Genomic DNA, 43,233 nt, shown 5'->3' with positions numbered 1-43,233 from the left:
GCAGCGCAACTGACGGAGAGCAATATGGTCCAGTCGCTCCAACTTGGCACGTCCAGTCAGGCCGACGATCAAAATGGTATGCGCCGGCTCAACCGCCTGCCGATCATCATCGCCATCATCGTCGTCGCGCTCTTCGTTGGCGTCGTCGTGATCGGCCTGTCGCTGCGGGGGCTTTCCTTCCATCGCGGCGACATCGAGGGGGCTTCCAACACCCCTGCGACCAGCTTCGGCGACCAGCTCAAACGGGGTGTCACCGACGGCATCATCGGCGAGCCGGAGAAGCAGGAAGTGTTTCAACCGACCCCTGTCGTTGAGCAGAAGGTCGAGAAACAGGAAACCGTCGTTGAACGCCGGCCGAATGACCGACAGGAGCGACGCTCGACCCTCGAATCCGAGGCGGAGTGGAAGGCTCGCCTGAAGCGGGAGCAGGACGAGCAGTACATCCGGGAAGTGCAGCGCCAGCGGATGGCTCGCCTCCAGGCTCGCGCTACGGCGCTAGATTCGCCGCTAAAGGTTGACATCGGAGATGCCGAGAAGGCGACCTCCACCAATGACACCGGCCGCCGGCCGACGAATGCAGCCGTGAACAGTGCCTCAGACCTTTATGCCGCCGCCATGAAATCCGGCCTGATGGGCCAAAACGTCGATCAGAACGGACAAACGTCGAAGGAGGATTTCTTCAATCAGGACATCAAGGATCTCGGCTACCTGCCAAACCAGGTCGTGCCGCAGATATCACCGTATGAACTGAAGCGCGGGTCGGTGATCCCGGCGACATTGATCACCGGCCTCAATTCCGATTTGCCTGGGCGGATCACGGCCCAGGTCAGCCAGAACGTCTACGACAGCGCCACCGGCTATCGCCTTCTCATTCCGCAGGGCGCAAAGCTCTTCGGTCGCTACGATTCAAAGGTGTCATTCGGACAGGAACGTGTTCTCGTCGTCTGGACGGACCTTATTTTCCCGAATGGGTCAACCCTACAGATCGGCGGCATGGCAGGCACCGACGCCGAAGGATATGGGGGCTTCCAGGACAAGGTCGACCGCCATCTTTGGAGGACGTTCGGTTCCGCAGCACTGGTGGCAATCATCGGGACGGGGATCGACATGTCGATGCCGGAGAGTTCAACATTGGCCACCCAGGACACGGCATCGGATGCAGCACGGCGGAATTTTGCCGAAAGCTTCGGTCGCGTCGCGGAACAGACGATCTCGAAGAACCTCAACGTTCAGCCGACGATTCGCATCCGTCCCGGCTATAAGTTCAACGTTCTGGTCGACCAGGATATCATCTTTCCATCGGTATATAGCGGGCGCTAACCCATTTTGAACGCTGCTCCGCCCTCGTGTCGTCGGGTGGAGCAATCCATCCGCGCCCCGGAAATCAGCGTTCGCAAAAATCTGTTCCCAAATTGTCATATTTAGATAGCGAGGACTTGAATACTCGGTAGAGGTGAGTAGACCTATCAGTTGCAACGACCGTGGATATGCTTCGCATAGAAGGCAACTGCGTTTTCATCGGAAACGAATGGGGACAGAGAATTCGCAGCCATGGACCGATGCCCCGTATGGCTCCGGCTGGTCGCACGGGGGACCCATGTAACTGGCGGCGCGTGGAAGGCGCGACGGGCTGGGAGGCCGCAGCTGCGCAAGAGGAGAATAGCCAGTGGACGGTGACCTTCGTTCTCTAATCGACATGACCGAAGCTGCACACGATGAACGCATGATCAAGAGCGCTCTGAAAAGCTTCGCAAACTCCCATGGCTTCGAGCGTTTTGCGTATCTCCAGACCGAGGCCCTGGACATCCGCACATTCAACTCCTATCCGGAGGACTGGCAGGATATTTACCTCGGTAACCACTATTCGCGCATCGACCCCGTGATCACGGAAGCCAAACGTCGCATGGAGACGTTCTCCTGGACGGCCGATGATTGGCCGGCTCGTGGCTCCTCGGAGCTCAGACGCTTTCGCGACCAGGCAATCGAGCACGGCATTCGCAGCGGACTGACGATCCCTGTCGAAGGCAGTTTCGGATCGACGATGATGCTGACGTTTGCCTCATCGGAGAAGAAAGCCGAGAACGGCAAAGTGCTGGACGCCCAAAAAGCCACGCGGGTGGTCCTTGCGATCCATTACCGCCTTAAGATCATCGCAGCAACGACGATCGTCGCCCCGAAACGGCTGCTCTCGCCAAGGGAAGCGATGTGCCTCATGTGGGCGGCAAAGGGCAAAAGTGCCCCTGAAACCGCAATGTTGACGGGGATCAACGCGCGAACAGTGCAGCACTACCTCGATAAAGCGCGCGAAAAGCTCGACGCGGCGACCGTTCCACACCTCGTGGCGATCGCTAAAGATCACGGCTTGGTTTGAGCGTCACTCCTCGCCGTCGAGCGGAACCTCGGGGATGTAGCCGAGCGCATCGATGATCTGCGAAAGCTCTTCCTGCTGGGATTCGGATTTCTTTTGGCGTGCGGCGTATTCTTGCTGCAAGGTTTCCAGCACGGCGCTCGAAACTGATGGATCGGCAGAAGCGCGCGTCCATTCCTCGTAAACAGCTTCGTCGGCGACAATGAGCCGGCGGTGCTCTCGGATCCCGGATATCGCAAGGGCCTCCAGTTCCGACTTGTCCATCGAACGGAAGCAGGATCCCATCGGTTTTGCTTCGTCGTTCGTCTCGGACGAGTTCACGTCCTTCATCCGCTTCCCCTTAATTTCTTCATTTGCCGCTCGAAAGCAAAATCCTGTGAGCACTAGACCGCATAGGCCATAACTGCACGGCCTGTCTTTCAGAAGTTCATGAGCCCAATATCCCAAGCTAACTTGTGACGGCCTGGACGAGCAATATCATGCGCCGTGACGAATCGGAACTATAGTTCCTGGAACAATAATTCCGATTCAGGTTCCGCTCGCGTCATGGATCTCAAGGAGGTCATGGCGATCAATATGCGTCGAATCCGTCATGGCAAACAATTGACGCAGGAGGAAGTGGCCCATCGTACGGGCCTCAGCGTCCGCCATGTCGGAGCAATTGAGCGTGCCGAAATGTCCGCGACCGTCACCGTCCTTGGGCAAATCGCAGAAGCACTGGATGTCGAACCTGCCGAGCTCGTGACGAGATGAAATACCGCGAGCGTGGGCTCCCCTCTCCAGAGGCTATGGCTGGCCTTGAGGCTACTGGCAAGGAGCAGGCGGGTATGAGCCGAACGGGCCCTCTCTAGTTGCCTTTCCCCGCGACCCCAACTTCCGTGGATGGCGGTGGGGCCTTGACGAGCTCGGACACAAAGTTCGTGAGGGGTACGATGTTCTCGTGCTGGCTCGCCTGCTCGAGGGCGTTCATGTACTCGTCGCGGCGCGCGACAGGAATGACGGTCCACGGAGCTCCGCTCTCGGCAAGAAGCGCGTTCATAATAAAGCGCGCCGTGCGTCCGTTTCCGTCCGGGAATGGATGGATGTAGGTGAAGAGAAACGGCGCGAGGATTGCTTTCACGCGCGGATCGGATTCCTCGGAAATGCTCTCGAATAGCGCATCCATGGCGTCGGCGATTGCATGCGGCGGCAAGGGGACATGCGAAGATCCCCGCAGATAGACATTGTGCGACCGATAGCCAGCCAGTTGATGCGCCTTGATGATGCCCGCGGTCACCGAGGGGCTGAACATGGCACGAAACCAGTCCTGGTGCCGTGCCTCGAGCAGTTCGCCGGTAGGCGCTCCATCGAGGATCTTCCTGATATCGTCGCGAACTTCCTCGAAGGCCAGTCGGTACCCCTTGGCGGCGAGGGCATTCTTCGTTTCGTGATCCCGGGCGTCCGCGTCCGGCTCCCAATTGCCATCCTGCACCCGCTGAATCAGCTCTTCGGAAACTTCGTATCCCTCGATCGAAAGCGAATTCAGCGCGTCAGCCACATAACGCTCATCGATGTCGGCGATATATCCGGCGCGATCGTTGATCCGTACCCGCTCGAATCCGATGTGATCGAGGGCGTCTTTTCCCATTTTCGCCCAGAGGTTCTTGATCCGGGTGGCCGCCGGCGCCTGAACTCGTCGAGCATCCAGCGTGATCAGGTCAACCGTCGGATCGAACGGGTTGTCTTCGTGCGGGGTGTAGCCGGCCGACTCCAGGGTCTTCATGATCGTGTCTGCGTCGCGCGCTCTTCCCAGGTGGCGCAGGGCTCCCGCGATGCGACCGCCGACGTGGCTCCGGCCGCCGTCCAACAGGTATTGCAGCAACGTGTTTGTTCCACGGATCGAGCCGATGACGGCGATGACATCGGTCGCCGACGTTTTCCACGTCTCCGGCGAAAGGTTGCAGATTGCCTCCTCCATCGGCATCAATCTCAGTCGTTCTCTTGTCTCGGCCGGCTCGTTTTCCTTGGAGCGCAGCAGATAGAGCGACGTGTTGCACGGCAGCTTCACAAGCTGATTGTTGGCCTTCGGACTTCTGACGATAACCTGCGCAGGAATGGAATGGTTTTCGGACCACAAAGCCACGGATGCCTCCGCGGAGAGCCGCCATTCGTCGGCAAAGCGGTCATCCAGGTATCTGGCAACAAACTCCCAGTAGACCGTGCTCCAGGCGGCATCGATCCTGTTATTGGCGGACGGTCGCGAATTCACCGCCAGCCAGCCCCTCATGATTTCCTCAAGGAAGCCATTGTCCTGGAGCCGTTCCCGGTGGACACGGCTGAGTTCCTCGGATTTCACCACCGACCGGGTGCCGTTCTGCGTCACCCCCCTGAGCTCCGCCAGGGATGTCGCGAGCAGTTCGTGGGGCTTCGCCATGTTGGCCTCCGGCTTCCGTGTGGGCCACTACTTCCGTGCATTGTTGTCGCACTAATTTGGCGCCTTTGAAAGACACTAATTTCACGCGTTGGAACTACACTAGTTTCAAGCATTTTTCCAACACTAATTTCGCGCTCTTGAAATACACTAATTTGATGCGCTGCACTTTGGAAACCTCACCTCGCCGCCCGAACTCAACGCTACGGCTGACCTCCAATGCGGGACAGGTCGATCCGTATCCCCGCTCGCCCGACCTCCTGCACCGTCTCGGGCTCACCCTCTCCAAGTTTCGCCGCGTTCTCCTCCTCGGCGGGGGTCTCCTCCCTAGTTTGCTGCGGTACTTCAACCGGTGTTCCCGGATCCTCCGCCTCGAACACGCTCACGCCCTCAAATTCGCCGGTCCTCCAGGCGTAGACCGCATCCTCGAATATTTGCGGGAAGACGTCTTTGCTCGTCGGGTTCCCGTACCATTTCGCGACGATCCGGAGCACCTTGGCGAACATCGCCGTGCCTTTGCGGAGGTTCTGGCAGGCATCGACGAGGTCCGGTTTGAGATCACTCGCTTCCTTGATGCCAACGCCGGCGGGAAACTGGGTCAGCCCGACGCGGACCACCGCCTGACCAGCATATTGCCGCACGATCGCCATCGCCTCGTCAGCCGACGCAGCTTTTGGCACGAGGATCAAACGGCCACCGGAATTGACGGTGACGGCGAGGGGATCAGTCGACCCTGCTGATGCCACGAACTGCTCGACGATCGCGGGTTTTAGGGAAGGGTCGGCGCATTCTTTGATCAGGGCTGCGTCCAGCATAGTGTCTCCTTTCAGGTGTTGAAGGCAATGACGAGTGGCTTTGCGAAGAGTTTTGCCCAGGCGGTGGTGGCGGCGCGCTGTATGGCGACGATCGACGTGCCTTCGGTCCACCACCCGTTTCCGATGGCGAGGATGGCGTCCGGATCGTGCAGCATCGACTGCAGGACCGGCCAAACGATCAGTTGCTCGTAGCAGATCAGTGGTGCGGCCTGGCTGGCGCCGATGGAGGCAATCGGATTCGCGAAGAAGTCCGCCCGGGCGCCGCCGCTCTCCCCAAACCAGGATCGCCATGGCTGCCACATCGAGCCGGGAACCGGCATGCGTTCGCTGTAGAGGATGCGGCTGCCATTCCTGTCGATCGCAACGAGGACATTATCGTAGCCGTCGGCGTCGATTACGACGGCGCCGGCGATGACAGTGGCATCGCCATCGGCAAGTGCGCCCGTCCATAGACGCTCCACGGTCGGCGTCCAGAAGCCGAGCGCACTTTCCGGCAACACGACGAAGCGGGCGCCTTTGCCGGCTGCGCGGCGCACCGTTGCGATCATGTCACGCTGGCGTTGAAGACCGGTGTCGCGGCCAAGCGAAACGCCCAACTCCAGATCGACGCCGTGCCAGGCTTCCGGTAGCTTCGGGTCGGTCCAGATTGCGGCGGACCACAGCCAAAAGCCAGTCAAGGCGATGGCGACAGCTGGCCAAATGCGGGTTACGAGGCCCGCAAGGCCAACTGTCATAAGCCCCAGTCCCCACCATCCCCATCCCGGAAACAGTACCCCCGCGGCCGTGACGGGATGCGCCCATCCCGTGATGCCGAACGGCGGGATGGCCATGATGACGGCCGCAAGGAGATAGCGGAACGAACGAATGCCGGCGGTCCCGGTCCACAGGACCGTATGCACGGCGACAAAGCTCAGGGACGCACATAGCCAAAACAAAAAGCCCGGCCAGAAATCCGACGAATAGAAGGCAGCAACGCCCTGTGGCAGACCCCGCGACGCGGCCAGGAAGTATCCGGCCGACACGAGCGCCGCAATCATTCTCGTTCGCGCGATCGACCAAAGAACAGGAAACGCCAACGCGACGGGCAGTAGAGTCACGTATCCGCTCCACCCCACCACGCCGATCGCCATCGAACAGGATATCAGTAACGCCGATCGAATGTACTCACGGCGCATAGGTGAGGACCTCCTGCGCCAGACCGAGAACGCCCGACGCAGGCACCGGCCCGAAGTAGCGGGAGTCATAAGAACCGGGGAACGCTGAGTGCAGAAAGACATATCCTGGCGGCACGATTCCACTCGCAGACGGCGCCAACGGCCGATCGCTTCCGTCTCGTGATGCGAGACTGGAAGAGGAAACCACTCGCCCCTCCACGCTCACGCTAGCGCCGATTTCGACATGCTGTCCTGCGACTGCGATCACCGTCTTGATCAGCGGCGCGACGCCACCCGGGCAGGAACCGGAACGGAGATAGCCACGCGCTCGTGCCTCCCGCATTTCCACGGTTGCCGGTGGGCAAATGAACACCAGGTCATTGCCAGCAACAGGGCGACCGAGCGGAACGATACGCCACAGGCCGAGTGGCTCGCTCGGGGTCAGATTGATGCGATAACCGCCGGCGAGGGCCGTGCCGATCGCCAGTATGCCGACGGAAGCGGCCACCAAGATGATCCCTGCCGCCCGTCGTTGTTGTGCGGTCTTCGCCCGGCACGTTCCTGCTCCCGCCGTCATTTCAGCGAGAGCCCTTGGCTCTTCGTCTGGCGCAGTGTCTCAGCCTGCTTAAGCGCTTCAGTCGTTCGTTCATGAGCGGCGAGTTGCTGGATTGTCCGCATGGAATTCCACGCAGACTGGACCTCAGCCTTCTGGCCAGCCGTCATGCCCGCTGTGACGGTCTCGAAGGTCTTGCCATCAGTGTCTTTCGCAGCCAGTGGCAAGAAGGTTCGTTCGCCGAAGCGCTCGGACACGGCCTTGGCGAAACCTTCGAGTTCGGCCTTCACCATCTTGTCGGCCAGCGCATATTCGAGGCCGGCCGGGAGATCGTTGCGATCGATGGCATCGCGGACGCGTTCGAGCGTCTGCTTGGCCGCTGGAGAGAGCGCAGGGATGTCGACCGAAACCTTTAGCCGGACCGCGCGCTCCTCCATTTCATGTTTCAATTCGGCCCCGGCCCGCTCACGAAGATAGCGGTCAAGGTTCCGGGCGAGCGCCGGCACATTGGCGATGGCTTTTTCCCGGTCCTGCCTGTCGGCACGGCTGGCAAGAAGACTGGTCTTGCCCTTGAGCGCGCCGAAGCTTTCAGGCTCGCTGGCAATTCTCGCGAGAGTGGATTGCGCGATAGCCCCGTCCTTGAGCATGGCATCGACATTGACTGCCTTGAAGGCGGCTTCCGGCTGCGCGTAAACGAGATGGAAGCGGGTCGAGACGTCCTCCCATTGTTTCTTGAGTCCGGGGTCGGCGGCGAGCTTGTCCTCGACAGCCTGCTCGAACGATTTCGGGAAGGTGGTGATGCCTGATACCATGGGCTTGGCCTCCTTGATCGGATTCTGGGTTGGGGAGTTTTTGAAGCTGCCGACGAAGCCAAGTTGCGTAGCAATAGCGGCGAGACGGGCGCCGAGGTCGACCAGCTTCTGTTTCTGCCGGATGGTCCATTCGAGGTGATCGCGAGCGACCGTCCGGGCGACATTCATGAGGTGCAGACCGCGCGTCTCGGCGAAGCGCAACGCTTGGCCGTAGAACGACGCCTTCTCGTAATCGAGGGTCGTCTCCTTGGCGTTTCGGCGCGACAGGATCGGAATGAGGCCGCCGGATTTCGCGAAGGAGCGACTGCCGTAGTAGACGACGAGATCTTCACGATGGCGGGTCATCGCCACATAGGTCAGATGCCGGTCCAACGAGAGGGAAGCAAGCACCTTTACCCGGTCGACTGTCGCGCCCTGGCTCTTGTGGATCGTCGTCGCATAGCCGTGATCGAGATTGTTGTAGAAGCGCTGCTCGATCGTGACCTGGCGGCGGTGCTCGCCGTCACCCACCACGGCAACGATCCGCCCAGGTGTTGCCTCGATGACCTTGGCCAGCATGCCGTTCTTGACGCCAAGGCTACCCTCGTTCTTGAGGAACACGATCTGGTCGCCGTTCGCGAACATGCGTGTTCCGTCCTCTGTCTTGAACGCAAACCCGTCTGCGATGACGCCGCGTTCGACCAGCTTGGCACGCGCCATCTCGTTGAGCATTCGCACATCACGGCGGAGGTGTGCGAGGATCAGGCTACTCTTCGAAGGGTCGTAGTCGTGATCCCAAGCTGCGATAAGGTTTTCGACCGCCTCGTCCTTCAGTCTCAAACCAATCATTCGACCATGAGCGGTGTAGGCATCGACAGCCTTGCGAACATTGCCACGAGCCAGATCGAGCGAGGCATCGCGCATCCATTGCTGACGCTGGCGATAAATTGTCTCGAGTTCGGCATAGCCGATGCGATCGGCAATGGTTCGGAAGGCGGCGCCTGCTTCGATCGGTTGAAGCTGTTCCGGATCGCCGACAAGGACGAGCTTGGCGCCGGCCTTGGTCACGGCTTCGACCAACAGCGCCATCTGCCGTGACGACACCATGCCGGCTTCGTCCAGCACGAAGACAGTCTTGTCATCGAGCTGATTGCGGCCCTGGTTCCAGCGTAGCTCCCACGACGACAGCGTCCGCGATTGGATGCCCGCTTCCTTCTCCAATCCCTCGGCCGCTTTGCCCGCCAATGCGCCGCCGACCACACGATAGCCTGCCGCTTCCCATGCTTCGCGCGCAGCCTTCATCATCGTCGTCTTGCCGGCGCCGGCGCGGCCGACGACAGCGGTAATCCGCTCACGGCCGGCGACATGCTCGATGGCCACCTGCTGTTCATCCGACAGACGGGCATGGCGCGCAAAGGTCGCCTCCAGCACCGCCGGTCGGACGCCATGGGAGCCACGAGCGGAAAGCCACATCGCGCGGTTGGCCATCTCGGCTTCCAGGCGGATCATCTCCCGGGTCGTGTACTTCGCGGGTGTCCGAATACCTGTCGCAAAGTTGATCCGCTCGCGCTCCAGGCGCAGCGCTTCCGGGCTCTGCAGGATCCTCACCATCAGACTTTGGAAGAGACCGGCATCGTCGATGTAGCGGTACAGGACCTTCGCTACATCGCGCTCGTCGAAGACGCTCTTCTCCCGGGTGATCAGCTCAAGTACGATCTCGGGACGGCGCTGGATGCGCCGCGCATTCTCACTGCGGCGGGCCTCCTGAAGTTCGATGCGTTCAAGTTTGGGAGCCGAGGTCTCCTGCCTCTGATCGGTCTGCTCGGCCTTGCGCTCGATGGCTTTGGTGCCGACGCCAAGGTGAATGGTTGGCTCGAGGTCGATGCCCTGCTTTTCGAAGGAGCGGCCATCAATGCGGATATCAAGGCCGGCAAGCGCCAGATGTCTGTTCTGGCAGGCAAACCACCCATCGCGAAACGCGTTGAAATCCTCAGTGCTGCCGGCCCATAGATCATAGACGATCTTGCCGGCATCATTGCGCATCGGCTTGCCGTCCGGGCCTGTTACTGCGACCTTCTTCGAACCGAACCCATCTTCGGTGAGTGGCCGCAATGTGGTCATAAGATGGACATGCGGGTTGCCTGGCGCATCGTGATAGACCCAGTCGGCGACCATGCCCTTCGCCGTGATATGCCCCTCCACAAAGTCGCGCATGAGCGCGATATTCTGCTCCGCCGTCAACTCGAGCGGCAGGGCAATGGTGACATCCTTTGCGAGTTGGGCATCGGATCGCTTCTCGAATGCCTCGACCTTGTTCCAGAAGGCTTCGGATGCTCCCGCGACCGAGCGATCGGCAATCATCCCGCGCAGCCATTCGGGAGAGTCTACCGGAACCACGAACTCTTCGTGCAGCAGCCCCTGCTTGCGGGTGTAGTCGATCGTCCGGGCTTCCCGCTCGAACTCCATCTTGGCGCAGTGCCGGTAGGCCGCCGACAGCACGGCGCTGCGGCCGGAGCCGCGGGCGACGACGCTGACGGAGAAATGGGGGACGGCCACGGCGGAATTCTTTCCCGGTTGCGAACGAAATCAATGGGTCCGTCGGGAGCGGGAGGCCTGACCAGGTCTCAGCAAGGGCGTCGCGTCAGCGACGTATAATTGCGCCCTTGGAAGCCGCTCCTTCGGAACGGCCGGGATCATCCACCAAAGCATCGCCGCTGGCGATTGTAGGATTCACAGTAGTGCGTTCCGCACTCGGGTCTGAAAATCTTGGTCGAGACCCAAGCTTTCCAGACAACGGAGACAACCGGAATGAAGAAGCCATCCTCGAAAATCCGTGACGAAATCGCCAAGCTGCAGGAACAGCTCAAGATAGCCGAGACCAAAGAAGCCGAGCGGATCGGCAGGGTCGCGCTCAAGGCAGGGCTCGGCGACATCGAGGTCGACGAGGCGGAGCTTCAGGCAGCGTTTGAGGAACTGGCCAAGCGGTTTCGCGGAGGCAAGGCTGCTTCGAACGGAAAGGAAAGGGGAGGGCCAGCCGTCACGCAGCAAACCGCGCCGATCTCATCTGGCGCGGGCACGGGCAGCGCTGGCGAGGCTTGAGCGCATGGCGAGGACGATGACATCCGATGCCCGCAAGAAGGATACGCGGGAGAAGATCGAACTGGGCGGCCTGATCGTGAAAGCCGGGCTGCGCTACGAGAAGCGCGCGCTATTGCTGGGCGCGCTGATCGATGTCGCCCGTCGGATCAAAGGCGAAGAAGGCGAGCGGTCCAGGCTGACGGAAATCGGCGCGGAGGCCTTTGGCAATGACGATCAATAGGATTGCGCTCGTCGTCGGCCCAGCGGCGTTGATGATCCTGGTCGTCATCGGAATGACGGGGATCGAGCAATGGCTTTCCGGTTTCGGTAAGACCGAGGCCGCACGGCTGGCATGGGGGCGGGCGGGAATCGCCCTGCCCTATGTCGCGAGTGCGGCGATCGGCATCTTGTTCCTGTTCGCGAGTGCCGGCGCGACCAGCATCAAGCAGGCAGGCTGGGGCGTCATCGTCGGCTGCGGCGGGACGATCCTGATCGCGGCTACCCGCGAAACCTTGCGACTTGCCGCTTTCACGAAAGCGCTACCTGCCGACAAGACGATCTTGACCTATCTCGATCCGGCAACGTCGATCGGAGCGGGTGCTTCGTTCATGGGTGCCTGCTTCGCACTTCGTGTTGTGCTCATCGGCAATGCGGCGTTCGCAAGGGCCGAGCCGAAACGCATTCAGGGCAAGCGGGCGCTCCATGGCGAAGCTGACTGGATGAAGCTGATGGAAGCGGCGAAGCTGTTTTCCGATACTGGTGGTATCGTCATCGGCGAGCGTTATCGGGTCGACAAAGACAGTGTCGGGAGCCAAGCGTTTCGAGCCGATAGCGCTGAGACGTGGGGCGCCGGCGGCAAGTCGCCGTTGCTGTGCTTTGATGGCTCCTTCGGCTCGTCGCACGGGATCGTCTTTGCCGGTTCCGGCGGCTTCAAGACGACGTCGTTGACGATCCCGACGGCGCTCAAATGGGGTGGCACGCTCATCGTGCTCGATCCATCGAACGAGGTCGCACCGATGGTCTCCGCGCATCGCGGCGGGGCGGGGAGGGACGTGTTCGTCCTCGATCCGAGGAAGCCTGATGTCGGCTTCAACGTGCTGGACTGGGTCGGGCGTTTCGGTGGAACCAAGGAAGAGGATATCGCGTCGGTCGCATCGTGGATCATGAGCGACAGCGGCGGCGCGCGCGGTGTCCGTGACGACTTCTTTCGCGCATCGGCGCTGCAGCTTTTGACGGCGCTGATCGCCGACGTCTGCCTGTCCGGTCACACGGATGAGCAGGACCAAACGCTTCGGCAGGTCCGCATGAATCTCTCGGAGCCGGAGCCGACATTGCGCAAGCGCCTGCAGGATATCTACGACAATTCGGGCTCGGATTTCGTCAAGGAGAACGTCGCAGCCTTCGTCAACATGACGCCGGAAACCTTCTCCGGTGTCTACGCCAATGCGGTCAAGGAAACGCATTGGCTTTCCTATCCGAACTATGCCGCGCTCGTGTCCGGAAAGAAATTCTCGACCAGCGACATCGCGGCCGGAAACACCGACGTCTTCATCAACATCGACCTAAAGACGTTGGAGACCCATTCCGGTCTTGCGCGCGTCGTCATCGGGTCGCTTCTCAACGCAATCTACAATCGCGACGGAAAGCTTGAAGGGCGCGCGCTGTTTCTTCTCGATGAGGTCGCCCGCCTCGGCTACATGCGGATCCTCGAGACCGCGCGCGACGCCGGGCGCAAGTATGGCATCACGCTGACGATGATCTATCAGTCGATCGGCCAGATGCGCGAAACCTATGGCGGCCGCGACGCGGCGAGCAAGTGGTTCGAGAGTGCCAGCTGGATTTCGTTTGCCGCGATCAACGATCCCGAGACCGCCGATTACATATCGAAACGCTGCGGCATGACCACGGTCGAGATCGACCAGGTCAGCCGTAGTTCCCAGGCAAGGGGATCGTCGCGAACACGCTCGAAGCAACTCGCGGCTCGACCACTCATACAGCCTCATGAAGTTCTGCGGATGCGCGCCGACGAACAGATCGTCTTCACCGCAGGCAACGCGCCGCTCCGATGCGGCCGCGCGATCTGGTTCCGACGCGCTGATATGAAAGCCAGCGTCGGCGAGAACCGGTTTCATTCGACGGGCGGACAGGAAAAGAAAGCTTCGAATTCTAAGCCTGCAGTAAACGCCGATGAAACCACACCGACTGTAATGTCTGCGGGCGAAGAGGGATAAAGCTTGGCGCAAAAGAACGTCATACCGTTCACGAAAAATCGGAAGGTCGCGAGCGGTCGTCCCGGCTTCAAGCCCTTGCGATCGGCGTCACGGCGTCACCGTCCCGGCCGCGGCAGAAGCTTTCCGACCGCGATTGTCTGGGCCGTGGTGATCGCCGCCGCCGGCTGGATGTATCTTGATCGCAGTGGTCATCTCTACAGCGCCGCTGCTTTTGTCAAAAGGCCTGCGAAAGATGCGCTATCGGCATCGTTCGTGCTCTGCGGCGACAGCCATCGGACGAACTGCGTCGTCGATGGCGACACCTTCTGGTTCGAGGGCCAGAAAATCCGCATCGGCGACATCGATACGCCTGAACTCAGCCCGCCCCGCTGCGAGGCTGAACGGGTCAAAGGTGAAGCGGCGAAGTCCCGTCTGCTGGCGCTGCTGAATGCCGGAAAGTTTTCGCTATCAGCGGGGTTCCGTGACGAGGACAAGTATGGGCGGAAGCTTCGCACCGTATCTCGTGCGGGCAATTCGCTGGGCGATGTTCTGATCAAGGAAGGCCTTGCACGGCCATGGGATGGCGCCCGCCATGGATGGTGCGAGGGGCACTGACAGCCATCATTGTTTTTCCTGCACGGGAGAGAAATAGGGGTTTGGGGAAAGGGAGGATGGAACCGTCCTCTTTCCCCATGGGAGGAAGTTTGAAGGAGGGGCTCGCCCTTCCTGTGAGGTTGAGAGTTGCGGCAGAGCCCTTCTCTCATAGCCGGTCCGGCCGGTCGATTCGGCAGGAACGGCTCACACGAGAGGCAAAGACCAGAGGCGGTAAGCCGCCTCTGGTCTGGAGCTCAATCCTCGCCCGGGTCGAAAGGCTCTTTGTCCTCAAGGCCGATATGCCACCGCTTGTCGGACCACCGGGAGGGGAGGTAGATTTCGTCACCACCGAAGTGCGCGATGATGATCTTGCCTGCCTCGTGGAACAAACCGAAATCGACCTTGTTGTCGATCGCCCAAAGCAGCGCCGCAGACAGAAACTCGCGCGAGATTTCCTTGGGGAGATGAACTTCAGCGTCGAAACTGCTGCGCAAATGTTCAAGCCCGGTCAGCTGCTGATCCGACAGTTTCCGGTCTTCGCCAACCGGCTGTGGGATTTGATGCTTTGTCATCAGGGTCTCCTTTTCGTTTCTGACGAAAAGTGTCCGCACCGTAGCCCGTGAGGGGTCAGGGACCGCGGAACGCGGCCGCCCTGCGGCGAGCGGAGGAACCGATTTTCTTTGTGCCGCTTGCGGTGCGGGGAAAATTGGAGGGGCCGCGATGTCCTTGACGCCGGAACGGCGGGTGCACAATGGAACGTCAGAGAGAGATAGAACCGCGTCCGGAAGGGACGCGACCGCTTGCCATCTCCGATGGCCGCGAGTCCCAGCCGTCTCCCGACAACAATTTTTGACAGTGGCATTGCTTCCTGCTGCGAGAGGATCGTGACCCGGCTGGGCGGAGACCGCATGCGGGCTCCGGTCGCAGCGCGACTAGAGCCGTGCGCCGTCGGCGCCTCGCCCGAACCCCACTCTTCACGGAAATGAATCGGTCGCAATTGTTCGATTCACATATGTCGTTGGACGCTCTGGCGGCGATCGGCGACTCTATGAATATGGCCACGCAACCCTACCAGCTCTACATCGAGCGAACTGATGCCGAAAAGAACATGGCCCGCTTCTACGCCATGCAGATTTCCATGTCGCTGTTCGGCGAAACCTGCCTGACGCGACGCTGGGGGAGGATCGGGACCTCTGGGCAAATGATGGTGCATCATTTCGGACGGGAGGAAGAGGCCGTCAGACTGTTTCTCGACCTGACACGGCAGAAAAAGGCGCGTGGCTATCGACCGAGAACTATTGCCCAGCGGCCATCCAGCTGACCAACGATCCACGCCCAGCCGGAACGAAGGAAAAGGCGCGAGGACGCCCACGGCGCGTCATTCGCGCCGATTCCAATCTGTCTCGAAGTTGAGCTCAATCTCGACAAAGAACGGGATCTTGATCGCGAGCTTCAGCCCGAGCTTTCCCTTGCGGAAGAAATGACAGATCACCTTGACGAGATTGCCGAGCCGGCGCCCCGTGGCTGCGAGGAACTTTGCGAGTTGTTGCATGGTAGGTTCTCCTTTCGAATTGCTGGTATCGCGGGGATCGAAAGCAGACCTCGAAGGAGGGCCGCACCGGAACGGTCGAAGCGCGAGCGGAGAACCTGGAGCCGCCTGAATTTTGGTTGGGCGAGGAGCCGCATGCGGCGGGGAAAATTCTGGCGGCGCAAGGTTGCGGCGTGACGCGAGGACTGCAACATCCCCTGACGTAGATGACAGCTGTGTCGAAAGGAGAGATGCGATGGCGCGGTTGTTCCTCGGGCGGAAAGCGCTGGAATCGAAGACGGTGATTGCCGACGAAGCTCGGCTCTGAAATGAGAAGAGAAGTCGCCTCAGAAGGGCGGCTCGGTCTTGATGGTGCCGACCTGCTCGGCCAGTTGCACGGCGAGCTCGGCCCGTGCAAGTTCAAGCTCGCCCTCGATCTGGCGGCGCTCGGCCGCGTCGCATGCGTTGTTCAGCTCGGCGCGCAGCTCTTCGATGTGCTGTTCGATCGTCATGGTCTCATCTCCTTGAGTTCGTGAAAGACGAGCTCGCAGGGCGGGACGGGATGGCGGGGTCAGGGATCGCGAATGCGACCGCCGGAGGCGGCGAGTGGGGGAGCCGATTTTATCGGAGCGCAGGGAACCGGAACGGAGATAAAATTGGGGGCTAACCGCTCGTCCTTGATGCCGCCGGCCCGGCCCGGCACCATCGGGCAATCTGAGTGGCTATCCCCGTTTCCGTATGGCACCGAAAAAGCCGGAACCTGGCTCGATGCCTGGTTCCGGCTTTTCACTTTGGCAGGAGAGGCCCCGCCTTGCGGCGGAGCCTCGAGAACCTCAGTCGCGGTTGGGGCGTGACCAGATCAGCTGCAGGCCATCTTCGCCTTCGACTTCGGCCAGCGTTGCGTAGATCGGGGCTGGGAAGCTCGGGTCGTCGAGCTTGACCGAGAGGTAGTCGCGGCCCTGCTCGGAGGTCTTCTGCCAGGCGGCGCCGAGCTCGACGTTGCCGGCGTAGATGCGGAAGTGCGGCCCCTTGTCGGAGGGGTTTTCGACGCGGGCGATGCGGGCCTTGACGTTGAGGGCGAGGGTGCGGATCGAGCCGGAGAAGCCGTTTTCGGTGGAGGTGAAGGTGCCGATGGTAGCCATTGTCCAAGTTCCTTTTGCTGTTTCGGGCCGCTCCATTGCGGCCTCGATGGCTGTCGCAAAGACCGGGGACGATCGGACCGCACCCACAGGGCCGAAATGAAATGGAGGGCGGTCGGGAGGAACTTTGTTGCCGCGCGAGGAATGGCGGCGCAGCCGCCAGGGGAAGAAAGTTTCGGATGGCCGTTGCGGGAGGACGATCGAGGCGAAGCCGCTCTCCGGTCAGACATGCCTCATCGAGCCCGCAAATGGAGCGCCGCTGACGTCAGGCAAAGGGACGTGGCAATGGCTCCCCTCGAAGGGCAACGGCAATGGTCGAAAGCGGTGCGGCGGCAATCCACATCGGCAAACGTCCAGGGACGCCGTCCGACTGCATCAGTGCTATCCGGAAATGGAGGCGGGAAATCCGTAGCTGTTGTCGGAAAGCTCGGAGCTCACGGCCATGTCGAGAGAATTGTCTGCGCGGCGAAAGACCTCGTAGGTGATCCTGTCGACGATTTCGTTGTTTTCTCCGAAGACCAGCACGCGTGGCTTGAGCTCGATGATGTCATCGATTTCGCAAAAGACGCTGGACGCGATGATAATCTCATCGCCTTGCTGGCACGTGCGGGCGGCCGCACCGTTGAGAATGCAGCACCTGGAGCCAGGATCACCGTAGAGCACATAAGTGCTGATCCGCGCTCCAGACATCTTGTTCCAGATTTCCACGTATTCCAGCGGTTTCAGGCCGACCTCCCGGCAGAAGTCCGCATCGATCGTGATCGAGCCGTGGTAGTTCAGTTTTGCGTCGGTCACTCGAATGCCATGCAGCTTCGCGCCCACGTATTTTTCCACGGCCTGCCCCTCTCCAGTCGGTATATTCGCAATCCCACCTATATTTGTGCAATGCAGCATTCCGCAACAACCTATGTGGCGAACTGTGCTCATTACAAACAACCTGAACAGGCAAGGAGGGTGGAAATTCCCTTTGTCGCCAATGGCCTTGGACGTCATGCCCTCGAAACCGTCGGTATGAAACTTGGAATGACAGCCCGTTGTATTCGGTGGCGCGCGAGATATCGTTCAGGCGCGATTCGTCGCCCAGGAGGATTTATGCGTCAGCAGACAAAACCGTTCATCGTCGAGAGGAAACCGTCTCGCAAACCCAAGTCCGATGCAAAAAAGGCATCGATCTGGGGCAAGCTGGACCTCACCCTGAACCAGCATCCGCAAATCGAACGAGAGCCAATCAACGAGACGGCAGTCGGCATTGACCACCATCCCTGGTTCAAGGCTGCCCTATGCCGCCCCCTTGCTGCTACTCTCCTCGAACCCCTGCAGACCGTGAAGATAGCTGACTGCGCGCTGGGCATGCGCCGCAGCCTGGAAGATCGCACGCTTGTCATTCGAAAGGACGGTGAGCCAGGACTGAAGGTACGAGGCGTGATTCGGTCTTGGCTCCAGCTCTGGAGCGATCCCGAGGTCAGCGCACAGGAAGCAACTGCCGAGTTCGGCGATCAGTTCCTCGCGAGCGCGCTCGCTCCTATCTTTCGAATATCGGCTGAGATCGCGGCCGATTCGTCGCGGATTTGCCGTCCAGTGCGTCACCTCGTGACTCTTCGTCGCCACGTACGAAGCCGCGTCGCGAAAGGTCTCGAACGGAGGCATCTGGATGTGGTCGGTCACCGGGGAGTAATATGCCTGCGATCCGCCATGTCGGATGACCGCGCCGGTGTTGCGGAAGAAGCGATCGGCAATCTCGATCCGCTCAATCGGATCGAGGACCGTTACCGGGCGATGGTAATAATGGTCCGGCAGACCGTCGATCTGGTCACCGTTGAAGACGGAATATGCCTTCAAGAAGGGAATTTCCCGGTCGACATCGTTGCCGTTGCGGACGGTCTCGGACTTGGTGAAGCGGCTGGCGAACACGACGGTCGAGCCGGTTTCGCCCTTGCGAACCGCAGCGCCAAGTGCCAGCGACTGCTTGAACGTCATCCACATTGGTGAGGTAAAACCTCTCGCCGTCCCCTCGGACCACAGGAGGAGTACGTTCATGCCCGAATAGGGCTGGCCGTTGTGGCGCAGCGGCCGCGTTATCCGACCCTTAGTGTTTGCCGAGTTCCACGGCTGCATCCATGGGCGAACCCCTTTCTCCAGATCCTCGACGATTTTGTCAGTGATCCGTGTGTAGATGTCGGCGCGTTGGCCTTCGTCCTTCCTGCTCATTTCAAACCTCTAATTCAAGGAGGTCGCGCCGATCGCGACCCCGTCACGGCGGTCCAAAGGGCGGAGCGGAAAGGTGTGAAGGCACCGGCAGGCCGGAACGGACGTGGAGGACGGCGAAGCCGTTGCCCGAACGCCTCGTTCCGCCAGGACCAAAAGCCGGACGGGGCGCGACAGGCCGATCTCGGCGTCACCGCCTCGGCATGCGTGCCCCTCGCCGTGGAAAAGGCGGAGCCCAAGCCCCGCCGGAGAAGCACTTAGTCGAAGGCCGAGATCTGTGCTTCGGCCGCCTTGCGATCGAGAGAGTGACCTGGGTTTTCGACGGGCCGATCGAAGGGCTTCCAGGTCTCACCGACGATTTGCTTGTAGGCTGCAACGGCGCCCTCCGCCGCCATCCGAAGCGCATGAGCCTGCACGCCCATGTCGGCGGCAAACTCTCGCCTGCGCTGCGCAGCACTGTCGTAGCCGACAGGGCCGTCGAGGTCCTCGTCGCGGGCGTCGTTGGCAGCCTTGGCCGTGGCATCGCGCGCCTCGGTGACGGCGCGGCTGTAGAACTGGCCCGCGCCGTGCGCGGAACCGACGAAGGCGCCGACGATCCGCTGCAGATGGATCTGCATGGCCTTTTCGCCGAGGCCATCGCTCAGAGCATCGGCCGTCTCGGAGATGAGACGCTCATGGAGATCGCGGATTCCGTCGCTGTCGACGATCGTGGTTCCGAAGCTCTCGGCGATTTTCAGTGCCTGGGCGCTGTCGGGGCATGTGAGCCGGACCATCTCGACGGTGGCACCTTTGCGCAGGGCCACGACGCGGGCGGATTGACGAGAGGGAGTAGCGGGCTTTGCCATGATGTCTTCCTTTCAACCTCGAAGCGGCTCCGGCCCCGTGCCGGTTTGCCCTTCGGTGCGGTCGCCCCGAACCGGCGGAAGACGGACGTTTCAAGGTCCGGAGACGACAGGCAGAGCGGAGCCGGGTTGCTGGCTAGCGGGGCATCCTGCCCTGCGACGCCCGCGAGCCTGCTCCGTGAAGGACGGCGGTTTCCGGCCGCCCCGCGGCGCGGAACGCGGCCTTGAAACGACCGGCCGCTGGTTCAGACCGCAGCAGAACCGAAGGGCAAACCGGCACGGGTCCGGTCCACCAAGGTGTTGAAAGGAAGATGGCTGCCGGGGACGTTACACATCGTCACTTCCCCAACCGGCCTCACGCTCAACCGGCGCGATGGGGGTCTCGGCCGAAGGTTTCGACTTGGGAAGCCGATAAGATTGCAGCCAGCTCGGACCGTGCGTGTTTCGAAGACCGCGGAGTGTCCCGCCATCGTCATAGGGCGCGCCACCCATCCAGACGTTGTTCAGGATGCTTTTCCAGCGACGCCCGTGTCTCGCGGCATAGGCCTGGAGCGCTGCATGTTGTTCGTCGGTCAAGGGAGGAAGCCGTTCGCGCTTCGGAACACCGCCGCACCTACTCGGAGTGACTTCAGCCAGACCTTCCTTCGCGGCGATCATTCGCCTGAGCTCCGACACACCCGCATCGAGGCACGCCTGTCCGTCGAGGTGGTGGAACTGCTGCCAGAACGCGGTGCGCTCCGCGGACGATGGCCCAATGCCGGCTCTCAGTTCGAGGTCTCCGATCGTTCCCATGGCGCTAGACCTCCTCTCGTAGCTGAGCCGCGTCGCCAATTGGCCCGAACCGTTTTCGAAAGGCAGCTATCGCAGCATCCTGCCGGGTCAGCTTTCGTGTCAGCGCATCGACTTCCGGCTGCCGCTCCGCCGTTAGGGCGGCGAGATTGTTGCGATAGCGTTCGAGGAAAGAACCGGTATCCGGCGCCTTCCCGCGCCGATATCCGGTTTGCCGGCGCGCGAGCTGCGGCAGGATCGATGTTATCCGGCGCATGACCTGGCGATCAATCAGTTCCAATTGGCGCTGCGTCTGCCGCCGCGCGTCTTCCATACGCGACAGTTGCGCATGTTGGATTGGCGTCGCAGTCATCACGCAACCCTCCCTCGCCAACCCACAAAACTGGAAGGGCCGTCATAAGGATCGTGACGGTCGGGATCGATGACGAAACCGAAGCGGTCACGCGCAGCGTATTCGGCGCGGGGCACGAGAAAGCGCATCTCCTCCGCCCGCCCATCGCGCCCGCCGCCACGTGTGGCAATCACCTCCGTCATGTCGGCATGGTGGCTGGAAAAGATCGCGGAGATGACGATCCAGTCGCCGGCATGCTTGCGCTCGAAGGCTTCCCGGTCCTTTGTCCAGGATTGGCCGGGCGCCAGTTCGCGGCCGTGGATCTCCTCCCAGGCGGACGGCCAGCTGTTGCGGATCGTCTCGTCCGCACATTTGCGCTCGTAGGACGTGAACAGGTCCGGAAAGGTGAGGGCGACGATCGCCCATTCCGAGTCTTCCTCGTACCAGGGCGAGGATTTTCGCAGCATCGGCAGGATGCGGGCATTCCGCTCGGCCGACAGATGAAACCCGCCATGACCGGCTGTCATATGAGAGACGATCCCTTCGGCATAGGTGGTGGCGAGCTGTGACGGACCCCATGGCGTACTCGCTGCCATGCGGGTCTGGATCCGCCCGAGCGCGGATAGTTCACCCTTATGCTGTACGGTCTCGAACACACACGCGCGGAACGTTGTCTCATCTTCGAGGCGCCCTTCGTGACCGTGGAAATCATCCCGCGTCAGCTCTGACAGCTGGCGAGTGAGGCGCCAGGCGCTCGCGAGGACGCTGGCGCCATCGCGTGCCGGCACCATTGCCCTGAAGGTATCGGCGATCCGGGCGACCGGGAACCCGTCGGCGCTGACGCCGAATTCCACGCCCAGATCCTCTGAGGTCGAGGCCAGTTCGTGCTGAAGATTAGAGGTCCTCATGCGGCAACCCTCCCTTCAACGTGAACGGCCGCGACCTCGTCGGCGGTCACCTCTTCGAGCACGGCGTTCGGGTATCCATGCTCTTTCAGCCAGGCCGCTGCCGCCTCGCGGTTGTCGGCTAGATGGACGAGTTCCGCGTTCGCACCGGCGCGATCGAAGACGCGGACCGAGCCGAATGCGGGGCGTTGGAGAACCTTGAAGGTGAGCTGAGAATCAAGACCGAAGGTTCGGTGAATGCGCATGACGACGGTATCCTTGCCGCCGAAATCCGCCTCATGCAGCGTGAAATATCCCGGCGAGGCGTAGTTTCCGGATTGGCGCGGACCTTCCTTGCGGATCAGGCGTCCGCTGCTGTTGCGGGTCTGCCAGGCCGCCAGCTTCTTCTTGAAACGCTCGGGCGGGCGCGGTGTGCCGTCGGACCAGGCGACGATGGAGCCGATCGGGGCGAGGTCATAGATCAGGGAAGCAGACATCAGATATCTCCTTGAAGTCCTGCTGTTGATGGAAACAAAACCGCCGCCGGATGGCCGGCGGCGGTCGTCGATCGGATAAGACGGGATGGCGGCCTATTCGGCCGCGATGCCGTAGGCGGTTTCGTCCTCGTCAGGAGCGCCGTCACCGGCCTCCAGATCGGGGGCCTCCAGATCGGGGGCGTCGAGATCGGCGGCCTCGCCGGCGGCGCCGCCGCCCGCGAGCTCGTCTTCAAGACCATCCGTCGCTTCTTCAGTGGTGACGGTGTCCTCCTCTTCGACGATCTCGCCTTTCTTGATCAGGTCGGCAAGTTCCCTTGGATCGGGCGCGAACAGGGCTGCCGGGTGGACGAAGTGCCCTTCCTTGAAGTGCTCGACGAGTGCTGCGCGGGTCTCGCGGACCTTTTGGCGCGGCAGAACCGAGGCGTCCTTGCACGAAGCCTCGAGCGCCTGCCGCGACAGGCAAAGCAGGAAGTCCTCCGTGCCCATGTTCGGGAGATAGCCATCCGCGCCGACGGCCTCGCCCGCGATGCGCGAGACGATACCGCTGTTCGACATACCGCGGCGGCACGAAAGCACATCGACCAGCATCGAACGTGCGGCAACCCGCAGCGTGTCGATGTCGAAGGAGAGCCTGCCGTCGGTGTCGAGCAGCCGAACCGCATGGCGAGCGAACCGCTTCGTGCCGAAGACGGTGTCGTTTGCCCCGGAGTCGACCCGGACATTCAGACCGGCGAAGGCGAGCACGAGGAGCGCCGTCAATGTGTCGTCCTCGATCGGCGCGCGGGCGAGCGCCTCGTGCAGCGCGTCTGTCCTGAGATCACCGATCATGTCGTGACCCTTCTGCGTCACATCGGAACGCGGCTTCGGCGCGTCGATCCCATCGTCGCCGGCGCTGGCGCCGCTTCCAGCGACGGCTCCCTTGCCTGCGGTCTTTTTCTCCTCCGGCATCCGGTAATGGACGGTCTGAACCCTGCCGTTCCGATCCAGATACATGGCGGTGTGGTCGCCTTTGCCTGGCTTGCCGTAGACGCGGCTTGCCTTCTGCGGCAGCTTCGCCTCGCCCCATTGCGTAACCTCGGCGATTACGCCCTTCTTGGGCAGATTGTTCGTCATCCACTCCTGCTGGGCGCCGAGATAGGCTTCGACGTTGGTGGTATAGCGGCTGTCCTCATCGGCAGGGGCAAACAGATCCTCGATCCATTCAATGCCGTAGGCCTCCCTGAGATCGTCGCCGAAGCTCGCATCCTTTGCATACATGCGGGTCTTGCTCAGCGCGTTGGCGATCTGGAACCACGTGGCAGGCTGGCCCTTCTTCGGCTTCTGCGCTTTCCAGACTTCCTTCTGCTCATCTAGGTGTGCTGCCGCGATCGTCCGAAGCTGCTGCTCGTTCGGCATGTCGCCGAGAGCCATCTGATCGAGCATTGCGGGCAAGACGTTGGCGAGCAGCCGCAACTTGCGAATCTGCCGGACGGGCAGGGCAAGTGCCACTGCAATTGCTTCCTCGGTCCAATCGAGTGCGATCAGGCGTTCGATCCCACGCCACTGGTCGACGGGGTTGAGCGGCTCCCTGGCGATGTTTTCGACCATCGACCGCATGGCGCCATTGTCGTTGGCGGCTTCGACTACGAGGACCTCGATTTCTTCGAGGCCTGCGGCAATCGCCATGCGGGTGCGCCGATGACCGGCTTCGATGACGTAGCCGTTCCCGCCACCGACCTCGGCAAAGATGACGGGCGGCTGGATGATGCCGACGGCCTTGATGGTGGCGAGCAGCAGGGCGTCGGCCTGCGGCGTGGATTTGGACTGGCGGGTGTTGTCCGGGTTGTCCTTCAACGAGCGCGGATCGACCTTCATGATCTGCATGGGATTTTCCTCTTCCGGGATGCGGGACGCGGCCCTGTTGCCGGCCCTTCCTGTCTTCATTTCTTTCGAAGACACCTCCCGGACCGCAGTGCGGGCGGACCGGCGCAACTGCGGCCGAGCGTCCCTGCCGCGAAGGACAAGCGGGGCTTAAAGCCCTGCGCGGAACGAGTGGCCGGGATGCGGAGGCGGCGATTGAGCGCAAGCGGCGACGGGAGGACCGATCTGCGACCGGTTTCCTGTCCTTCCTTCTTCTCACCCTCCTACTCGCACTTTTGAGAGTTCACGGCGGTCAGGAAGGCGCCGTAGGCTGGTGTGCAACTCAAGGAGGTTCCAATGCACGATGCAAATGAGATATTTGCCTTTCAGATCGTTCCGGGAAAAGACGAGATCCTGGTGTTCACCGAGACCTTGGGAATCGCCCGGCAAGAGGCGTCCGAGCCTTTCCGACTTCGTGACGGTCCTGAACGACCCGGAGGATATGAGCGAGCGGCTGATCGAAACGATCGAGCGTGTCGAGCTGATTTCCTGAGCGCGGTGAAGCCGCCGGCGACCCGATCGTCAGGGTCGGTGCATCGACAAACGGAAATCAGGACAAAAAAAGAGGGCCACGAGAAAACTCGGGCCCTATAGGTATGAAGGTAATTTAAACCTCCAGAGGGGAACAGCTGCTGCGGCGGCACTGGGAGGAAAACCGCCATGTGCATCAGCTGTGAGCACTATGCTCAAATTTCGATCGGAAAGAAAGCAAATATTGTGCAATGCAGCTATGCAAATGCTGCGCTGCATCAAAATCACTGCCCCAGATCAAGCAGCGACCGCCGGGGCGTCGTCGTTCCAAACTGACGCGGCTGCAAGAGCATCGTCGACGTCACGAAGCTGTCGGCGCTTTTCGGCAAGTTCGTCGGCGAAGGCGAAAGTGCCCCCATCGCGCGAGCGATAGGAGACGAGCCGCCGATGCGCCTCCTCCAGGCGATGGCGATTGCGCTCGCGTTCCTCCTCGAACCCGTCGAGCGCATGCTCGAGGCGGGAGATGGCGCCGAGCGGCGTCACGGTGACAGCAAGGTCGACTTCGTAGTCGGCGCCGGTGCGCTGGAGCGTGGTGGCGTAGCGATACCCATCGCCCTGTCCGAAGCGCTCGCCCTCGTAGACCAGATCGAAGCCGCCGATGGATGCGAGGTGAACCTCGCCCTCTTGCTGAAGCTGGAGGAGCGTGAGAATTTCCTTCATCAGCGCGCGACCAGCCTCCTTACGCTCATCGTATTCCTTACCAAGGACCTTTATCGCAAACGCGTCGCCCGCTGTAGGCACAAGCCGCCCGATATCCTGGCCGATCTCACCGATGCGGCGGGTCGAAACCTCGATGTCACGTTCCGCATCGCGCATCTGCCGGCGCACCGCATACTGGTCATCGTCATGGGCGGCGCGCAGTCTTTCCAGCCGCGCGATATCGGCTTCGAGACCCGCCTTCTGCATCAGCCGCTCATCGCCGGAGGCGATTGCCTTGGCCATGGCAAACTGGTTGGCCTGTCCTTCACCGAGGTCTTCGAGCCGGCGGATCGATGTATCTCCGCTCAGCGCAGCCGCGATGAAACGGGCCTTGCGCTCGTTGTTTTGCCACATGGAGGCGTCGAGGCTACCTTCGGTGGCATAGGCGAAGATGTCGACGACATCATGCTGATTGCCCTGCCGGACGATGCGACCTTCGCGCTGCTCGATGTGAGACGGCAGCCAGGGTACGTCGAGATGATGCAGCGCCTTGAGCCGGAGCTGGGCGTTGACGCCCGTTCCCATCGTCTCCGACGACCCGATCAGGAACCGAACCCGGCCGGCGCGCACGTCGGCGAACAGCCGCTGCTTGGCCTCGGTCCTCTTGTGGTCCTGCATGAAGGCGATTTCCGACGGGGGAACACCAAGCCGCACGAGCTCATCGCGAATCCAGCGGTAAGCCGAAAAGCCGCGGGTTTTCTCGACGTTGATCGTGCCGAGATCGGAAAAGATCATCTGCGCGGCGCCGGGCAGCTCGAAGGGCTTGCCGTCCGGCCGGAGATAGGTGCTGAAGGCACTCTCCTGCCAGATGCGGAAGGCATTGCGGATGAGGAGGTTGAGCTTGTTGTCCTCCTCATTGTCGTTCGCCGGCATGACGAGACGAAGATCAATCGCCGCATGGCGGCCGTCGGTGATGACCGAGAGCAGGATATCGTCGCCGGGCTCAGCCGGTCCCTCGCGCATCTCGATCGCCTTGATGCGGGCGTCGAGGATCTGCTGATAGGATTTGAAGGCAGGCGTCGGCTTGGCGGTCAGGATCTGCCGCCGGCCGGTGGAGATGTCAGGCACCTTGACGTATTCGCGGAGATCCGCCGGCGTGACGACGTCGGCGAAAGCGCGGAACATGGCGATCAGTTCCGGGACATTGACGAAGCTCGCGAACCGGCTGACCGGCTTGTATTTGCCGGACGGCTGGATCTCCAGCTCGGTGGTCGTATCGCCGAAGCAGGACGCCCAGGCATCGAACTCGTGCAGGCCGCGTTCGGCGAGAGCCTCGTGGCCGAGCAGGCGCTGGATCGAGAACATCTCGCCGAGAGTGTTGGTGATCGGCGTGCCGGAGGCAAGCACAAGGGCGCGGCCCGGGTTCTTCGTTTCGAGGAACCGGGACTTCACATAGAGGTCCCAGGCGCGCTGCGAGCCATTCGGATCGATGCCCTTCAGCGTCGACATGTTGGTCGCGAAGGAAAGCTTGCGGAACTCCTGGGCTTCATCGACGATGATCTGGTCGACACCGATCTCGGCGATGGTGAGCAGATCGTCCTTTCTGGTCGCAAGCCCTTCCAGACGCTCCTGCAGACCTTCCTTCAGCCGCTCGAGGCGCTTGCGCGAGACGCGGTCCTCGCTGTCGACCTTGGTCAGCAGCTCCTCGTAAAGTTCCAGCTCATCGTGGATCATCTGTTGTTCGAAGGCGGACGGCACGGCGATGAACCTGAAGGCCGAGTGCGTGATGATGATCGCATCCCACGTCGCCGTCGCTGCGCGCGACAGGAAGCGGGCGCGCTTGTCCTTGGTAAAGTTCGTCTCGTCGGCGACGAGGATGCGGGCATTCGGGTAGAGCGCCAGGAACTCGCGCGCCGCCTGTGCCAGGCAATGGCCGGGGACGACGAGCATGGCCTTGGCGATCAGCCCCAGGCGGCGCTGCTCCTCGATGGCAGCTGCCATCGTCATCGTCTTGCCGGCGCCGACGGCATGCGCAAGATAGGTCGATCCGGAGGAGATGATCCGCCAGATACCGCGTTTCTGGTGCCCATAAAGAACAAAGGCGCCCGAGGCGCCCGGAAGTTTGAGATGCGAGCCGTCGAAACGTCTTGGCGCGAGATTGTTGAACCGGTCGTTATAGACCCGCGCCAGGCGGTCGGTGCGATCGGGATCGGTCCAGACCCAGTTCTGGAAGGCTTCCTTGATTTTCTGCAACTTGTCGCGCGCCGCCTCGGTGTCGACAACGTTCAGGACCCGGCGCTCGCCGCCGGCATCCTTGTAGACGTCGAAGATCTGCGGCACGCGGCTGTTCAGCGCATCGGCGAGCAGTTCACCGGCATCGCGGCGGCTTGTGCCCCATTCGGATGTGCCGGCGGCACTGTAGCCAAGCTGCCGTGCCTCGACGGTCCAGCTCCCAAGCTCCGGCATGTGGTAGATCCGGATCTCGGCACCCATCATCTCCTTTACAAAAGCCACGACATCGCTGGCAGGAATCCACGGCGCACCGAGGCGCGCGGTGATATCGGAGGGACGAAGGTCGGCGGGTTGGACTGCCTGAAGCGCGCGGACGTTGCGCTCGTAGGCTGGATCCAGCGCCGCGGCAGCTTCAGCGACGGCAAACTTGGTGCGGACCGGACCGGCGAGATAGGCGTCCGCCGTCTGCCACGAACCGTCGGCCGGATCCCGGAAAATTGCGTCACCGAGTTCGTCGACGACCGCATCGGCGGGCCTGTGCAACAGCTCAGCGATATGCTCGACGTCCACGCGACCGCGTTCGTTGAGCACGACGGCCAGCGCGTCCGCGGCACTGGTGATTTCGGGCGGGGCAGGCGGCGAAATCACACGCTCCGAAAAGATCGGGCCTGGTTTTGCCGTATCGGTGTCGAGGTCGTAATTCTCGATCGAAGCGACCAGCCAGCAATCGGGATCGTCGAGGAAGGGCTGCAGGTTCGGGCGGCGGTGGGTTTCGCGCACCTCGCCGGATTCTTCATCCTCGCTGATCGAGACCGCGGTGTGGTTGATCGGTCCGAAGTCGCGCACGAAGCTCGACCAAGCGATGCGCAGGCGAACCTGCAGATCGCGCCACGGCCGATCCTGCTCCTGGGCCTTCAGCACCTCGCGCACGGCGTCGCGGATCGGAATCAGCTTCTTGATGATGCCGACGTGCTTTTCGGACAGGCCTTCGCCTGATCGCCCTTTTCGCAAGATCACGGCTGTCGGAGATCCGTCGACCATCTGCATCAGACCGTGCCTGTTGTCGATGAAGAAGCTACCCTCACGGACCTTGGCGTCGCCTGGGCGAAGGTCGACGATCTCGCCAAGCTCATCCTCGAGGTCGATGTCGATTGCGGTCGGCTCGCCGTCATAGCGGCCTTCGGGAAGGCGCCGGATGGCATCCTCGAGAGCCAGCTGCAGATCCTCCTCAGCGCGCGGCCGGCAGGTGTAGGTTTCGCCAAAGGGTCCGGAGGTGAGGGCGTGATTGCCGAGCACGAATTCGGGATGCCGCGCGAACCAGCGGTTCACGCGAATTGCACCTTCGTCTCGGCTTTCGGGCCGCAGTTCCTCAAGATCGAGCCACGACAAGTCGCCCTCGGCATCCGCGACTTTGCGCTTGCGGAAGAAGAGAAGATCGACCACGACATCCGTGCCGGCGTCGCGGCGGAAGCTGCCCTCCGGTAGTCGGATCGCGGCGATCAGGTCGGCGGTTTTGGCGATGTGCTCTCGCGCTGTCGCGTCCGCCTTGTCCATCGTGCCGGAACTGGTGACGAAAGCGGCGAGTGCGCTGGGTTTCAGCAGGTCGATCGACCGGGCGATAAAGTAGTCGTGCAGCCGGAGGCCGAGCGAGCGATAGGCCCGGTCTGACCGGACGGCCCGATCGGAGAAGGGTGGATTGCCGATCGCGAGATCATAGATCGGCGCCAGATCGGTGCGCGCAAAGTCGCCGGTGATGATGCGGGCCTTCGGCTGCAGCAGCCGGACGATTCTGGAAGTGACCGGGTCAAGCTCGACGCCGGTGACGAAGGTTTTGTCCCGGAACACGGCCGGCATGAGAGCTGGAAACAGGCCCGTGCCGATACCGGGCTCGAGCGCGCGGCCGCCACGCCAGCCGAGCCGCTGCAAGCCCGACCAGATTGCCCGGATGATGAACTCCGGTGTGAAATGGGCATATTGTGTGCAACGAGCGAGCGACGTGTAGTCGGCATCCGAAACAGCGCTTTCGAGCGAGCCACCGAGTTCGCTCCAGCCGGCGCGAAAGTCGATCTCGCCAGGGCGGCGGAACATCGTGTTCGCCAGCTCCGAGGCGCCGAAGCCGGTGAAGCGGACGAGTTGCGCCTGCTCTTTCGGAGTGGCTGGTCGATCCTGCTTTTCGATGCTATTCGCGATCAGGATCGCAGCAACATTGGCGCGGGCGCGATCCTTCCAGGATACGGCCAAGCCTCGATCCGCATCGTCGAGGTAGAAGTTGCACCGGTTGCCCTGCCGCCGGGGCGCCGGAGGTTCAATCGCCGCGACCGGCAAAGCCGGGGCAGGAGAGGGCGGCGTCGGTTCGGGGTCGTCGTCACTGGCTGCGACCGGCTCGAAGCCGCCGAATGCTGTGACGCCCAGGCCGAGGCCGGACGACAGCGCGCTGCTGCCGAACATGTCGAGAGTGAAGGGATCGTTGCTCATGAAATTTTCCTCGGGAAATGGGCGAGCGTCATCACCCCGCGGGAAGGACCGGCGGGACTGAAGGACACTCAGGGGTTTTGGGATTGGTGGCCAAACGGGCCGGGCCGGTCGCGAGAGCCTTAAGGCTTCGCGACCAGGACGAACTGCATCGAGTCTTGAAGGAACGCGATACGCAGGTGCGTCGCCTCCGGGGCCGCCGCCATCATCGCTTCGAGCTGTTCCGCATCGATGAAATCGACCCCGTCGTCGCCGCCGAAGGTCCGGCGTTTGACAGCGAACCAGTCGTCATTGGTGCGAGGATCGCATTCCGCGGCATAGACCACCAAAGGCTTGGCACCCTCGGGCAGTTTGCCATTGGACATCAGATAGACCCCCTGGTCGCCGACGAGCCAGAGACCCGGCTGTTCGTCCTTGCCAGGGCGCAGGCCGTAGTAGGGGTTGCGAAAGCCGCCATGGGCTTCCGCATCGGCGCGGCCGCGCGCGATGACGTCGCGGACCGATGTGAGCGGGAAGGAAAGCATAACGGACCTCCTTCATGCAGCGATCGGCGAGGGGAGCTGGCGCAATTGCACCGGCAGCTTGGCCGCGATCTCGTCGTCCGTCAGATCGTTTAGTAGTTTCAGAGTGCTGCCCGCTGCGCCGCCGTAGAGCATGATCGTGCGCTTGCCGCGCGCGGCTTCGTCCCAGCGATCGCCGGCATAGCCACGATAGTCGTCCGCCGTGATGCTCCAGATATGCTCCAGGCGTTCCTCACGCGTCATAGGCCGCACCGGCCGGCTTTCGCGCTCGATGATCGCCACGCGCATACGCTCGACGGTCTCCCTGTCGGAAAGATCGCAATAGCCATGGAAATGGCGGATGACGCCGTCGAACCGCAAGGCGAAGAACACCGATGTCACCGAACCCGTCAGAAACTCGCGCATGGCGAACATCGAGCCGCGGATCCAAAGCGGTGGCAGGATCTCGAACATATAGTCGTGCTCGGCCTCGCCCATCTCGAACCATTCGCCCGCATAGAGAGGCGAGGCGTCGCCTTCCCAACGGTTCGGACGCTGGGCGTGCCGGTCGAACATGCGGAACATTTGCTGGCGTGACGCGACGCCCTGGAAGATTTTGCGGATTGCGGGAGAGGGATTCATCTGCGGTTCCTTCGAGATGGTTCCGGACCGAAGCGCAGCACTGTCCTATCGACCTTGCCATCCTCTTCAGTCCTTCATGACACCTCCCGGGTCGCCGGCATCGCGGCCGGCCGGGTCAAGGGCCGGCTCGCCCGGGCGAAGCTTCCCTTGACGCGGGCGGCGCGAATGCGGCACGCCGCCTTCCTTTCTTTCCCTCTTTTCTTTCTCCCTGATTTTCAGGGCCTCGTTCCAGTCCTCCGCGGGCGGGCGGAGCCGCGACCAGTCGCAGCCGACCTCGTCAGCGAGCGCCCGCAACCGCTCGGCAAATGTCTCTCCCTGCGGATTGGCATCTGTCGCGGCGACGAGGAGAGCATCGGGTCGCGACGCCATCTGCCGCAGCGCCGCGTCCGTCGATGGCGACCATCCGCCACCGGTGCTGAGATAGACTGTTCCATCGCGCAGCCCTTCGATGGCGGCGAGGCTCATGGCGTCGATCGCAGCTTCGGTGACAGCCAGGCGCAACGCTGTGTCCGGCCCCAGACGGAAGAGAACCTTCGTTCCTCCGGAGGCAAAGCCCCGATATTCCGGCCCTCGCGCCTCCCAGCCGGTGACAATCCCGGCTTTGTCCGTATGCGCCGCCCACACGCTGCCATATGGACCTTCTCGCAGGCGGTCCTGGCGAATTGTGGCGCGGAGCAAAGTGGCTGGCAGAAAGCGCTCATCCTTGAGATAGACCCAGGTCGATGAGCTGGGCCAGGGACGGCGGCGAGCCTGCCAACGCTCGAGCAGAGAAAGGTCGTAGTCTTGATCAGGCCGCGGCGTCTGCCATTGCGGCTCCGTGACTGCGAAACCGACGAGATCGGCGACCCTTCCGGCGCCTTCCAAAAACCCGACATGATCGAGATGTTCGACAAGTCCGAACACATCGCCTTTCGCATCGCTGAGGGGGTCGAACCATCCGCGCCCCTCATGGGTGACGATGATGATCTCGCTTGCTCGGCGAAACTTCAGCGCCCGCCGCGTACTTTCCTTAAGATCGATGGCGAAGCCCGCCTGCTCAAGAACAGCCGCACAGCTCACCCGCTCGCGTAACGCCTCAATTTCTTCTCTGTTCATGCCTCTTCCTCTCTGCCTTCCTTGCACGTCGTTTCACGGCGCACTTCCACCAGCCGCGAAGAGCAAAGGCCGCAAGGGCGCGGCTGACAATTGTCGGATCATGCAATGCCCGGCCGCGGCGCAGCCTCCCTTGCGGCCTGCCGCTCGCAAGCGGCACGCCGAAGGCACAACGCCGGCTCAATGAGCCTGCCAAGGGTGGAATTCGTGAATGATCGCGAGGTCATCGTCGGCGTCGATCTCGTCAGAGGGAAGAACGCCGTATTCGCCGTCGACTTCGAAGACGGTGACCGGGACCATGAGGTCGCGGGAGAGCTGGAAGGCGTGGGACTGGGCGAGAGAGAGGTCGTGCGACATATGAGAGGCTCCTTCGGGAGCGGGCCAATCCCGCTCGATGGCTCCTCAAAAGGCCCGACGACGGGCGCGATCACCGCGAGGCAAAGCCGAAGCGGCCGCAGCTCGCTAGCGGACCCTTTACGGGTTGATCGTGGAAGATCCGGCGCCGGGCCAGGACGCCATCACAAAGAGCGGGATTGGGCTGCTTCCGCAGGAGATGAAGTTCCACGCACGCCTATCGAACTTGTGGCAGTTCCTCGCCGCCTCAGCAGCAACGATCGTTCCGCCTTCCCCTACCCGTCGACCGGAAACTCAGCGCATCCGGACCGTTTCCGAAGGCGCTTCGCCGAAAGCTTGATAATAGGCGGCGGCGAACCGCCCCATATGGGTGAACCCTGCATTGCGCGCCACATCGGCGATCGATCGTGCGCCGCCATCGTCCGTGAGCGCTCGTCGCGCAGCTTCGAGGCGGATCATTCTGAGAAAGCCCAAAGGCGTCGTGCCCTTGAACCGCTGGAAAGCCGTCTGCAATGCCCTGACGCTTGTACCCGTCTCGGCCGCGATCCGGGCGACCGTAATGGGTTGCGAGAGGTTGGCATGCATGTAATCGATCGCGCGTTTCACATGCCAGGAGACAGCCGGTGAGACGGGCCGCTCCAGTTGCGGCATGTAGCTATTAGGAGCAACCTCCAGAAGGGCGATCATCGTCGCCTGAAACAGGCGCTCGAGGGCGGCCGGCGCCAATCGATCCGCGTCGGATAGATTGACGCAACTCCAGACGAGATGGCCGAGCGCCGCTAAGCGCAAACCCTTTTCGGTGGCCAGATCGACGACGCGGTCGAATTGAAGGTCTGCCATCACAGGACCATTAAGCAGTTCGCTCACCTGCTGAACCATCGCGGCCTTTTCGAAGGACAGGGCGATATAGCTCGGATGTTCATCAGCGGTCAGTTGATCGAACTGCGAAAGATCTTCCAGAAAACCGAATTTTCGCGTGGTGAAGCGTTGCGCACCGGCACAGCTTTCGGGCAATGCATTGGGGAACGGCAGGTAAAGAACATAGGCGTCGGGAGCGCCGTCGAACGCCTGTTTCAGGGCCGAACGACACCTTACCTTCGATGCGCTGAAACGGCCGACGATGTAGTGGCCGTCCTCGACGGCCTTCCAATGGCTAAGCGGTTCAAATCTTGTCGAAATCAACGCGCTCGCGTCGTGCGCCAGCATCCGACCGCCATCAGCCTGATCAATTGCAAATTTCGAGTGCGCACGATACGGCAACGAACCCTCCAAGAGTTGCCAAACCCAGCGGAGCGAGCGCGCGGCGATTCTTCGTTCTCAATCCCTTCAGCGGAGTCATTCACTCTGGCTCCAAGAGATTGGCCTTATCGAGAGCTTCTTCCGTTGATCCTGCCTCCAGCGTGGCAAGCGCGCGCTGGAGGTAACCTTCGATCTCGGTGACGCTTTTGCCCTCAAGCAACGCGATCTCGGCAATTGTCCTGCCTTGAGAAATCCATCGAAGGCAGGTCTTTTCAAGCGGCGAAAGTATCCATTCCTTCATGACAAAAATCGCGGTTGGTTGCGCCGTAGTCGGTGGGGGGCGTGGTGCCGAATGCCCCTATTGAAACATCCGTGGAAGGGAAGGTGGCGATGCGCCAAGAAAAAAGGGCTGCCGCCGGGACCTGGTCGACGGCAGCCAGTTGCCTCGGGAGGAGGCTGGGGAGTTGAAGTCTCTTCCTCGGTCCAATTCATGTTATGTTATAACAGATCGCATAAGCATATTTATGGAACTTTTGCCCTGACTTGTCGAAATTTCTTTCGAGCAAGCCGAATTCTTTTCCTCCGAAGCAAACGGTGCGGCAGCGCAGCCGTAAAACATTACCATTCATTCGCTACAGGCCGCGTCTACGACGTATCCACACAGGCCATGACAAACTGTGGCAGACCCGTGGTTCGGAGTGGTCTCTACCCCAGCAGTCCCGAGAAAACCTGCGCATTCAACACCGAAACGACGTTGTCACCACCGACGCGTTCAATTGATGCGTCTTGGTCTAAAAGGTGGCCAAATCGATCTCGCTTTGTCTGAAGATAGGTGATGTTCGACGCGCTTGACGCGGCGATCAGACTCTGGCGGGACGACACGATTACGCCTGAAGTTTGGAGCGCCTCGATTTTTGTGGGACTATTGGTAAGTAGGCGGATCGTCCTGATACCGAGGTCGCGGATGATTTCCGCAGCGGCGTCGTAGTTACGGGAATCGGATGCAAAGCCGAGCGCCCGATTGGCTTCGAGAGTGTCAAAACCATGATCCTGCAAACTGTAGGCGGCGATCTTATTTCCCAAGCCGATGCCACGTCCCTCTTGGCCGCGCATATAAATCACGCAACCCGCACCGGCTAGCTGGACCGCCCGAAGAGCCATTTCGAGTTGTTGGCCACAGTCGCAGCGCAGGGAGCGGAAGGCCTCCCCTGTCAGACATTCAGAGTGCACGCGCACCAAAACGTCGTCTTGTTCGCGTAGCTCACCAAGTGTCAATGCTACGTGTTCCGTTCCAGTCAATGCGTCGCGGTAGGCGATCGCATTGAATTCACCAAATCGCGTTGGCATACGAGATTGCGCGTAACGCTTGACCTTAGGATCGTGGCTCCTGCAGTACTCAATCAAAGCGTCGATCGCTATTATGTGTAGGCCGTGGGTGTTCGCGAACTTCTCGAGATCTGGCAGTCGCGACATGGACCCATCATCATTGGCGATCTCGCAGATGACACCAGCCGGCACCAGGCCCGCCAAGCGCGCAAGATCCACGGCGGCTTCAGTGTGGCCAGGACGACCTAAGACGCCGAGACGATTTGCGCGCAATGGGAAGACGTGACCTGGCCGCGAAAGGTCTTCCGGCCGGGTCTCCGGATCAATGAGCGACCTAACGGTTGCTGCTCGATCTTCTGCTGAAATCCCTGTTGTCGTACCGCGGTTGTAATCGACGGAGACGGTAAATGCCGTCTGCAGCGAGTCCGAATTACGTGTCACCATTAGGGGGATTTCAAGATCGTCGAGACGCTCAGCCGGGAGCGGAACGCAGATCAAGCCTCTCGCAAACCTCATCATGAAAGCGATATGCTCAGCTGTTGTTTTTTCAGCAGCAACAACAATGTCGCCCTCATTTTCGCGGTTCTCGTCATCGACCACGATAACCATTTTGCCTGCCGCGATCGCCTGGATCGCCTCGTCTATGCTCGAAAAAGCCATGGCATCCTCCTGCACATTATGGGCTGACGGCGCGGCGCGCGGTATCGAGTTCTTTGTCCACGAGGGCGCGCAGGTTTGCGGATAGACCCGCTTCGTCGAAGTCTTCGTCGAGAGCGAAAATGAAATTGTCCGAAACCTGTGCATCGAAAAAGTCAAATAAGGCTCGCATCGAGGCTTCCACGAGCGGCCCGTGAGGCGGTGATTTTCCGGTTGCAAAGGGGATGACGTAGCGCCCCTTAAGCGCCCTCATGTCGAGGAGGTCGAACAAGTGCTTCAGCAATCCGGTGTAAGACGCCTTATAGACTGGGCTTCCAACGATCAAAACGTCGCAGGTCGCGACATCGTCAAGCGCAGCTTTAACAATCTCCGCAGCGTTGGCAGGCCAAATTGCCGCCCCAAGGTGTGGGTGAAGCTGGACAAGATCCCAGCTGATTGCCTCGTCGCCAGAAGCTCGAGCTCGGTCAACCACGTAGTCAGCGACGGCCCGGGTTTTCGATGGGCGATTCAAATTCCCCGTTATTACAACAACTTTCATGCCGCGGCCACTCCATACACTCTTACTATCAGACAATCCTACAATTAACAAGTCGATCAAAGAAACCCGCTCGTGTACACGGAAGATCAGACACGTACCTCGCTTGTGAGGTTCGCCCCAGTTAAGAGCAGGTCGAAGCAACCTCTCGCCTACGGGAACTCGGGTGAGCTTGGTTTGGACGAGTCATGGGCCAGCCAGGATTTCGCATGGGACACCCACACATTTGACATCGGCACGCTGCCAGGGTCAGTGTCAAAGGTGCCAGCTCTAAGCACCTTAAGTTCTGGACTTGCGGGCCGCTCCGCATACACATGTGAACCGCACGTCGAACAAAACCACCGCAGCTTTCCAGGCGTCGATTCGAAACTCTTGAGCACATCTTGACCTGATAGGATCTTGAAGTGCTCGCTTCTCACCTTAGCGGCCGTATTGTGGTCAGCGGCGTGTGACTTCCGGCATGTTTGACAGAAGCAATTCCACATCGGTCCGTCAATTTCCTGAACCTCATACGTAACGGCCTTGCATTGACATGATCCCAAGATTGCCATCGGGTATCCTTTCACTGGTTTATTGCTTTGAGATCGTATTTTCCAAGGTCGCCAAGCCAGCGTTTGATGTTGCGCGCCGCCTGACGAATGCGATGCTCGTTCTCAACCAGGGCGAGACGAATATATTCGTCACCCATTTCCCCAAATCCGATACCCGGCGCCACGGCCACGTCGGCCTTCTCGACCAGCAGCTTGGAGAACTCAAGCGAACCGAGATGACGGAACTTTTCCGGGATCTTCGCCCAGGCAAACATAGTCGCGGCGGGCGGCGGCACTTCGAAGCCGGCCTTGCCGAACGAATCGACCATCACGTCGCGGCGGCGCTTGTAGACGTTGCGGACTTCGGCGATGTCGGAACCGTCGCCGTTCAGCGCATGGGTCGCGGCTACCTGGATCGGCGTGAAGGCACCGTAGTCGAGATAGGACTTCACGCGGGTCAGCGCCGAGATCAGCCGCTCGTTGCCGACGGCAAAGCCCATGCGCCAGCCGGGCATGGAGAAGGTCTTCGACATCGAGGTGAACTCGACCGCGATATCCATCGCGCCCGGAACCTGCAGGACGGACGGTGGCGGCTCGCCTTCGAAATAGATTTCCGAATAGGCCAGGTCCGACAGCACGATGATGTCGTGCTTCCGGGCAAAGCTCACCACCTCTTTATAGAAGTCCAGCGAAGCGACGTGCGCGGTGGGGTTGGACGGGTAGTTGATGATCAGCGCCAGGGGCTTCGGAATCGAATGCTTCACGGCCCGCTCGAGCGGCGGAAAGAAGCTGTCGTCCGGCTCGACGTTCATCGAGCGGATCACCCCGCCTGCCATCAGAAAGCCGAAGGCATGGATCGGATAGGTCGGGTTCGGGCACAGGATGACGTCGCCGGGCGCGGTGATCGCCTGCGCCATGTTGGCGAAGCCTTCCTTGGAACCGAGCGTCGCAACGACCTGGGTGTCCGGGTTCAGCTTGACGCCGAAACGGCGGGCATAATAGGCGGCCTGGGCACGGCGCAGGCCGGGAATGCCCTTGGAGGACGAATAACGGTGGGTGCGCGGGTCCTGGACCACTTCGCACAGCTTGTCGACGATGGCCTTCGGCGTCGGAAGGTCGGGATTGCCCATGCCGAGATCGATAATGTCCGCGCCACCCGCTCGCGCGCTGGCCTTCAAACGGTTGACCTGTTCGAAGACGTAGGGTGGTAGACGTTGAATTTTGTGAAAGTCCGGCACACTCTTTCCAATCACGTAGAGCTTCCCCCCGCGCCGGTAACGAGACCGACGCGGGAGGCTGGGAGGTCTCCTGGCGGAGAAACGGCATTATTTCTTTGGGCGCCAAGCCAGCGGATCGACGGGGCGTTCAAAGTACGTGTTAGCGACATCTGCAGGCCACCAACTATTGTTTTCCGGCTCGATCCAATCCGTGGAATTCGGATCGCAGTCTTCCTTCAACACCTTCTTCACATCATCGATGGTGTAAGGAAGAGCAGGACGTAGGATTGATTGGATCTTTGGTCCCTGGCCTTGGAGCGTTCGCATCATCACGTCCCATACGAGGCGGGCATCTGAGCGGGGCGGCCAGAAATGGAAGCTCTTGCTTATAAAGTCAGGGTTCTGACGCCAGTAACACGCGGCGGAAGCTTCACCGCCGAGCACAATAGGCATCATATCGCGACCGGATTGCTGGACCGCGTTCACGACACCGTTTTCAGACGCCGATTGAACGAGGATTCCGTTGATCTCGGCCGGATTGGTGGCAAGAAATTTCTGAACTTCGACTTGAGCGACTTGGTCAGTCCACTTCCCTGCTACATTTCCTACGACGTTGATATTGGGGAACTTCTCAAACGCCTTTTTCGCGCCATTGTCGAAACTATCCGATGACGCGAAACCGGGTATACCGGACACCGTTAGAACGTTGCCCTTCTCGCCAATTTCCTTTGCGAGCCACTCCGCAGCCTTGTAGCCGCCGTCCGTGTTGTTCTCTGTAGCGTTGATCGCGTATGGGGATGTGACATAGCCCGATACCGAAAAGACAGGCACGCCGTGGGAATGAGCGTACTCAATAGTTTGATTGAGGGCGGTGATGTTCGAGCAGCAGATGATGATCGCATCCACTCCGTCATCCACCATCTGCCGCATCTGCTGGATCTGGACTGAGTCCTTGAGGTCTGACTGGGTGACGACAAGCTCGGAAACGAGCCCCGCTTCCTTGTATTTTGGCACCAGCACATTCGAGAATTCGTCCAGCATGTTCGCGCGCCAAGTATTACCGGCGTATGTGGACGCATACCCGATCTTCCACGGCGGCGGTCGCTTCGCAACGAAATCCTTATACACCGTTCCGCCGAGCGGAATTGCAGGATCGATATTCTCGTAGAGAGCCTTCTGGTCAGGCGGCAGCGAGTCAAGGCCATCAGCCATCGCCACCCCGTTCATTTGATAAAGACTGGATAGTGCGAAAAGCGCTGCAACGACTTTCTTTAGCATTAAAGGGCCTCCTCTCCCTTGTGGTTCCGCTCAGACTGCCGACCCCTCTGGTCGCCAGCCGCGGAAATCTTGCCGGGACCCCGGCAGAGTTCGTGGCGGGACGGCGATCGCCGTCCCGCGGAGATGTTCACTTGCGCAGGCCTGCCTGCTTGAGCAGCGGCATCACACGCTCATTGAAGAAGGGAAGCTCCTCGTTGTAGTCGACCATCGTCAGCAAGGCGCCATTGACACCTGTATTGCTCAGTGCGACGAGTTTGTCGGCCACTTGTTCTGGATTGCCGATGATCGGGTATCCACCCCAACCCGCAATGAAGCGTTCCTTGAATTTCTGGTACATCTCGGCGGAATGGTTTTGGGATTGCACCTGGAGGACTTCGCAGATGTTCTCGCAGGCCTCCCAGTCACCCTTCTGCTTGACGTAGTAGTCGTAATATTCCTGTGCTTCCTTCTCCGTTTCGCGAACGATGACGGGGCAGGCTGTGAATGTGCCGAGATCACGGTTGTATTCAGTGCGCGCCAGGTCCTTCACCTTCTTGACCCAGGCAGCGCCAGATTCCATGTCTTGCATGAAGCCGAAGTTGAAATCGCAGAACTTGGCGGTGAAGTGCATTCCTTTGCCCGAGGCGCCGGCGCAGATCAGAAGCGGGCGACCCGCCTTGTTATAAGGTTTGGGCTCACTGAAGGCGTCCTTCACTTTCAGGAACTCACCTTCAAACGTGACGCCATTCCGTTTCCAGAGACTCTCGACGATCTCCATCCACTCGGTGGCGTATTCATAGCGGGTGTCGTGCTCCATCATCGGAACCCCGAACATTTCCATTTCGGGGGTGAACCAGCCGGTAACGAGGTTGAGGCCGTAACGTCCCTTCGAGATGTGGTCGATTGTTGTCGCCATCTTGGTTGCGACAATCGGGTTCAAGGTCGGAATGTGTGTCGTAGAGAAGAACTGGAGCTTTGTGGTGACCGCTGCGAGAGCGGCTGCCCAGGTGAACGTATCCATGTTCACGCCGTTGAAGTTAGAAGGACCGCCAAAACCCCGCCAGCGCGCAATCGGCACCATGCATTCCCAACCGGCAGCCTCGAGCTTCTTTGCGATTTCGACGTTGTGGTCGAAGGTGGGCTCGAAAGTCGTTTCAGCAAGCGTGATCGCACACGCATTCGAGCAGTTGGTGCCGAACACGCCGAGCTTGAGCTTGTTTTCATTGAACATTGGGTTTCCCGCTTCGCGGAAGTCGTCTTGTGCAGTCACTGTAGGTCCTCCTCCGGCTGTCACCGCATGGTGCTCAGCCGCGTCTAAATGCCTCGAATAATTAGATGCCCATCTCTTCAAAGACTTCCGCAGCTACGCGGAAGCTATCGATTGCCGCCGGCACACCGCAGTAGATCGAAACCTGCAGAAAAACCTCTCTGATTTCTTCTTTGGTAAGACCGTTGTTGACGGCTCCGCGAACGTGCAGTTTCAGTTCATGCGGGCGATTAAGAGCCGAAATCATTCCCAGATTGAGAATGCTGCGTTGCTTGCGTGCCAGGCCAGGCCGGTTCCAGATTTCATCCCAGCAGTATTCTGTGACGAGTGCCTGCATCGGCCAATTGAAGTCGGTCGCCTTGCTGACCGAAGCATCGACATACGCGCCTCCCAGAACCTCTCGTCTGGTCTTTAGCCCGCGCTCAAACCGTTCGCTGACTTCACGTCCATTCACTCTTGCGATTGCTGTGTTGCTCACCCTTTGTCTCCTTGTTGCCCCATGGGCTTTCGATGAGTGGATTAATTGGTCGTCAAGCGACCTGTTATGCGGCCGATCCACTGATGGACGACGACCTGACGAGTTGACCGTTCTCGTAGAGAAGTGGTGCAATCGACTCTATGAACCGGGCTTCGAGCACTTCTCCGAGCACAACATCATGCGTTCCAACATGAACGACATCTTTCAGCTGACAGACAAAAGCTGCCTGGGCATCCGACAGGACCGGCATGCCGTCGAGAGACAGCCAATTGCCGTGATCGAACCGCTCTTCGCCCTTCAGTTTTCCACTGAACAGCGGCACGAGCCCCGCATGTGAAAGATGCAGCATATTCACGGCGAACTTTCCGGAAGTCTTCAAGGGCTGACTGATCGAGGCTGACTGATTAATGCAGACGAGGACTGTCGGCGGGTCAGCCGTAACCGACTGAACAGCGGTCGCGGCCATGCCGTGACGAGCGCCATCGAGTTCGGTCGTGATCAAGCAAATGGTTGATGTGAAACGGCGCATAGCCGCCTTGAAATCCGACTGCGCGTCGGTGCTGGTATCGGCCATCTAATCCTCCCGCGGCCAAGATCGTTAGAAGCAGATAAGCAGATTTGCAGACAATCTGTCAACGGGGTTTATCGTTATTGACAGATTGTCTGCTAAAATGTTTTCTCACAGGCATCGAAATGAGAGGAGACGCTCGATGGATCTGGATCAAAAGGTTTGCATTGTTACAGGGGGTGGTAGCGGCATAGGCCGAGCAACGGCGCTACTCTTCGCCAAGAACGGCGCCTATGTCGTCGTTGCTGACGTCAACGAGGACGCAGCGCATCGAGTAGCGGGCGAGATCGGCTCGACGGCTCTGGGGGCTCGTGTCGACGTCTCTTCGGCCAAGGACGTGGAAAGCATGGTTGAGAAGGCGGTGTCAAAGTGGGGTCGGATCGACGTCCTCGTCAACAACGCGGGCTTTGGAACGACCGGGAATGTCGTGACAATTGCAGAGGAAACCTGGGATCGGATTATGTCGGTTAACGTCAAAGGTATCTTCCTTTGCTCGAAGTATGTCATTCCTGTCATGCGTCGAAGTGGCGGCGGTTCGATCGTTAACACGACGTCATACACGGCAACCTCAGCGATAGCGGACAGAACGGCCTACGTTGCATCGAAAGGTGCCATATCCTCGCTGACACGCGCTATGGCGATGGATCACGCGAAGGAAGGAATTCGCGTCAACGCCGTCGCCCCTGGCACGATTGACTCTCCATATTTTGCAAAGATCTTTGCTGAGGCGCAGGACCCGAACAAACTTCGTAGCGAGTTCAACGCCCGCGCCGCCATGGATCGAATGGGGACGCCAGAAGAAATCGCGGAAGCCATGCTCTTTCTCGCCTCCGACCGTTCGAGATTCGCGACTGGTAGCGTTTTAACCGTAGATGGTGGTTCTTCGATTGGAAACCATCTGGTCAAGTAGACCTACGGGCGGCATTTTCACGCCGCCCACAGGCCGCTGACAAAACCCGTCGGTTATTTTCGGCGGGCTTTTATTTTTGCGACACGGCATTTTTTGCGCTGGGCGTCGATCGCGGACAAAGAGGAGACCTTTGGCCTAAGCCATGCTGCCTTTTTGGGCTTTGCTCAGGGCCATGGCGACCTTCTTGCCGCGCGGATCTGAATTTGGAAGCGGGCGTAATGAGGTCCGTGCGGTTACTTGCCGTCGGCAAAGAAGCGTTCGACTGCCTTCCTTGTGGCGGTTGGAAATCGCCTTGCCACAGGACGTCAGGTGCTGGGCATCGGGTGCGCTCGCGCGTCGATCTTGACGTGGCGGGTGCTGGTGCAGCTCGATAGTGGCGATACCCGTTGACGCCGAGGTGACCTCGTTACTCCCGCCTATGGCCAACGCTGGATGTTGCATAGCCGGCTTCCATTTTGCCGCCTTGACGTCGAAGGAGACCGTGCCGCTGGCGGTCGAGCCGATCGAGATAGACGGTGCTGCATGCCAATTGGCGGGCGTGACATGGGTGTCGATGATGATCGCGTGCCGGCCGTCCACCGGCAACACGATTGCGGATGAAAGAAACACGATCACCACATGTATGTAAGCGACAAGCCGTGGCCGTTCAGGCGGCGTAGTTCCATGGCATGAGCGCGTCGATTTCACTGCTGGGCCATCC

Annotated in this window: 43 protein-coding genes; 9 read left to right on the top strand and 34 right to left on the bottom strand. The window is 60.7% G+C overall.

Translation table 11 applies throughout. From position 1 onward, the window contains the following. Positions 1-24 precede the first annotated feature (24 nt). Positions 25-1,320 (top strand): IncP-type conjugal transfer protein TrbI, encoded by a 1,296-nt coding sequence (trbI, locus tag CO666_RS30645; RefSeq protein ID WP_097615724.1) that lies wholly within the window; start codon positions 25-27, stop codon positions 1,318-1,320. A gap of 346 nt (positions 1,321-1,666) precedes the next feature. Further along, entirely contained in the window at positions 1,667-2,371 is a 705-nt protein-coding gene (locus CO666_RS30640; protein WP_097615723.1) for an autoinducer binding domain-containing protein, read from the top strand. Positions 2,372-2,374: 3 nt separating this feature from the next. Here CO666_RS30640 and CO666_RS30635 read toward each other — a convergent pair whose 3' ends face one another. After that, positions 2,375-2,698 (bottom strand): transcriptional repressor TraM, encoded by a 324-nt coding sequence (locus CO666_RS30635; RefSeq protein ID WP_097615722.1) that lies wholly within the window; start codon positions 2,696-2,698, stop codon positions 2,375-2,377. 216 nt (positions 2,699-2,914) lie between these two features. Between CO666_RS30635 and CO666_RS30630 the strand changes: the two genes are divergently transcribed. After that, positions 2,915-3,121, top strand: a complete 207-nt coding sequence (locus CO666_RS30630) for a helix-turn-helix domain-containing protein (protein WP_097615721.1) — start codon at positions 2,915-2,917, stop codon at positions 3,119-3,121. Positions 3,122-3,215: 94 nt separating this feature from the next. Here the strand turns inward: CO666_RS30630 and CO666_RS30625 are convergent, their stop codons facing one another. The 5 genes from CO666_RS30625 to traA all read right to left on the bottom strand — a co-directional run bounded on the left by CO666_RS30625 (position 3,216) and on the right by traA (position 10,647). Then, positions 3,216-4,781, bottom strand: coding sequence for a Fic family protein (locus tag CO666_RS30625; RefSeq protein WP_097615720.1), 1,566 nt, complete (start codon positions 4,779-4,781; stop codon positions 3,216-3,218). Positions 4,782-4,981: 200 nt separating this feature from the next. Next, a complete protein-coding gene (locus CO666_RS30620) occupies positions 4,982-5,593 on the bottom strand; it encodes a TraH family protein (protein WP_097615719.1) in 612 nt (203 codons plus the stop codon). An 11-nt stretch (positions 5,594-5,604) separates the two neighbouring features. Then, positions 5,605-6,768, bottom strand: coding sequence for a conjugal transfer protein TraB (locus CO666_RS30615; RefSeq protein WP_097615718.1), 1,164 nt, complete (start codon positions 6,766-6,768; stop codon positions 5,605-5,607). Then, positions 6,758-7,255, bottom strand: coding sequence for a conjugative transfer signal peptidase TraF (traF, locus tag CO666_RS30610; RefSeq protein ID WP_245436899.1), 498 nt, complete (start codon positions 7,253-7,255; stop codon positions 6,758-6,760). The genes CO666_RS30615 and traF overlap by 11 nt, the downstream gene beginning before the upstream one ends. A 65-nt stretch (positions 7,256-7,320) precedes the next feature. Next, entirely contained in the window at positions 7,321-10,647 is a 3,327-nt protein-coding gene (gene traA / locus CO666_RS30605) for a Ti-type conjugative transfer relaxase TraA (protein ID WP_097615716.1), read from the bottom strand. Positions 10,648-10,899: 252 nt separating this feature from the next. Between traA and traC the strand changes: the two genes are divergently transcribed. From traC to CO666_RS30585, 4 genes are all read left to right on the top strand, one after another. Then, entirely contained in the window at positions 10,900-11,190 is a 291-nt protein-coding gene (gene traC, locus CO666_RS30600; RefSeq protein WP_097615715.1) for a conjugal transfer protein TraC, read from the top strand. A gap of 4 nt (positions 11,191-11,194) precedes the next feature. Further along, the gene (traD, locus tag CO666_RS30595; protein ID WP_097615714.1) at positions 11,195-11,410 is read left to right on the top strand and encodes a type IV conjugative transfer system coupling protein TraD; all 216 of its coding nucleotides are present in this window, start codon (positions 11,195-11,197) and stop codon (positions 11,408-11,410) included. Then, positions 11,397-13,400 carry a Ti-type conjugative transfer system protein TraG gene (gene traG, locus CO666_RS30590; protein WP_245436898.1) on the top strand — a complete coding sequence of 668 codons (2,004 nt, stop codon included), beginning with the start codon at positions 11,397-11,399 and terminating at the stop codon, positions 13,398-13,400. The genes traD and traG overlap by 14 nt, the downstream gene beginning before the upstream one ends. A gap of 144 nt (positions 13,401-13,544) precedes the next feature. Further along, positions 13,545-13,994 carry a thermonuclease family protein gene (locus CO666_RS30585; RefSeq protein ID WP_425352443.1) on the top strand — a complete coding sequence of 150 codons (450 nt, stop codon included), beginning with the start codon at positions 13,545-13,547 and terminating at the stop codon, positions 13,992-13,994. Positions 13,995-14,227: 233 nt separating this feature from the next. Here CO666_RS30585 and CO666_RS30580 read toward each other — a convergent pair whose 3' ends face one another. Next, positions 14,228-14,545, bottom strand: coding sequence for a hypothetical protein (locus tag CO666_RS30580; protein ID WP_097615713.1), 318 nt, complete (start codon positions 14,543-14,545; stop codon positions 14,228-14,230). 446 nt (positions 14,546-14,991) lie between these two features. Between CO666_RS30580 and CO666_RS30575 the strand changes: the two genes are divergently transcribed. Continuing rightward, on the top strand, positions 14,992-15,294 hold the full coding sequence (locus CO666_RS30575) for a WGR domain-containing protein (protein WP_097615726.1): 303 nt from the start codon (positions 14,992-14,994) through the stop codon (positions 15,292-15,294). Positions 15,295-15,351: 57 nt separating this feature from the next. Here CO666_RS30575 and CO666_RS34345 read toward each other — a convergent pair whose 3' ends face one another. From CO666_RS34345 to CO666_RS30455, 26 genes are all read right to left on the bottom strand, one after another. Next, a complete protein-coding gene (locus tag CO666_RS34345; RefSeq protein WP_174054281.1) occupies positions 15,352-15,525 on the bottom strand; it encodes a hypothetical protein in 174 nt (57 codons plus the stop codon). A gap of 323 nt (positions 15,526-15,848) precedes the next feature. Beyond that, positions 15,849-16,013, bottom strand: a complete 165-nt coding sequence (locus CO666_RS34340) for a hypothetical protein (protein ID WP_179869788.1) — start codon at positions 16,011-16,013, stop codon at positions 15,849-15,851. Between the two features lie 321 nt (positions 16,014-16,334). Beyond that, positions 16,335-16,643 (bottom strand): DUF736 domain-containing protein, encoded by a 309-nt coding sequence (locus CO666_RS30570; protein WP_015084482.1) that lies wholly within the window; start codon positions 16,641-16,643, stop codon positions 16,335-16,337. 378 nt (positions 16,644-17,021) lie between these two features. Beyond that, a complete protein-coding gene (gene panD, locus CO666_RS30565) occupies positions 17,022-17,474 on the bottom strand; it encodes an aspartate 1-decarboxylase (RefSeq protein ID WP_245436901.1) in 453 nt (150 codons plus the stop codon). 444 nt (positions 17,475-17,918) lie between these two features. Beyond that, the gene (locus CO666_RS30560) at positions 17,919-18,848 is read right to left on the bottom strand and encodes an ArdC family protein (protein ID WP_097615711.1); all 930 of its coding nucleotides are present in this window, start codon (positions 18,846-18,848) and stop codon (positions 17,919-17,921) included. Between the two features lie 254 nt (positions 18,849-19,102). Next, positions 19,103-19,690, bottom strand: coding sequence for a hypothetical protein (locus tag CO666_RS30555; RefSeq protein ID WP_097615710.1), 588 nt, complete (start codon positions 19,688-19,690; stop codon positions 19,103-19,105). Between the two features lie 324 nt (positions 19,691-20,014). Beyond that, complete coding sequence (locus CO666_RS30550; protein ID WP_097615709.1) at positions 20,015-20,479, bottom strand: hypothetical protein; 465 nt, start codon at positions 20,477-20,479, stop codon at positions 20,015-20,017. Between the two features lie 4 nt (positions 20,480-20,483). Next, positions 20,484-20,828, bottom strand: coding sequence for a hypothetical protein (locus tag CO666_RS30545; RefSeq protein ID WP_097615708.1), 345 nt, complete (start codon positions 20,826-20,828; stop codon positions 20,484-20,486). Then, complete coding sequence (locus tag CO666_RS30540) at positions 20,828-21,715, bottom strand: DUF7007 domain-containing protein (protein WP_097615707.1); 888 nt, start codon at positions 21,713-21,715, stop codon at positions 20,828-20,830. The genes CO666_RS30545 and CO666_RS30540 overlap by 1 nt, the downstream gene beginning before the upstream one ends. After that, a complete protein-coding gene (locus CO666_RS30535; protein WP_097615706.1) occupies positions 21,712-22,188 on the bottom strand; it encodes a hypothetical protein in 477 nt (158 codons plus the stop codon). Before CO666_RS30535 ends, CO666_RS30540 begins: the two co-directional genes overlap by 4 nt. A gap of 93 nt (positions 22,189-22,281) precedes the next feature. Next, positions 22,282-24,051 (bottom strand): ParB N-terminal domain-containing protein, encoded by a 1,770-nt coding sequence (locus CO666_RS30530; RefSeq protein WP_097615705.1) that lies wholly within the window; start codon positions 24,049-24,051, stop codon positions 22,282-22,284. An 804-nt stretch (positions 24,052-24,855) separates the two neighbouring features. Next, complete coding sequence (locus CO666_RS30520; RefSeq protein ID WP_097615704.1) at positions 24,856-29,964, bottom strand: DEAD/DEAH box helicase family protein; 5,109 nt, start codon at positions 29,962-29,964, stop codon at positions 24,856-24,858. A 119-nt stretch (positions 29,965-30,083) separates the two neighbouring features. Further along, positions 30,084-30,485 carry a DUF3085 domain-containing protein gene (locus CO666_RS30515; RefSeq protein ID WP_097615703.1) on the bottom strand — a complete coding sequence of 134 codons (402 nt, stop codon included), beginning with the start codon at positions 30,483-30,485 and terminating at the stop codon, positions 30,084-30,086. Positions 30,486-30,497: 12 nt separating this feature from the next. Beyond that, positions 30,498-31,103: a DUF1419 domain-containing protein gene (locus tag CO666_RS30510; RefSeq protein ID WP_097615702.1), complete on the bottom strand. Its 606-nt coding sequence runs from the start codon at positions 31,101-31,103 to the stop codon at positions 30,498-30,500. Between the two features lie 66 nt (positions 31,104-31,169). Next, the gene (locus tag CO666_RS30505) at positions 31,170-32,198 is read right to left on the bottom strand and encodes a DUF3991 and toprim domain-containing protein (RefSeq protein ID WP_097615701.1); all 1,029 of its coding nucleotides are present in this window, start codon (positions 32,196-32,198) and stop codon (positions 31,170-31,172) included. 177 nt (positions 32,199-32,375) lie between these two features. After that, entirely contained in the window at positions 32,376-32,552 is a 177-nt protein-coding gene (locus CO666_RS34335) for a hypothetical protein (RefSeq protein WP_179869787.1), read from the bottom strand. Positions 32,553-32,843: 291 nt separating this feature from the next. Next, the gene (locus CO666_RS30500) at positions 32,844-33,821 is read right to left on the bottom strand and encodes an AraC family transcriptional regulator (RefSeq protein ID WP_097615700.1); all 978 of its coding nucleotides are present in this window, start codon (positions 33,819-33,821) and stop codon (positions 32,844-32,846) included. Between the two features lie 67 nt (positions 33,822-33,888). Then, complete coding sequence (locus CO666_RS30495) at positions 33,889-34,089, bottom strand: helix-turn-helix domain-containing protein (RefSeq protein WP_097615699.1); 201 nt, start codon at positions 34,087-34,089, stop codon at positions 33,889-33,891. Between the two features lie 404 nt (positions 34,090-34,493). After that, complete coding sequence (locus CO666_RS30490) at positions 34,494-35,774, bottom strand: bifunctional 3,4-dihydroxy-2-butanone-4-phosphate synthase/GTP cyclohydrolase II (protein ID WP_097615698.1); 1,281 nt, start codon at positions 35,772-35,774, stop codon at positions 34,494-34,496. 16 nt (positions 35,775-35,790) lie between these two features. Beyond that, positions 35,791-36,309: an NAD(P)H-dependent oxidoreductase gene (locus tag CO666_RS30485; protein WP_097615697.1), complete on the bottom strand. Its 519-nt coding sequence runs from the start codon at positions 36,307-36,309 to the stop codon at positions 35,791-35,793. A gap of 149 nt (positions 36,310-36,458) precedes the next feature. Further along, positions 36,459-36,857 carry a GFA family protein gene (locus tag CO666_RS30480; RefSeq protein WP_097615696.1) on the bottom strand — a complete coding sequence of 133 codons (399 nt, stop codon included), beginning with the start codon at positions 36,855-36,857 and terminating at the stop codon, positions 36,459-36,461. A gap of 11 nt (positions 36,858-36,868) precedes the next feature. Continuing rightward, positions 36,869-38,074, bottom strand: a complete 1,206-nt coding sequence (locus CO666_RS30475; protein ID WP_097615695.1) for an LL-diaminopimelate aminotransferase — start codon at positions 38,072-38,074, stop codon at positions 36,869-36,871. An 87-nt stretch (positions 38,075-38,161) separates the two neighbouring features. Further along, the gene (locus CO666_RS30470) at positions 38,162-39,331 is read right to left on the bottom strand and encodes an ABC transporter substrate-binding protein (RefSeq protein ID WP_097615694.1); all 1,170 of its coding nucleotides are present in this window, start codon (positions 39,329-39,331) and stop codon (positions 38,162-38,164) included. A gap of 127 nt (positions 39,332-39,458) precedes the next feature. Further along, the gene (locus CO666_RS30465; protein WP_097615693.1) at positions 39,459-40,580 is read right to left on the bottom strand and encodes an LLM class flavin-dependent oxidoreductase; all 1,122 of its coding nucleotides are present in this window, start codon (positions 40,578-40,580) and stop codon (positions 39,459-39,461) included. A gap of 61 nt (positions 40,581-40,641) precedes the next feature. Next, positions 40,642-41,055, bottom strand: a complete 414-nt coding sequence (locus tag CO666_RS30460; protein ID WP_245436897.1) for a carboxymuconolactone decarboxylase family protein — start codon at positions 41,053-41,055, stop codon at positions 40,642-40,644. 64 nt (positions 41,056-41,119) lie between these two features. After that, the gene (locus CO666_RS30455) at positions 41,120-41,629 is read right to left on the bottom strand and encodes a flavin reductase family protein (RefSeq protein ID WP_097615692.1); all 510 of its coding nucleotides are present in this window, start codon (positions 41,627-41,629) and stop codon (positions 41,120-41,122) included. 136 nt (positions 41,630-41,765) lie between these two features. Here CO666_RS30455 and CO666_RS30450 point away from each other — a divergent pair, with 136 nt between their 5' ends. Next, the gene (locus CO666_RS30450; protein ID WP_097615691.1) at positions 41,766-42,533 is read left to right on the top strand and encodes an SDR family oxidoreductase; all 768 of its coding nucleotides are present in this window, start codon (positions 41,766-41,768) and stop codon (positions 42,531-42,533) included. A gap of 135 nt (positions 42,534-42,668) precedes the next feature. Here CO666_RS30450 and CO666_RS33870 read toward each other — a convergent pair. Further along, positions 42,669-43,233, bottom strand: a 565-nt coding sequence (locus tag CO666_RS33870; RefSeq protein ID WP_210202069.1) for a hypothetical protein, incomplete at its 5' end; no start/stop codon positions are given.

The organism is Rhizobium chutanense, assembly GCF_002531935.1.
In the GTDB taxonomy this organism is placed as follows: Bacteria; Pseudomonadota; Alphaproteobacteria; order Rhizobiales; family Rhizobiaceae; genus Rhizobium; species Rhizobium chutanense.
The sequence above is the reverse complement of the archived record's forward strand: the minus strand, read 5'-3'. Positions and strand labels throughout refer to the sequence as shown.

Excerpts from the sequence above, each read along its gene's own strand:
- CO666_RS30545 (WP_097615708.1), bottom strand. The coding sequence starts at position 20,828 with ATGACTGCGACGCCAATCCAACATGCGCAACTGTCGCGTATGGAAGAC.
- CO666_RS30615 (WP_097615718.1), bottom strand. The coding sequence starts at position 6,768 with ATGCGCCGTGAGTACATTCGATCGGCGTTACTGATATCCTGTTCGATG.
- CO666_RS34340 (WP_179869788.1), bottom strand. The coding sequence starts at position 16,013 with ATGACGATCGAACAGCACATCGAAGAGCTGCGCGCCGAGCTGAACAAC.
- CO666_RS30515 (WP_097615703.1), bottom strand. The coding sequence starts at position 30,485 with ATGCTTTCCTTCCCGCTCACATCGGTCCGCGACGTCATCGCGCGCGGC.
- trbI (WP_097615724.1), top strand. The coding sequence starts at position 25 with ATGGTCCAGTCGCTCCAACTTGGCACGTCCAGTCAGGCCGACGATCAA.
- CO666_RS30580 (WP_097615713.1), bottom strand. The coding sequence starts at position 14,545 with ATGACAAAGCATCAAATCCCACAGCCGGTTGGCGAAGACCGGAAACTG.
- CO666_RS30550 (WP_097615709.1), bottom strand. The coding sequence starts at position 20,479 with ATGGGAACGATCGGAGACCTCGAACTGAGAGCCGGCATTGGGCCATCG.
- CO666_RS30480 (WP_097615696.1), bottom strand. The coding sequence starts at position 36,857 with ATGGCAATCTTGGGATCATGTCAATGCAAGGCCGTTACGTATGAGGTT.
- CO666_RS30555 (WP_097615710.1), bottom strand. The coding sequence starts at position 19,690 with ATGGCAAAGCCCGCTACTCCCTCTCGTCAATCCGCCCGCGTCGTGGCC.
- CO666_RS34335 (WP_179869787.1), bottom strand. The coding sequence starts at position 32,552 with ATGTCGCACGACCTCTCTCTCGCCCAGTCCCACGCCTTCCAGCTCTCC.
- traD (WP_097615714.1), top strand. The coding sequence starts at position 11,195 with ATGGCGAGGACGATGACATCCGATGCCCGCAAGAAGGATACGCGGGAG.
- CO666_RS30490 (WP_097615698.1), bottom strand. The coding sequence starts at position 35,774 with ATGGCTTTTTCGAGCATAGACGAGGCGATCCAGGCGATCGCGGCAGGC.
- CO666_RS30485 (WP_097615697.1), bottom strand. The coding sequence starts at position 36,309 with ATGAAAGTTGTTGTAATAACGGGGAATTTGAATCGCCCATCGAAAACC.
- CO666_RS30630 (WP_097615721.1), top strand. The coding sequence starts at position 2,915 with ATGGATCTCAAGGAGGTCATGGCGATCAATATGCGTCGAATCCGTCAT.
- CO666_RS30455 (WP_097615692.1), bottom strand. The coding sequence starts at position 41,629 with ATGGCCGATACCAGCACCGACGCGCAGTCGGATTTCAAGGCGGCTATG.
- traG (WP_245436898.1), top strand. The coding sequence starts at position 11,397 with ATGACGATCAATAGGATTGCGCTCGTCGTCGGCCCAGCGGCGTTGATG.
- CO666_RS30530 (WP_097615705.1), bottom strand. The coding sequence starts at position 24,051 with ATGCAGATCATGAAGGTCGATCCGCGCTCGTTGAAGGACAACCCGGAC.
- traC (WP_097615715.1), top strand. The coding sequence starts at position 10,900 with ATGAAGAAGCCATCCTCGAAAATCCGTGACGAAATCGCCAAGCTGCAG.
- CO666_RS30495 (WP_097615699.1), bottom strand. The coding sequence starts at position 34,089 with ATGAAGGAATGGATACTTTCGCCGCTTGAAAAGACCTGCCTTCGATGG.
- CO666_RS30570 (WP_015084482.1), bottom strand. The coding sequence starts at position 16,643 with ATGGCTACCATCGGCACCTTCACCTCCACCGAAAACGGCTTCTCCGGC.
- CO666_RS30540 (WP_097615707.1), bottom strand. The coding sequence starts at position 21,715 with ATGAGGACCTCTAATCTTCAGCACGAACTGGCCTCGACCTCAGAGGAT.
- CO666_RS30450 (WP_097615691.1), top strand. The coding sequence starts at position 41,766 with ATGGATCTGGATCAAAAGGTTTGCATTGTTACAGGGGGTGGTAGCGGC.
- CO666_RS30510 (WP_097615702.1), bottom strand. The coding sequence starts at position 31,103 with ATGAATCCCTCTCCCGCAATCCGCAAAATCTTCCAGGGCGTCGCGTCA.
- CO666_RS30470 (WP_097615694.1), bottom strand. The coding sequence starts at position 39,331 with ATGCTAAAGAAAGTCGTTGCAGCGCTTTTCGCACTATCCAGTCTTTAT.
- CO666_RS30505 (WP_097615701.1), bottom strand. The coding sequence starts at position 32,198 with ATGAACAGAGAAGAAATTGAGGCGTTACGCGAGCGGGTGAGCTGTGCG.
- CO666_RS30635 (WP_097615722.1), bottom strand. The coding sequence starts at position 2,698 with ATGAAGGACGTGAACTCGTCCGAGACGAACGACGAAGCAAAACCGATG.
- CO666_RS30520 (WP_097615704.1), bottom strand. The coding sequence starts at position 29,964 with ATGAGCAACGATCCCTTCACTCTCGACATGTTCGGCAGCAGCGCGCTG.
- CO666_RS34345 (WP_174054281.1), bottom strand. The coding sequence starts at position 15,525 with ATGCAACAACTCGCAAAGTTCCTCGCAGCCACGGGGCGCCGGCTCGGC.
- CO666_RS30535 (WP_097615706.1), bottom strand. The coding sequence starts at position 22,188 with ATGTCTGCTTCCCTGATCTATGACCTCGCCCCGATCGGCTCCATCGTC.
- CO666_RS30560 (WP_097615711.1), bottom strand. The coding sequence starts at position 18,848 with ATGAGCAGGAAGGACGAAGGCCAACGCGCCGACATCTACACACGGATC.
- CO666_RS30620 (WP_097615719.1), bottom strand. The coding sequence starts at position 5,593 with ATGCTGGACGCAGCCCTGATCAAAGAATGCGCCGACCCTTCCCTAAAA.
- CO666_RS30625 (WP_097615720.1), bottom strand. The coding sequence starts at position 4,781 with ATGGCGAAGCCCCACGAACTGCTCGCGACATCCCTGGCGGAGCTCAGG.